The sequence below is a fragment of the Marinobacterium mangrovicola genome (assembly GCF_004339595.1).
Classification (GTDB): domain Bacteria; phylum Pseudomonadota; class Gammaproteobacteria; order Pseudomonadales; family Balneatricaceae; genus Marinobacterium_D; species Marinobacterium_D mangrovicola.
Genome location: NZ_SMFU01000009.1, coordinates 113271 through 169431, shown reverse-complemented (window position 1 = coordinate 169431; position 56161 = coordinate 113271). Strand labels below are relative to the sequence as shown.

Annotated in this window: 56 protein-coding genes and 4 tRNA genes (2 of these 60 only partly in view); 26 read left to right on the top strand and 34 right to left on the bottom strand. The window is 58.2% G+C overall.

All coding sequences use genetic code 11. The features are described 5' to 3' along the window. From CLV83_RS13250 to CLV83_RS13225, 6 genes are all read right to left on the bottom strand, one after another. Positions 1-834: the 5' portion of an NAD(+)--dinitrogen-reductase ADP-D-ribosyltransferase gene (locus tag CLV83_RS13250; RefSeq protein ID WP_207894892.1), read on the bottom strand. The gene continues 36 nt to the left of window position 1, outside the view; 834 of the gene's 870 nt are visible here — the first part of the coding sequence; it begins with the start codon at positions 832-834; its stop codon lies beyond the left edge, outside the window. A 105-nt stretch (positions 835-939) separates the two neighbouring features. Continuing rightward, positions 940-1647, bottom strand: a complete 708-nt coding sequence (locus CLV83_RS13245) for a hypothetical protein (RefSeq protein ID WP_132293142.1) — start codon at positions 1645-1647, stop codon at positions 940-942. A 21-nt stretch (positions 1648-1668) separates the two neighbouring features. Next, positions 1669-4077 (bottom strand): ATP-binding protein, encoded by a 2409-nt coding sequence (locus CLV83_RS13240; protein WP_132293140.1) that lies wholly within the window; start codon positions 4075-4077, stop codon positions 1669-1671. Between the two features lie 113 nt (positions 4078-4190). Further along, entirely contained in the window at positions 4191-5438 is a 1248-nt protein-coding gene (locus CLV83_RS13235) for an MgtC/SapB family protein (protein ID WP_132293138.1), read from the bottom strand. 526 nt (positions 5439-5964) lie between these two features. Next, on the bottom strand, positions 5965-7479 hold the full coding sequence (locus CLV83_RS13230; protein WP_132293136.1) for an acetyl-CoA hydrolase/transferase family protein: 1515 nt from the start codon (positions 7477-7479) through the stop codon (positions 5965-5967). Positions 7480-7768: 289 nt separating this feature from the next. Continuing rightward, positions 7769-9097: a DEAD/DEAH box helicase gene (locus CLV83_RS13225; protein ID WP_207894890.1), complete on the bottom strand. Its 1329-nt coding sequence runs from the start codon at positions 9095-9097 to the stop codon at positions 7769-7771. A 322-nt stretch (positions 9098-9419) separates the two neighbouring features. Between CLV83_RS13225 and CLV83_RS13220 the strand changes: the two genes are divergently transcribed. The 8 genes from CLV83_RS13220 to CLV83_RS13185 all read left to right on the top strand — a co-directional run bounded on the left by CLV83_RS13220 (position 9420) and on the right by CLV83_RS13185 (position 15771). Continuing rightward, positions 9420-10154, top strand: a complete 735-nt coding sequence (locus CLV83_RS13220) for a glutathione peroxidase (RefSeq protein WP_132293134.1) — start codon at positions 9420-9422, stop codon at positions 10152-10154. Between the two features lie 247 nt (positions 10155-10401). Beyond that, on the top strand, positions 10402-10875 hold the full coding sequence (locus CLV83_RS13215) for an NlpC/P60 family protein (RefSeq protein ID WP_132293132.1): 474 nt from the start codon (positions 10402-10404) through the stop codon (positions 10873-10875). Positions 10876-11535: 660 nt separating this feature from the next. After that, the gene (locus tag CLV83_RS13210; protein WP_165900310.1) at positions 11536-12447 is read left to right on the top strand and encodes an ABC transporter substrate-binding protein; all 912 of its coding nucleotides are present in this window, start codon (positions 11536-11538) and stop codon (positions 12445-12447) included. Further along, positions 12444-15239, top strand: coding sequence for an EAL domain-containing protein (locus tag CLV83_RS13205; RefSeq protein ID WP_165900309.1), 2796 nt, complete (start codon positions 12444-12446; stop codon positions 15237-15239). The genes CLV83_RS13210 and CLV83_RS13205 overlap by 4 nt, the downstream gene beginning before the upstream one ends. Before the next feature lie 84 nt (positions 15240-15323). After that, positions 15324-15411: transfer RNA gene (locus tag CLV83_RS13200), tRNA-Ser, on the top strand. A 54-nt stretch (positions 15412-15465) separates the two neighbouring features. Continuing rightward, a tRNA-Asn gene (locus CLV83_RS13195) sits at positions 15466-15541 on the top strand. A gap of 60 nt (positions 15542-15601) precedes the next feature. Continuing rightward, positions 15602-15677: transfer RNA gene (locus CLV83_RS13190), tRNA-Lys, on the top strand. 18 nt (positions 15678-15695) lie between these two features. Next, positions 15696-15771, top strand: a tRNA-Lys gene (locus CLV83_RS13185). Between the two features lie 87 nt (positions 15772-15858). On the opposite strand, the gene CLV83_RS13180 is transcribed toward CLV83_RS13185, so the two are convergent. Both CLV83_RS13180 and CLV83_RS13175 read right to left on the bottom strand, forming a co-directional pair. Beyond that, positions 15859-17697, bottom strand: a complete 1839-nt coding sequence (locus CLV83_RS13180) for an ATP-binding protein (RefSeq protein WP_132293126.1) — start codon at positions 17695-17697, stop codon at positions 15859-15861. Positions 17698-17717: 20 nt separating this feature from the next. Then, a complete protein-coding gene (locus tag CLV83_RS13175; protein WP_132293124.1) occupies positions 17718-18212 on the bottom strand; it encodes a putative pterin-binding protein in 495 nt (164 codons plus the stop codon). Positions 18213-18441: 229 nt separating this feature from the next. Here CLV83_RS13175 and CLV83_RS13170 point away from each other — a divergent pair, with 229 nt between their 5' ends. Beyond that, positions 18442-18780, top strand: coding sequence for an Hpt domain-containing protein (locus CLV83_RS13170; protein ID WP_132293122.1), 339 nt, complete (start codon positions 18442-18444; stop codon positions 18778-18780). A gap of 10 nt (positions 18781-18790) precedes the next feature. On the opposite strand, the gene greB is transcribed toward CLV83_RS13170, so the two are convergent. Next, complete coding sequence (gene greB, locus CLV83_RS13165; RefSeq protein WP_132293120.1) at positions 18791-19291, bottom strand: transcription elongation factor GreB; 501 nt, start codon at positions 19289-19291, stop codon at positions 18791-18793. A gap of 75 nt (positions 19292-19366) precedes the next feature. Between greB and CLV83_RS13160 the strand changes: the two genes are divergently transcribed. Both CLV83_RS13160 and CLV83_RS13155 read left to right on the top strand, forming a co-directional pair. Next, positions 19367-19804, top strand: a complete 438-nt coding sequence (locus CLV83_RS13160; RefSeq protein ID WP_165900308.1) for a hypothetical protein — start codon at positions 19367-19369, stop codon at positions 19802-19804. A gap of 40 nt (positions 19805-19844) precedes the next feature. Next, positions 19845-20771, top strand: a complete 927-nt coding sequence (locus tag CLV83_RS13155) for a DMT family transporter (RefSeq protein WP_132293116.1) — start codon at positions 19845-19847, stop codon at positions 20769-20771. Positions 20772-20822: 51 nt separating this feature from the next. On the opposite strand, the gene CLV83_RS13150 is transcribed toward CLV83_RS13155, so the two are convergent. From CLV83_RS13150 to dapC, 16 genes are all read right to left on the bottom strand, one after another. Then, a complete protein-coding gene (locus CLV83_RS13150; protein ID WP_207894888.1) occupies positions 20823-22106 on the bottom strand; it encodes an amidase in 1284 nt (427 codons plus the stop codon). Beyond that, complete coding sequence (locus CLV83_RS13145; RefSeq protein ID WP_132293114.1) at positions 22103-23236, bottom strand: M20 family metallopeptidase; 1134 nt, start codon at positions 23234-23236, stop codon at positions 22103-22105. The genes CLV83_RS13150 and CLV83_RS13145 overlap by 4 nt, the downstream gene beginning before the upstream one ends. A 29-nt stretch (positions 23237-23265) precedes the next feature. Further along, positions 23266-23982, bottom strand: a complete 717-nt coding sequence (locus CLV83_RS13140; RefSeq protein ID WP_104005521.1) for an ABC transporter ATP-binding protein — start codon at positions 23980-23982, stop codon at positions 23266-23268. A gap of 2 nt (positions 23983-23984) precedes the next feature. Next, on the bottom strand, positions 23985-24770 hold the full coding sequence (locus CLV83_RS13135) for an ABC transporter ATP-binding protein (RefSeq protein WP_132293112.1): 786 nt from the start codon (positions 24768-24770) through the stop codon (positions 23985-23987). A 1-nt stretch (position 24771) separates the two neighbouring features. Next, complete coding sequence (locus CLV83_RS13130; RefSeq protein WP_132293110.1) at positions 24772-25923, bottom strand: branched-chain amino acid ABC transporter permease; 1152 nt, start codon at positions 25921-25923, stop codon at positions 24772-24774. Positions 25924-25928: 5 nt separating this feature from the next. Next, positions 25929-26849 (bottom strand): branched-chain amino acid ABC transporter permease, encoded by a 921-nt coding sequence (locus CLV83_RS13125; RefSeq protein WP_207894887.1) that lies wholly within the window; start codon positions 26847-26849, stop codon positions 25929-25931. A 108-nt stretch (positions 26850-26957) separates the two neighbouring features. Next, positions 26958-28127 carry a branched-chain amino acid ABC transporter substrate-binding protein gene (locus CLV83_RS13120; RefSeq protein ID WP_207894885.1) on the bottom strand — a complete coding sequence of 390 codons (1170 nt, stop codon included), beginning with the start codon at positions 28125-28127 and terminating at the stop codon, positions 26958-26960. Positions 28128-28384: 257 nt separating this feature from the next. After that, positions 28385-28948, bottom strand: coding sequence for a cupin domain-containing protein (locus tag CLV83_RS13115; protein WP_207894884.1), 564 nt, complete (start codon positions 28946-28948; stop codon positions 28385-28387). A 378-nt stretch (positions 28949-29326) separates the two neighbouring features. After that, positions 29327-30304 carry a zinc transporter ZntB gene (gene zntB / locus CLV83_RS13110; RefSeq protein ID WP_243642387.1) on the bottom strand — a complete coding sequence of 326 codons (978 nt, stop codon included), beginning with the start codon at positions 30302-30304 and terminating at the stop codon, positions 29327-29329. 8 nt (positions 30305-30312) lie between these two features. Then, a complete protein-coding gene (locus CLV83_RS13105) occupies positions 30313-30699 on the bottom strand; it encodes a hypothetical protein (RefSeq protein ID WP_132293106.1) in 387 nt (128 codons plus the stop codon). Continuing rightward, on the bottom strand, positions 30692-30955 hold the full coding sequence (locus tag CLV83_RS13100; protein ID WP_132293104.1) for a hypothetical protein: 264 nt from the start codon (positions 30953-30955) through the stop codon (positions 30692-30694). Before CLV83_RS13100 ends, CLV83_RS13105 begins: the two co-directional genes overlap by 8 nt. A gap of 87 nt (positions 30956-31042) precedes the next feature. Next, entirely contained in the window at positions 31043-31900 is an 858-nt protein-coding gene (locus CLV83_RS13095) for a putative RNA methyltransferase (protein ID WP_132293102.1), read from the bottom strand. Between the two features lie 4 nt (positions 31901-31904). Next, positions 31905-33047 (bottom strand): succinyl-diaminopimelate desuccinylase, encoded by a 1143-nt coding sequence (dapE, locus tag CLV83_RS13090; RefSeq protein WP_132293100.1) that lies wholly within the window; start codon positions 33045-33047, stop codon positions 31905-31907. Between the two features lie 96 nt (positions 33048-33143). Beyond that, the gene (gene dapD, locus CLV83_RS13085) at positions 33144-34175 is read right to left on the bottom strand and encodes a 2,3,4,5-tetrahydropyridine-2,6-dicarboxylate N-succinyltransferase (protein WP_132293098.1); all 1032 of its coding nucleotides are present in this window, start codon (positions 34173-34175) and stop codon (positions 33144-33146) included. A gap of 48 nt (positions 34176-34223) precedes the next feature. After that, positions 34224-34568 carry an arsenate reductase gene (locus CLV83_RS13080; RefSeq protein WP_132293096.1) on the bottom strand — a complete coding sequence of 115 codons (345 nt, stop codon included), beginning with the start codon at positions 34566-34568 and terminating at the stop codon, positions 34224-34226. A gap of 12 nt (positions 34569-34580) precedes the next feature. After that, positions 34581-35780, bottom strand: a complete 1200-nt coding sequence (gene dapC, locus CLV83_RS13075) for a succinyldiaminopimelate transaminase (protein WP_132294319.1) — start codon at positions 35778-35780, stop codon at positions 34581-34583. Positions 35781-36093: 313 nt separating this feature from the next. Between dapC and ugpB the strand changes: the two genes are divergently transcribed. From ugpB to CLV83_RS13040, 7 genes are all read left to right on the top strand, one after another. After that, positions 36094-37404, top strand: a complete 1311-nt coding sequence (gene ugpB / locus CLV83_RS13070) for a sn-glycerol-3-phosphate ABC transporter substrate-binding protein UgpB (protein ID WP_132293094.1) — start codon at positions 36094-36096, stop codon at positions 37402-37404. 64 nt (positions 37405-37468) lie between these two features. Further along, positions 37469-38356, top strand: coding sequence for a sn-glycerol-3-phosphate ABC transporter permease UgpA (gene ugpA / locus CLV83_RS13065; RefSeq protein ID WP_207894915.1), 888 nt, complete (start codon positions 37469-37471; stop codon positions 38354-38356). Positions 38357-38394: 38 nt separating this feature from the next. Next, positions 38395-39243 carry a sn-glycerol-3-phosphate ABC transporter permease UgpE gene (ugpE, locus tag CLV83_RS13060; RefSeq protein WP_132293090.1) on the top strand — a complete coding sequence of 283 codons (849 nt, stop codon included), beginning with the start codon at positions 38395-38397 and terminating at the stop codon, positions 39241-39243. A 10-nt stretch (positions 39244-39253) separates the two neighbouring features. Further along, entirely contained in the window at positions 39254-40348 is a 1095-nt protein-coding gene (locus CLV83_RS13055; RefSeq protein WP_132293088.1) for a sn-glycerol-3-phosphate import ATP-binding protein UgpC, read from the top strand. Then, complete coding sequence (locus CLV83_RS13050; protein ID WP_132293086.1) at positions 40342-41127, top strand: glycerophosphodiester phosphodiesterase family protein; 786 nt, start codon at positions 40342-40344, stop codon at positions 41125-41127. The genes CLV83_RS13055 and CLV83_RS13050 overlap by 7 nt, the downstream gene beginning before the upstream one ends. Then, the gene (locus CLV83_RS13045) at positions 41114-41911 is read left to right on the top strand and encodes a DeoR/GlpR family DNA-binding transcription regulator (RefSeq protein WP_132293084.1); all 798 of its coding nucleotides are present in this window, start codon (positions 41114-41116) and stop codon (positions 41909-41911) included. Before CLV83_RS13050 ends, CLV83_RS13045 begins: the two co-directional genes overlap by 14 nt. Continuing rightward, positions 41908-42693: an HAD family hydrolase gene (locus CLV83_RS13040; RefSeq protein ID WP_132293082.1), complete on the top strand. Its 786-nt coding sequence runs from the start codon at positions 41908-41910 to the stop codon at positions 42691-42693. Before CLV83_RS13045 ends, CLV83_RS13040 begins: the two co-directional genes overlap by 4 nt. Before the next feature lie 5 nt (positions 42694-42698). On the opposite strand, the gene CLV83_RS13035 is transcribed toward CLV83_RS13040, so the two are convergent. Beyond that, positions 42699-44069: a class II fumarate hydratase gene (locus CLV83_RS13035; protein WP_132293080.1), complete on the bottom strand. Its 1371-nt coding sequence runs from the start codon at positions 44067-44069 to the stop codon at positions 42699-42701. Between the two features lie 314 nt (positions 44070-44383). On the opposite strand from CLV83_RS13035, the gene CLV83_RS13030 reads away from it, so the two are divergent. After that, positions 44384-45259 carry an alpha/beta fold hydrolase gene (locus tag CLV83_RS13030; RefSeq protein ID WP_132293078.1) on the top strand — a complete coding sequence of 292 codons (876 nt, stop codon included), beginning with the start codon at positions 44384-44386 and terminating at the stop codon, positions 45257-45259. 9 nt (positions 45260-45268) lie between these two features. Then, entirely contained in the window at positions 45269-46303 is a 1035-nt protein-coding gene (locus CLV83_RS13025) for a hypothetical protein (RefSeq protein ID WP_132293075.1), read from the top strand. Positions 46304-46326: 23 nt separating this feature from the next. Here CLV83_RS13025 and CLV83_RS13020 read toward each other — a convergent pair whose 3' ends face one another. The 4 genes from CLV83_RS13020 to CLV83_RS13005 are packed head-to-tail and all read right to left on the bottom strand — an operon-like array spanning position 46327 to position 50989. Then, positions 46327-47019, bottom strand: a complete 693-nt coding sequence (locus tag CLV83_RS13020) for a hypothetical protein (protein WP_132293072.1) — start codon at positions 47017-47019, stop codon at positions 46327-46329. Further along, positions 47016-49712: a PqiB family protein gene (locus tag CLV83_RS13015; RefSeq protein WP_132293069.1), complete on the bottom strand. Its 2697-nt coding sequence runs from the start codon at positions 49710-49712 to the stop codon at positions 47016-47018. The genes CLV83_RS13020 and CLV83_RS13015 overlap by 4 nt, the downstream gene beginning before the upstream one ends. Next, on the bottom strand, positions 49702-50337 hold the full coding sequence (locus CLV83_RS13010) for a paraquat-inducible protein A (RefSeq protein WP_132293066.1): 636 nt from the start codon (positions 50335-50337) through the stop codon (positions 49702-49704). The genes CLV83_RS13015 and CLV83_RS13010 overlap by 11 nt, the downstream gene beginning before the upstream one ends. Continuing rightward, on the bottom strand, positions 50330-50989 hold the full coding sequence (locus CLV83_RS13005) for a paraquat-inducible protein A (RefSeq protein ID WP_132293063.1): 660 nt from the start codon (positions 50987-50989) through the stop codon (positions 50330-50332). Before CLV83_RS13005 ends, CLV83_RS13010 begins: the two co-directional genes overlap by 8 nt. A 106-nt stretch (positions 50990-51095) precedes the next feature. Between CLV83_RS13005 and pdxH the strand changes: the two genes are divergently transcribed. After that, positions 51096-51746 (top strand): pyridoxamine 5'-phosphate oxidase, encoded by a 651-nt coding sequence (gene pdxH, locus CLV83_RS13000; protein WP_132293060.1) that lies wholly within the window; start codon positions 51096-51098, stop codon positions 51744-51746. Between the two features lie 50 nt (positions 51747-51796). Continuing rightward, a complete protein-coding gene (locus CLV83_RS12995) occupies positions 51797-52264 on the top strand; it encodes an FKBP-type peptidyl-prolyl cis-trans isomerase (RefSeq protein WP_132293057.1) in 468 nt (155 codons plus the stop codon). Positions 52265-52348: 84 nt separating this feature from the next. Here CLV83_RS12995 and CLV83_RS12990 read toward each other — a convergent pair whose 3' ends face one another. Next, positions 52349-52609: a hypothetical protein gene (locus CLV83_RS12990; RefSeq protein ID WP_104005546.1), complete on the bottom strand. Its 261-nt coding sequence runs from the start codon at positions 52607-52609 to the stop codon at positions 52349-52351. Between the two features lie 544 nt (positions 52610-53153). Continuing rightward, positions 53154-53354 carry a hypothetical protein gene (locus CLV83_RS12985; RefSeq protein WP_132293054.1) on the bottom strand — a complete coding sequence of 67 codons (201 nt, stop codon included), beginning with the start codon at positions 53352-53354 and terminating at the stop codon, positions 53154-53156. Between the two features lie 222 nt (positions 53355-53576). Here CLV83_RS12985 and CLV83_RS22605 point away from each other — a divergent pair, with 222 nt between their 5' ends. The 3 genes from CLV83_RS22605 (at position 53577) to CLV83_RS12975 (ending at position 54719) form a co-directional block, all read left to right on the top strand. Continuing rightward, positions 53577-53720: a hypothetical protein gene (locus CLV83_RS22605; RefSeq protein WP_160115578.1), complete on the top strand. Its 144-nt coding sequence runs from the start codon at positions 53577-53579 to the stop codon at positions 53718-53720. 205 nt (positions 53721-53925) lie between these two features. Further along, the gene (locus CLV83_RS12980) at positions 53926-54261 is read left to right on the top strand and encodes a hypothetical protein (protein ID WP_132293051.1); all 336 of its coding nucleotides are present in this window, start codon (positions 53926-53928) and stop codon (positions 54259-54261) included. A 50-nt stretch (positions 54262-54311) separates the two neighbouring features. Continuing rightward, positions 54312-54719 (top strand): DNA-J related domain-containing protein, encoded by a 408-nt coding sequence (locus tag CLV83_RS12975; protein ID WP_165900307.1) that lies wholly within the window; start codon positions 54312-54314, stop codon positions 54717-54719. On the opposite strand, the gene CLV83_RS12970 is transcribed toward CLV83_RS12975, so the two are convergent. Together CLV83_RS12970 and CLV83_RS12965 are read right to left on the bottom strand one after the other, a co-directional pair. Further along, positions 54716-55204 carry a YaiI/YqxD family protein gene (locus CLV83_RS12970; RefSeq protein ID WP_132293046.1) on the bottom strand — a complete coding sequence of 163 codons (489 nt, stop codon included), beginning with the start codon at positions 55202-55204 and terminating at the stop codon, positions 54716-54718. The two genes, CLV83_RS12975 and CLV83_RS12970, sit on opposite strands and share 4 nt — an antisense overlap. 90 nt (positions 55205-55294) lie before the next feature. Further along, the gene (locus tag CLV83_RS12965; protein ID WP_132293044.1) at positions 55295-55825 is read right to left on the bottom strand and encodes a DUF3750 domain-containing protein; all 531 of its coding nucleotides are present in this window, start codon (positions 55823-55825) and stop codon (positions 55295-55297) included. 176 nt (positions 55826-56001) lie between these two features. Between CLV83_RS12965 and CLV83_RS12960 the strand changes: the two genes are divergently transcribed. Next, on the top strand, positions 56002-56161 hold the start of the coding sequence (locus tag CLV83_RS12960) for a DUF4870 family protein (protein WP_132293042.1). Its footprint extends 188 nt past the window's final position; 160 of the gene's 348 nt are visible here — the first part of the coding sequence; the start codon lies at positions 56002-56004; the stop codon falls past the right edge of the window.

Below are 56161 nucleotides of genomic sequence, written 5' to 3'. Positions count from 1 at the left end.
CCGATACGGTGCCACCCGATAAAGACCACCGAGAACCATGTACTCCTGCTCGCCGTGCAGCTGCCCCGGTAGCAGGCTGTCGAAGCAGACGATTTTTGTCAGCGGAACATCCACCTGCAGAATCCGATGACCAAAACGCAGGGCCTCTTCGGGATCGAGGCTGAAGGAGCTGAGATTGTTGAACAGCTTCAGCGGTTGGCAGCCCTCTTTATCTGCAGGCGTGCCGAAAAGCTCTCCGACGCTGCCACGGTAGAGGCGCAGATGGCTTTGGCCAGGGTAGCGCTGAGCCAGTTCATACTGGCAATAGGTATAGAGCAGGTCGAGCTGAGTATCCAGGGCATTGGTGTTGTAAATGCCGCGTACGCGCTCCTCCATAAAACGGTCGTAGGCATCGCTTTCCGGGCCCGGGATCGGCTCCTTGTGAAACCGGGTCAGCAGGCCGAAGCGGGATTCCACCCAGCCTTTCCAGACCGCTCCTTCACGACTGTCCGAATCGAAAAACCAGCCGCGCAGCAAGCGGTTGTAATGCGCCTTGGGCCTAGGTTGCGGCTCCGCCTGTTCCGAGTCAGGTAGATCATCGGCGGGCAGGCGGAATCTCACCGTCATGTAGTTGCGGAAGGTTTGCAGGCGGGATTCAGGGCTGGCGTCATGGGACAGTTGCTTCAGCAGGTCAGCATAAAGAGCACGGATACCGTCCAGCTCCAGCGGTGCCGGTGACTGCTGATACTCCAGACTGGCGATCACCCGCGCGGGCAGGTTGCAGCGGTTCAGCGGCAGCAGAGCGTTTTTCGGTGGCCGTGGCAGGTCGGCTTCGGGCGAACGATGCTCGGGCAAGGGAGGGCTTTCCAGTTATGAGTAGTTAGGAGTAGTCATGAGTGATTCTGGGATCTTACCGACTCGTAGAGAGCCTTGTCCTGATCTGGGCCGGTCTGAAGCTGATCAGGGCGTGATCAATGTGGCCACCGGCGGCAGGTTTTCATCGTCGTTGAGAAGGCTGGCGGGCAGTACCAGCAGGTTGACCTGCCAGGCACGCAGCAGTGGCAGCAGCAGCTCCCGTTCGGGTACCGCCAGGTCGGTGCGTACGGCGATGCCCTCGGGCAGCCCGTGGGTCTGGTGCCAGGGGGATTCGGGCAGGGCCAGGAGAACGATCGGCAGATGGAACTGGTCGGCAATTCGGCGGGTGCATTCCAAGGCATGCTCCGAGGCTTCGTCGCCGTTGTGGATAACTGCTATATGGGGTCGGCCGGGCCGATAGCCGGGTTTGGCTACCGTATAGGATCTGTGAAGCTTGCCGATGCGCAGCAGCGCGGTGCCCGCTGACGGGCGGATTGAGCTGTGCTGGCTGATGCGCGTTACCTGCCATTTAAGCGGCTGGTGGCGGGCTATCTCTGCCAGCTGCCGATCTAAAGCCTGAATATTACGTCGCATACGTCGGTCCAGACTGGCGTTGTTCAGCGGCCGCGTCATAGCGCTGGAGCGGCAGATTTCGGTGCTGAACGGCAGCCCGGCCAGCGTGTTGAGGGATTCATCCTCCTCCAGTTGTGCCAGTAGGTCGGCGTCCAGTGCCTGCGCCAAGGTTACCCAGCGTTCCAGTTCGCCCGGGTTCGGCAGAGAGGCATCTAATCGAATCAGCAGTTGCCGAATCATCGGTTGCTCCTCCCAGCCCCGTTAGGATTCACTTTTGCCGCTTAGCTTGCGGGCCTGCTCGGTCCAGTCGAACAGTTGCTGCTGCACCCGGCCGTTGACACTAGAGGGTGGATAGCGGCCATCTTCATCGGCTTTACCCGGTTCTCGCTCGAACAGCAGGCTGATCAGTTCGTCCAGCCTGCTGACGGCATAGATGCTGAACTGACCCGCTTCGCAGGCGGCGACGACTTCGTGATCAAGGATCAGGTGGTCGACGTTGGTTTTGGGGATGATCACGCCCTGGTCGCCGCTGAGGCCGCGGTTGCGGCAAAGCTCAAAGAAGCCCTCTATCTTCTCATTCACGCCGCCGATCGCCTGAATCTCGCCCTGCTGGTTGATCGAGCCGGTGACGGCAAAGGATTGCTTGATCGGCAGGCCGGAAATAGCGGAAAGCAGCACGCAGAGCTCCATGGCGGAGGCGCTGTCACCATCGACCAGTCCGTAGGACTGCTCGAACACCAGGCTGGCATGCAGCGAGAGGGGCGCGTTGCGGGCGTAGCGAGCACCGATACAGTTAGCCAGGATCATCACGCCCTTGGTATGGATCGGCCCACCGAGCTCGGTTTCACGCTCGATATCGATCAGTTTGCCGCTGCCCAGGCGTGCGGTAGCGCTGATCCGGGCCGGCTTGCCGAAGCGCTGATCGCCGAGCTGGAAGACCGTCAGGCCGTTACCCTGGCCGATGGCGGTGCCGCTGGAAGCAAGCATTACCGTGCCGCGTTCGATCTGTTCCTGCATCAGCTCGGAATATTGGGCGCTGCGGGTGCGGGCCAGCTTCAGGGCACGGCTGACATGCTCGGCATCCACTTCGCTGGCGCCGGCCTGGGTGGCGCAGTAACTGGCCTCACGCAGTAGATCGACGAGTTGGCCACGGTTAAGCGACAGCTTGGCACTGTCGTCGACGCGGCGGGAGCTTTGTTCGACGATTCGCTCCAGGCCCGTAAGCGTGAAGGGCGCCAGAGCCTCCTCCTGCACCAGCTGGGTGATAAGACCGAGGTAGCTCTCGACATTCTCCCGGGAGCGGTCCAGCTGTTCATTGAAGTCAGCGTAGATCTTGAACAGCGAGCTGAACTCCGGATCGTAGGCTTTGAGCAGATAATAGAGCCGCCGCTCGCCGATCAGAATCACCTTCACTTTCAGCGGTATCGGCTCTGACTCCAGCGAGCGAGTGCCGCTGATGCCGTACATCTTTTCCAGCGGGTCGATGCGGATCTCATGGTTGCGCAGCGCCCGTTTCAGCCCCTCCCAGGCGAAGGGGTAGGTGAGCAGTTTCTCTGCGTCGACGATCAGGTAGCCGCCGTTGGCACGGTGCAGGGCGCCCGGCTGGATCAGGCTGAAGTCGGTGCTCAGGGTGCCGAAAGAGGAGCGGTACTCGATCCGCCCCACCAGGTTCTGGTAACTGGGGATATCTTCCACCACCACAGGTGAGCCGCCGTCGTTGTCGTGGCTGACCAGCAGGTTGATATGGTAGCGGCGGAAGGCATCGCTCTTGGCCAGTTTATGCAGCGGCGTTTTTGCGTTGTCGTCTTTTTCCGGGGCAAAAAAGTCGTCCACGTTCTCGATCATGTCCTGGTGTACCTGATCGAGAAACGTCAGCACCTCGGTCTGGGCACCGTACTTTTCGCGCAGTCCTGAGAGCGCCGGGTCGATGATGGAGTGGGTGATTTCATCCTCCAGCGCCTTGATCGCTTCGCGCTGCTCCTGCTGCAGCTTGGGCAGGTCCCGTACCAGGTTGGTCAATTCGGCATTGAGGCGCTCCAGCGCTGCTTTAATGCGCTCTTTCTCCTCGTCCGGCAGCGCCTTGAACTGATCCGGCGTCATCAACTTGCCCTCTCTGAGAGGGCCAAGAGTATAGCCGGAAGGGGTGCGCATCAGGGTGATCTGATCTTCATGGGCTTTTTCGCCCAGGCCCTTGAAAGCGTTTTCCTCGCGCTGCTCGAATTCGTCGGTAAGCTCCTGAACACGGTTGCGGTAATCGTCGCTTTTGAAGGTAGAGGGAATCTGCACCAGCAGCTGTTCGACCAGTTTCTGCATATCCCGCGACAGCGCCTTACCCAGCCCCTGCGGCAAACTGAGCATGCAGGGCTCGTGGCTGCGCTCGAAGTTATGCACATAGACCCAGTCCTGAGGCGCCTCGCCCTTGGCTGCCCGAGCGTTAATGGTGCGTGAGACCAGTTCTCTGCGGCCTATACCGGTGGAGCCGCTGACAAACAGGTTGTAGCCGGGATGGGGCATGCCGACGGCAAAGTTGATGGCGTCCATGGCCCGTTCCTGGCCCAGCGCGGAGAAGTCCGGCGAAAGGTCAGCCGTGGACCTGAAGCCGAATCGGCTCAGGTCGCAGTGGTGGTAGAGTTGGTCCGGCCCCAGTGGTTTCAGATCCTTAGCAGCCATCCTTAACGCCCATCCTTTTCATCTATCGATAGTCAAAGCGTAGATCAGTTAAAACCGCTCAGGTGACATTTCTGTGATGCAGTTGGCAACCCATTGGCTCAAATCAGAAGCTCTTATATGAGCAGTAGAAGGCCACCGGCCAGCATGCTAAGACCCAACCCCGGGATCAGTGTTTTTAATAGCCTGGCGTCACCGGCTGCGCCGGCCAGAACCCCCTTCACCAGCGTATTGCTGATCGCCGCCAGGGTGATGCCGACGATAGCGATCTGCTGGCCGAGGCCGTTATCGGTCATTCGGGTCAGCGTCAGGGTAATGGCGTCCACATCGGTGAGTCCGGCCACCAGGGAAACTATCCACAGTCCCTGCTCGCCCATCTCGGCTCTGATCCCCTCGGCGGCCAGCATGATCACCGCAAGCAGTGCGCCGAACTTCAGTGCCGGGCCGATCTGAAACGGCTTCTGGTTCAGCTGGCTGCTGTCGAATTCACCATCTGCTTCGGTTCTGCGCCAGAGCCAGAGCGCCATGGCGAAGCTGGTCAGGCTCATGCCGCCCAGAGGAATCGACAGCTGCTGTACAAGCTCCACATTCAATACCGCCACCAGCAGCAGAATACGTGGGTACATGATGGCGCTGGCCAGCAGAATACCGCCGGCCAGCAGCCGATACATCGGCAGCTGCTGGCTCATGCGGGCCAGGCTCAGCGTGGTAGCGGTGCTGGAGGCGATACCGCCAAAGGCGCTGGTGATCATGATCCCCTTACCGGCACCTGCCAGCCGCATGGCGAAGTATCCCGCCAGGCTTATGGCGGAGATCAGTACCACCATCAGCCATATTTCGTAGGGGTTCAGCGTGTTCCAGGGGCCGAAGGTTTCGTTGGGCAGCACCGGCAGCAGCACCGCCGAGATCAGTCCCAACTGCAGGATGCCGCGCAGCTCTTCGGCGTTAAGGCCGTAGATCCAGCCATGCAGGGTTTCCTTGAAGTGCAGCAGTACGGTGACGATCACCGCAGCGCCCACCGCCAGTGTGGATTCGCCGATGGAGACCAGCAGACCGAGCAGAAAGGTGAGCAGGGCCGCGATGACGGTAGTGGTGCCAAAATCCCGATCTTCGTCGCTGTTGAGCCGGTAACCCAAAGCCAGCAGCAGCGACAGACCCAGCAGCGCCGCGACCGGAATCCAGGGAGTCAGCAGGGTGCCGAGCATTCCGGCCACCTGGCCTGCTACCGCCACCAGGGCGAAGGTGCGGATACCGGCAACGCGGCCGCCGGCGCGCATCATGCGTTCATGCCAGCCGCGTTCCAGGCCGATCAGCAGCCCGAGGGCCAGAGCGGTGAGCAGTTGGACAATCGGTTGATCGATCATGGGTGGGGCTCCTTGCCTGGCTCTTTCTTTCTATATTAAGCGTAGAAAAAAATGGCGCTCATAGAGAGCGCCCAAGGCTTAGAGCAAACTCTTGTCAGGCTTAAGGGCTGTCCCGCTCTCTGCGTTGGACTTTCTCGACGTAGCACCACTACGCCTTCAAAAGCCCGCCTTGATAGCGAACCAGCCCGTAAGCCTGCCAGGGCCGGGTTGCTGGTTACCGATTCTCGACAGGCCACTAGCCTGCCTTCAAAGTGGCGCCGCGATCAGGGTCCGCTCAGCAACCCAGTGTCAGAAGATGGTTGTCCCGCTCTCGGCGTTGGGCTTTCTCGGCGTAGCGCCACTGCGCCTTCGAAAGCCCAACTTGATAGCGAACCAGTCTGTAAGCCCGGTTGCTGGTTACTGCTTCTCGCAAGCCACCAGCCTGCCTTCAAAGTGGCGCCGCGATCAGGATTCGCTCAGCAACCCGGTGTCTGGAAAAGCCGGTCTGCCTTGATAGCGAACCAGCCTTTCAGTCTAACGGGGCGTGTTACATCTGCCCCTGGGTTTCGTAACGGACGTGCCAGCTCAGTGCTTCTTCCAGCAGGTGCGGTGTGTGCATGCCGCGGCCGGAATGCAGAGCGCGTTCGTAGTAGTCCATCAGCGCCGGGCGGAAGTCCGGGTGGGCACAGTTGTTGATGATCTCGTGGGCGCGCTGGCGCGGTGAAAGGCCGCGCAGATCCGCCAGGCCCTGCTCTGTGACGACAATCTTCACATCGTGCTCGGTGTGGTCCACGTGGGAGACCATCGGCACAATGGCGGAGATGGCGCCATCTTTAGCGGTGGACGGCGACACGAAGATCGACAGGTAACCGTTACGGGCAAAGTCGCCGGAGCCGCCGATGCCGTTCATCATCCGCGTACCCATCACGTGGGTGGAGTTGATGTTGCCGTAGATGTCCGCTTCGATCAGGCCGTTCATGGCGATCACACCGAGGCGACGGGCCAGTTCCGGGTGGTTGCTAATATCCTGTTGGCGCAGAATGATCTTGTCGCGGTAGAGGTCGATATTGTTATCGAACTCGGCGATCCCTTCCGGGCTCAGCGAAAACGCGGTGGCCGACGCGGTCGCCAGGGTGCCGGATTTCAGCATTTTCAGCATGCCGTCCTGAATCACCTCGGTGAATGCGGTCAGGTTCTTGAACGGTCCGGCGTCCAGGCCTTCAAGCACGGCGTTGGGGATGTTACCCACACCAGACTGAATCGGCAGCAGCTCTTTCGGCAGGCGGCCCAGCTCGATCTCGCGGTGGAAGAAGTTGAGAATGTGCTCCGCGATCTTGCGGGAAGTCTCATCCGGGGCCTTGAACGGAGTGTTACGATCGGCGGCGGAGGTTTCCACCACGGCGATCACCTTCTCCATAGGGCAAGCCAGGTAAGGTTCGCCGATGCGGTCGGACGGATCGGTGATCATGATCGGCTTGCGGTTCGGCGGCAGCGCGGTGCCGTAATAAACGTCGTGCATCCCTTCCAGCTTGGCGTTCTGCTTGCTGTTGACCTCGAGGATGATCTTGTCCGCCTGCTCGATCCAGGTTTTGTTGTTGCCCACGGAGGAGGAGGGGATCAGGCTGCCGTCTTCACGGATGCCCGCCACTTCGATTACCGCCAGATCCATCTTGCCGAGGAAGCCGGACCAGGCGTACTGGGATACTTCAGACAGGTGGATATCGACGTAATCCATCTTGCCGGTGTTGATGCGGTCACGGCAGATAGGATCGCTCTGGAACGGCAGACGCATTTCGATACCGTCTACTTCGGCCAGCACGCCGTCCAGCTCGGGCGCGGTGGATGCGCCGGTCCAGATACTGATACGAAACGGCGGTTCGCCGGCGGCGTTCAGCTTGCGGATACGCTCGGCCAGGGCGCCGGGAACAGCCTTGGGATAACCCGCGCCGGTGAAACCGCTCATGCCCACGTTGATACCCGCAGGGATCAGTTCGGCCGCAGCTTCGGCGCTCATGACGCGCTCGCGCAGAGCTGCGCAACGAATGCGTGATTCGGAAGACATAGGACTTTCCTCAGATCTTATAGATTGTCGACAATTGTGGAATTGGAGTTATTGATGTCGACGAAGGGGTAGTTATTAGAAGAGCGATTATAAAGAGATAGAGGCGGGGCTCTAGGGTGGCGGACTAGTCTATTAGTCTAAAATTGCAACGAAATTGTCGACATTGTGCCGTTTTTTGCATCAAAGTGTTGTCGCGGTATGCTGCGAAATCGAGCCTGAAAATCTTATAACACGCAAGAAAAAGCCCCGCCGTTTGGCAGGGCTTAGTGTTCCGCTATAGCCGCTGAAATTACTTCTTCTTCAGCGGTGCGAAGCCGTCATTGCTGATCGGAGTCGGCGCTGCCGGTTGCGCGCGGCGTTTGCCGGTCTGCTTTTTATCCCGGGCGCGTTTCTTCTCTTTCGGCTTATCCCCAGCCTTCTTGCTGTCCTTCCTCTTACGGGTACCGGCGGCCTTGCCGTTGCTCTTCACCTTTTTCGGTCCGCGATAGCTGCCTTCGATGCCCTTCAGTGTGCGCGACTCGAATTTAACCCGCAGATAGCGTTCGATGCTGGCTTTCAGGTTCCACTCGTTGGGGGCGATCAGGCTGATCGCCAGGCCTTCACGGCCGCTGCGACCGGTGCGGCCGACACGGTGTACGTGTTCGTCGCCACTGCGCGCCAGGTCGAAGTTAATGACCAGGTCGATCCCTTCGATATCCAGGCCGCGGGCGGCCACATCGGTGGCGATCAGGATGTTGATGCGGCCCTGGCGCAGCAGGTTGAGTACGCGGGTACGCTCAGGCTGGCTGAGTTCACCGTGCAACACACCCACGCGCAGTCCCTTGGTCTGCAGCTTGGAATTGAGCGATTCGCTCAGCGCGCGGTAGTTGGTGAAGACGATCGCCTTGTCGTAGGTTTCGTTCTTCAGCAGCCACTCCAGCTGGCGTTCCTTGAGCTTGGCGTCGTCCGCCAGAATCACCTGCTGGCGGATGTGGGTCAGTTCTGTCTGCGCGGTACTGAGCTGTATTGTCTCCGGCTCCTTGAGCACGCGATCGAGAATATCGCCTACGCCGCGGTGGGTCAGGGTCGCTGAGAACAGCATGCTCTGACGCTCCGTCCGACAGGCGTCGGTGACGAACAGCACCTCTTCACGGAAGCCCATATCGAGCATCCGGTCCGCTTCGTCCAGTACCAGGAATTCGAGATCGTCAAAGTCCAGGGTCCTGCGCTCCAGGTGCTCCTTGATACGTCCCGGTGTGCCGACAATGATCTCCGGATTCTTGCGGATCTTGGCAGCCTGATTGTCATAGTTCTCGCCACCACAGACCGACAGGGCAGTAACGCGAGTGAAGGCGGCCAGCTTTTCGCACATGGCGGTGACCTGCTCGGCCAGCTCGCGGGTTGGCGTCAGGATCAGGCCGCGGGTGCCGCTGCGCGGCGCTGATACTTCAACGCAGCGCTGCAGAATCGGCAGCAGGAACGCCAGGGTTTTGCCGCTGCCGGTCTCGGCGCTGACCATCAGGTCCTTGCCTTCGAGTGCGGGGGGCAGGGCAGTGGCCTGCACTTCGGTGGGCTCGGTAAAACCCAGGGTATCGATCGCCTTCATCAGGCGTTCATGAAGAGATAACTCATCGAACACGGGGGGGTATTTCTCCGCAAAATGGAAAAGCGCTGAATGAGGCTCTGCGCTTTGTGTATTTAAAGACGAATCCTAGCAGAAAAGCGGCGTAACGCCGATCAATGGATGAACAGAGTTTGCCAGCGCGCCGGGTTTGCGCGCTTGGCAGAGTTGCCCCCGTACTCTTCCAGTGCTTATCCACAGATAACGGGGATAAGTTTAACGGCTTCTTTATAGAGATAGCTCAAAACTATCGCAGGTTTATCCATAATTAATTTTTCCTTGATCACCTCTATGGGTAATCTGAATCCAGTTGCAAATCATTGAATCCGAGGAGAAGCAGATGTTGGAAAATCGTGAAGGTCAGCGCGTCCCAGAAGTCACTTTCCCCACCCGCGTGAACAACGAGTGGGTTAATGTCACCACTGAAGAGCTGTTTGCCGGCAAGACCGTGATCCTGTTCGCGCTGCCGGGCGCCTATACACCGACCTGCTCAAGCACTCACCTGCCGCGCTATAACGAACTGGCGCCGGTGTTCAAACGTGAGGGTGTGGACAGCATCATCTGCCTGTCGGTTAACGATCCGTTCGTGATGGCCGCTTGGGCGGGGGATCAGAGCGCTGCCAACATCGATATGCTGCCGGATGGTAACGGTGAGTTCTCCGAAGGTATGGGGATGCTGGTGGAAAAACGCGACCTGGGCTTTGGCAAGCGTAGCTGGCGCTACTCCATGCTGGTCAAAGATGGTGTGATCGAGAAGATGTTTATCGAGCCGGATGTGCCGGGTGACCCGTTCGAGGTTTCCGATGCCGACACCATGCTCGATTACATCAACCCCAAAGCGGAGCTGCCGTACCGGGTATCGATGATCACCAAGCCGGGGTGTCCGCACTGTATGCGTGCCAAGAAGCTGCTTAAAGAGAAGGGGATGGCCTATGAAGAGATCGAGCTGGGTCAGCACGGCATTACCTATTCGACGCTGACCGCAATCAGCGGTCGTGGCACGGTGCCGCAGATCTTTATCGACGGTGAGCATGTCGGCGGAGCCGACGAGCTGGAACACTGGATGGCAGGCTAAAAACAGCAGCCTCTTCCTGTCTATACAAACAGCGCCCCGGTGGCGCTGTTTTTGTTACGTTCATCAAACTTGCTCGCGTTGGCCTGAGGATAAGCCAAGCGCGGCCCGACTTGTCTCATCACCTCTAAACTTTCTATCACCTCTAAAGTCTCTATCAACTCTAAACTTGCGTTCCCCGGCACTTTTGAATACAAAAGCTTAGACGTCCGTTATTAAAGTTAAATCTACGGGCCTCAGGGAGAGTCTGATGCGAGTCTACATTGCCGCCTTGATTCTGGCGTTGCTGGCCGGTTGCAGCAGTAACGGGCCGCGCTATTACTCGCCTGATCTGCCGGCGTCTGAATACTCCCTGCGTGCCGATCTTGAAGCTCAGTACCTGGCCTGGAAAGGCACTCCCTACCGTCTCGGAGGCATGAGCCGCCGTGGTGTCGACTGCTCCGGGTTTGTCTCCCGGGTCTTTGATGACCTTTACGGTATGAATCTTCCCCGCACCACGGAACATCAGGCTGATCTCGGCTATAGCATCGACCGTGATGAGCTGCAGGTAGCTGATCTGGTATTTTTCAAGACCGGCTGGCAAACCCGTCATGTCGGTATCTATATGGGAGGAGGGGAGTTCCTTCACGCCTCTACCAGCCGCGGTGTCATCATCTCCTCGTTAGACAACCCCTATTGGCGTCGCCATTACTGGACCTCTCGCCGTTTCACTGTGCGTGACTAAGCGCAGTGGATAAACGCTTTTCTATGGCTTTTTTTATCCCACTTGCCGGTAATGCCGGGTTTGAAAGTGCTTGTCCGCAGAAGTTATGCACTGGGGATAACCTTTTGCCGTTTTCTCTGTGAGTAAGGCTTGGGGATAAGCGGCATAGATCAACAGGTCGATCCCTTGTAAACAGCGAAATCCAGCGGATTTGCCTGTTGACATTTCCCCCCTCGCAAAAACTTTTCCCACACTGATTGATAAATGATCGCTTTTCTTGAGGCGTCTATTCATGGGCCTTTGAGTGCTAATTCCTCGTGCTGTCCCAAACTTATCCTCATCGTTGTGCACAGATTCTGTTTGCAACCTTGGACTAATTCACATGAACGTCATCTGTTCGCTTTCTCCTGTGGATATCCTAATGAGGAGCCTGTTGCAGGTCTGTAGATAAGTCTGTTTTTCCAGCTCCTGCTGCTGTCGCTTATGCAGAAATGTCGCTGATGTGTATATCTTTTAATTAGAGTTTTGTGATGAATTGGGGACGAATAACTGGCCCGAGTGGGAGTGCTGGGTTAGATTTATTTTCAGGTTAGTCGGTGTTGCGCCCCTGCCGGCTGATGAAGGTAGTCACTGAAGACGGAATACCGGATGGGCATTATTCGTAATTGTCTGGCGTATCTAATGATTATGCTGGCTCTATCGGGCTGTGCCGAGGATAGCAAGCCGCTCAGGTTGGGGGCGGTACTCTGGCCGGGCTACGAGCCCCTGTTTCTGGCACGTTCCCAGGGCGACCTGGAGGAGGAGCGAGTAGGCCTGGTTGAATTGCTGTCGACCGGCGAGGTGATGCGCGGTGTTCGTAATGGAGCCCTGGATGTAGCGGCGTTGACCCTGGATGAGGCGCTGCTGCTGGCGCAGGATGTCGAAGACCTGAAGATACTGCTGGTGACCGACACCTCTTATGGAGCTGATGCGATCCTGGCGGATGGAGAGATGACGATGTCAGGCCTGAAAGGAAAGAGGGTAGGCGTCGACTCCACCGCCTTGGGCGCCTACTTCCTCTCTAGAGCGCTGGCTGAGTCTGGAATGAGCGAGTCCGATATCATTCCCGTTTCGCTGTCTGTAGATATGCATGAAAGTGCCTTTCTCAATGATGAGGTTGATGCGGTGGTGACCTTCGAGCCGATCCGCTCGCGGCTGCTGGGAACGGGAGCAAACCAGGTATTCAGTAGCCGTGATATACCTAATGAAATCATCGATCTGCTGGTTGTCCGCGGTGCTATACTGAAAGACCGCGAAGAGTCGGTCAGGTACCTTATAGACGCTTGGTACAGCGGGGTCAGATTCCTGCGTGAGAAGCCGCAGGAGGCCTATGGCCTGATGAGCGAAAGGCTTGGGCTAACGGAAGAGCAGGTTGAAACCTCCCTGGAAGGGTTGTCCATTCCTGACCGGAAAGAAGTACGCAGCATGCTTTACGACAACAATGGAATTCGAGCCCAGGCGGACCGACTCGAACGCCTTATGATCGCAGAGGGCCTGCTGACTGAGCAGGTCCAGCTGGATGACATAGTGGTAGCGCGGAGCCTATGGGATTGAAGCTGACCTACCCTCCGCTGCGTTTCCTGCTGCCGCTACTGATTCTGATCGGTGGGGCATTGGCGCTGTTGTTCGTACTTTTTGTGGCTCGACCCTACCTGCTTCACCTCACCGACAGCAATGCCCGAACCGAGATCAGCTATTCCGTTAACCGCTTGCAGGGCACTCTGGAATATATGCTGCTGCGCGGCGACGAGGAGGGCGTACAGCGCGAAATTGCCGCCGCCAGTATGCGGCGCTACGTTAAACACCTTGTCGTACTTGATGATCAAAACCGGGTCATCGCGTCTTCCCGTCTCGCCGATCGTGGCCGCCTTCTTAGTGATCTTTCTCTGCACCTGCCGGGTGATTTCCTTGACGATATCAAGAGCTCCGGCAGTCTCAATTTTTACGATTCTGCTCATGAACGCACGATTTATGGTGTCGCGCCTGTGGCCCTGCCTGATCCTGGTGAACCGCGCCAGACCGCCCGGGGCTCGATGGTTATTGAGGTGGATACCCAGCTGCTGGGAAACAACCTGCTGGGGCGGATCGATAACTTCTTCCTCTGGATAGCAGGTTTCATCCTGCTGAGTGCACCGCTGGTGTGGTATGCCGGCGAACGGTTTATTAACCGTCGTCTGGCGCGGATCATGGGCGGTATCGAAGCGATGCAGGCGGGACACTATGACCAGGAAGTAAAGCTGGGAGGTGGTGATGAGCTGGGACAGATAGCTACCGCACTTAACCGTCTGGCCGCGTCGATCCGGGTAAGCCGTGAAGAGCTGAAAAACCAGAACGCCCTGTTTGACGAGGTGATGCGCCATATTCCGGCGCTGGTCAGCATCGTTAGCGAAAAGGGTAACTTTGTTTACGCCAACCGCCGTTTTCAGTCTTTCTACAAGGTGGACCCCGCCAAGAAGGGGCTGGATCTGGATAGCACCTTCAACAGCGGGATTACCCGGCGTCACCGCGAACTTAATCGCCAGGTACTGGCGCGGGGCGGGCCGATGCAGCTGCATCTGACCACCGAGTTCGAGGGGCGTGAAACCACCTGGTTTATGGTCAAATTTCCGCTGATGAACGGTGAGTCGCGCTCCGTTTGCACCGTCTCCCTGGATATCACCGAGCAGGAAACCAACGAGCAGCTGGTGAATATTTCCCGGCGCATTTTTGAAAACACCTCGGAGGGCATTCTTATCTCCGACCGGGATCAGCGCATCGTCGAGGTTAACGACTCTTTTGCCAGGATGAACGGATCGAGCAAGGAAGAGCTGATCGGTAGCCGGGTGGAGATCGTTGACAGCTCGCTGAGTGGTGAGAGGTTGAAAGAGCAGGTCGATGCCACGCTCGCCGTGAAGGGAAGCTGGCAGGGAGAGCTGACCTGTCGCCGGGCCGATGGCTCGACCTATCCCGTGCGGCTTTCGGTCAGTGCCATCCGCGATCGCTTTAACCGCCAGGATGGCTTCTTCGCAATCTATCAGGATATCAGTGCGGAGAAAGAGGCCGAGGAGTCACTGCAGAAACTCGCCTATAACGACGCTCTGACCGGGCTCTACAACCGGGCCTCGTTCAAGCTGCATCTGCAGAAAGCGCTGGAGCGGATGAAACGTTATGACGAGCAGTTTGCCGTGCTGTTTATCGATCTGGATCGCTTCAAGGAGGTGAACGACTCCTTTGGGCATGAGTGTGGTGACCGTCTGCTGGAACAGGTGGCGGAGCGCTTGAATGAGCAATTGCGTGAAGTGGATCTGGCCTGTCGTTTAGGAGGCGATGAGTTCACCGTGCTGGTGCCTCACGTGGACCAGACGGAGGGTCTCGCGGTGCTCGCCGACAAGCTGATCGCAGCGATCAGCAAGCCCTATCTGGTGGATGGCCAGGAGCTGTTTATCGGCTGCAGTATCGGCATTGTGCTGGCGCCGACAGACGGCGAAGAGAGCGATCTGCTGATGCGCAACGCGGATGCGGCGATGTACCACGCCAAAGAGAGCGGGCGAGGGTGTCACGCCTTCTTTGACAGCGAGATCGATGATCGCAACCGGCGCCGTATCCAGGTTAAAAACGGGCTGCGCCTGGCCCGCACTAGGGGCGAATTAAGCCTGGCCTATCAGCCTGAGGTGGATCCGGTCAGTGGCGAGGTAAAAATCTACGAAGCCCTGATGCGCTGGTACAGCAACGAGATCGGTCTTGTCTCGCCGGTGGAATTTATCGCCGTCGCCGAGGAATCGGAGCTGATCGAAGAGCTCACCGAGTGGTTGATTGCGCAGGTGGCAGCGGATTGCCAGCAGGCACCGTTGAACCGGGCCAAGATCAGTATCAACCTGTCGCCACGCCAGTTCCGCAGTGAAAGCTGGCTAAGGCAGGTGAACGCCGCAGTGGATTCCGGCTCGGTAGATCCGGGGCGTCTCTGCATAGAGGTGACCGAAAGTGCCCTGGTGGAGGATTTCTCCCGTGCCCATGAGCAGTTGAAAGAGATACAGAAGCTGGGCATCGAGGTGGCGATCGATGATTTCGGCACAGGTTACTCGTCACTTTCCTACCTGAAGCGGATGCCGATCGATTACCTGAAGATCGACCGCTCCTTCGTTGCGGATATCGGGCAGGATACCGATGACCAGACCATTGTTGAGACGGTGATCGTCATGGCTCATGCGCTGGGATTGAAAGTGGTGGCCGAAGGGGCCGAGAATTCACAACAGGTTGAATTCCTGACCAGCCATCAATGTGACCTGATCCAGGGCTATTACTACGCTAAACCGGCTTCACTGCACGATCTGGCGGCCCAGGAAAGAGAACAACTGAACACTCATTGATCACTTTAAACAATGAGTTACAGAAAGTTGAGATAAGCTGTTGACACTCAAAATTTTGAAGGTAATATTTGCGCCCATCCTTACGGAGGGATGGCTGAGTGGTTGAAAGCACCGGTCTTGAAAACCGACGAGTCGCGAGGCTCCCAGGGTTCGAATCCCTGTCCCTCCGCCATTTAAGGATGCGCTTCTAGCAAGCGGGCTTATTGAAAGATAAGCAAAGGGTTATTCCTCGATAGCTCAGTTGGTAGAGCAGTAGACTGTTAATCTATTGGTCGCTGGTTCGAGTCCAGCTCGAGGAGCCAACCCCTGACTCTCTAGCAATTAGAGAGTTGGAAAGTGAAAAGGTAAAAAAGAGTTTGAGCGGGTCGTTAGCTCAGTTGGTAGAGCAGTTGGCTTTTAACCAATTGGTCATAGGTTCGAATCCTATACGACCCACCACTCTCAACTCTTGTCCATGGGTCGTTAGCTCAGTTGGTAGAGCAGTTGGCTTTTAACCAATTGGTCATAGGTTCGAATCCTATACGACCCACCACTTTCCCCAATTCTTAATATTCTTCCTGTTTCTCTCGTTTTCAGAAAAACATCTGATCTGCTTCGTCTTGGTGTTGTCCAGCTGGCATCAGTCCTGGTTCGTCTGCGTCAGATTGCGCGCGATCGCGTCCTTAACCTTGCGAATATCCACCGGCTTGGTCAGATAGTCGTTCATGCCGGCCTCCAGGGCCGCACGATGGTCGTCCTGCATGGCATTGGCGCTCAGGCCTATGATCAACAGGTCGGCGCAGGAGTCGCTGCTACGCAGCCTGCGGGTCGCCTCCAGGCCATCCATCTCAGGCATCTGAATATCCATGAGTACCAGGTCGTATCGGCTCTGCTGCGCTTTTTCAACCGCTTCCAGACCGTTCCCAGCCAGCTCGACCTGATGGCCGCAGCGGCTCAGCAGCCCCTTGATAACCGCCTGGTTAACCCGATTGTCCTCCGCGACCAGGATTCGAAGCTGCCCGGCGTCACTGATCGGCTGCGGCGGTTGGGTTATCTGTGGCTGTGTGGGCTCGGTTTCCGCTGTTTCGGCTTCCTGCAGTGGCAGTTCAAACCAGAAGCGGCTGCCTTTACCCTCTTCACTGCTAAAGCCGATGCGACCCTCCATCAGCTCAACCAGGCGTTTACTGATCGCCAGGCCAAGTCCTGTGCCGCCGTAGTTGCGTGATGTGGAGGTATCGACCTGGGTGAACATGCCGAACAGTTTCTCCCTGGCACTCTCCGGGATACCGATACCGGTATCGGTCACCTCAAACAGCAGGCCGTGCTCACCCTGGCTGACATGCAGTTTTACACTGCCTGTCTCCGTGAATTTGATCGCGTTGCCCACCAGGTTAAGCAGAATCTGCCGTATCCGACTGGGATCGCCTTGATAACAGCGTTTGATCTCGGGGTTGAGGCTGGCGCTGAGCTCGATCGGTTTATCACCGGTGCGTGGGCGCAGCAGCAGGACAATATCCTGGGTTAATTGATTCAGGTCGAAAGGCTCGACACTGAGGTCGAATCGGCCTGCTTCAAGCTTTGAGATATCCAGTACATCGTTGATGATACCCAGCAGGGCATTGGCGGATTTGCGAATGGTCTCGCTGTATTCACGCTGCTCCTGGCTCAGGGAGGTGTGCTCCAGCAGGCTGCTCATGCCGGTGATGCCATTCATCGGCGTACGGATCTCATGGCTCATCATCGCCAGGAATTCAGACTTGGCGCGGTTGGCTTTCTCCGCCCTTTCGGCGGTGCGACGCAGGCGTTTGGCGAGATGCTCTGCGTGTTTACGCTGCCTCAGAGCCTCGGTATGACGGCGGAATACCATGACGATAATGCTGATCATCGTGATCAGCATCAGGCTGACCAGCAGCGCGAGCAGGTTGAACATCTGCAGTGTGGAATTGCGCTCCGCTGTTTTGTTCTCAGCACGCTGCTCCAGCGTTACCAGCAGCAGTTTTTCTGCCAGCGGCACCAGTGCTTCACTATGTTTAAGTACCGACGCCATCGCCTCAGAGTTTTCGCCGCCGATGTCGCCGATCTGTGTATCAATCTCCAGAACTAGCTGGACATAGGCTTCAATCAGCTCGACGCTTTCCGGCTCCAGATAAAACAGGTCATGCAACTGGCCTTTCTGGAGCAGCTCCATGCGGCTATAGAGCACATCGAAGCGAAGCAGTACATGGTCCAACTGGTTAGCGTCTTCAGGAGTGAAGCGAAAAATCTCAAGTTCGCGCAGGAAACGCTGGGTTTCCCGGTCGATCTGGTAGGCCGCCCACAGCTTGTCCTCGTGAATGGAGCCGAGCATATCCTCCGCACGTTGAACCAGGGTGGCGAAGAGGATTAGAACGGCGGCAAGGAAGATGAGCGACAGGCTGGATAAGAGCCATATCGCCTTACTTTTGCCGAGGATGCCGAAATTTGCCGGGAGCAGCTTCATCGCCGGGTATAGGGCAGGCGTTACTGGATGTCGATCGATTTGATCTGCCAGACAGATCGATTGTGAATCACTTCAGACTTGAGATCCGGATTCTCATCGAAGGGGTAGATAATGAACAGCGGCCCCTTGTCACGCACCCGCATATATTTGCCGTCAGCTTTCAGCGCCAGGATAACCTCGTGGTCGTAAAAATCTGCAACAGGTACGTTGGAGGCGTAGTCATTGATCGCGGTAACCTCCATGTTCTCGCCCTTGGCGCCGACGGCGTCGAGCAGAGCGCGGCCGAGTGGCCCCTCGAATTTAACCACACCTTCATGCCAGGGGGTGGTGGTTTCCGTGGTGCGCTGCTGCAGCTCCTCAAGCATCGCTTTATCGAATTGTGCCACGCCGTCGCCGTTGGTGTTCTCTATGGCGCCCGAGACGGTCAGGATGACAGGGCCCTCTGGTGAATCCAGCGTGCCGGCGTTAGCCAGGGCGCAGGTCAGAGTAAGTGCCAGTGCGGTGAGCAGTTTCATATTGTTATCCTCTTTTTGCTCCCCCTGAAGATGGAGGCGGGCGTTTTTTATCACTATCTTAGCTGTTAGAAAGTCTGCTATTAAACCCTTTCCGGGAATGAGAGTATCCAGATAAGCGGCGCGATATTATATTTTTGTCGCAAATAAGTAACCATAAAATCTGTGTATAATTTACACTAATCAAAGGTGGGGCACTGCCCCTGGCTGAAAGACCTATGCGGGAACCGCTATGACTCAGACGCTTTACTATGATTGGACACAGGCGCTGGAGCTGACCGGAGGCGATGAAGAGCTGCTGGTTTCGGTGCTGGAGATGTTTCTTGAAGAAGCCCCCGATCATATGGAGAACATGCAGCGCAGCCATGCGGCGGGAGATGTTGCAGAGTTGTCGGCAACGGCGCACACGCTCAAGGGGTTGCTTGGCACCTTTGGGGCTGATTCGACGGTACAGCTGGCGTCACAGGTTGAGCAGAGCGCCCGGCGTGAAGAGAACGTGCAGCCGGCACTGTCTCAGCTTGAGGCTCGCATGGAAATACTGCTGGAACAGCTGCGCAGGCGCTGTGCTTGATAGTCCGAGATCAGCGGTAGCTGATCTCGATAATTTCAAACCACTCTTCTGAGCCGTCCGGCTTTTTCAGCCAGATCTCATCGCCCACCTGCTTTTTCAGCATCTGCCGCGCCAGGGGCGCGTCCACGCTGATGTAACCGGGTTTATCGCCGATCTCGTCGGCACCGACGATGCGGTGTTCGCGGGTCTCACCTTCTTCATCCTCCAGAGTAACCCAGGCGCCGAAAAATACGGTGCTCTGGTCATCCGGTATCCGGTTCACTACGTTGATATTGTCGAGCCGTTTGGAGAGGTAGCGCACCCGGCGGTCGATCTCGCGCAGCTGCTTCTTGCCGTAGATATATTCGGCGTTCTCAGAGCGGTCGCCCTGGGCTGCCGCCTCCTTGACCGCCTGGGTGACTTCAGGACGTTTCTCTTTCCACAGGTACTTCAGCTCGGCGCTGAGGCGGTCGTAACCTTCCTGGGTGATATAGGGCGCGCTGCGGGGCGCGGGTGGACGCCAGCGGGACATTGCAACTTCCTGAATTAATAAAAGAATTAAAGGATAACCCCGTGCGGCCGATAGAGAAAAGGTGGCTTGGGAGCGATGATGCAGACAGAACATATTCAGCAACGGATTGAGACCTATACGGCGGACCTGCCTCAGGCGGTACAGTCGTCCAATGGCGCCCGTTTCGCGATGCTGTTGAGTCTGATCGCCTCGAATCAGGAGGCGTATACACCGTTGCGCAGGCCCGTCACAGGCGACGGTAGCTTTGAACTACCGGAAGCCCAGCCCCTCAGTTATCCGGACCCCAACGAGTTTTACACCAGCGAAGTGGTGGGGCGCCTCAATGGCTCGGTGAATAACCGTCAGCGCGGTGAGTTCGCCTACCTGGTCAGTCATGTGGATACCCAGGCCCACATCCCCAATCAGGCGCAGTCTGCTGCCGATAATTTTGCCCAGGTTGCACTCATGTCCAGTGGACGTATGATGCTGGAATCTATTGCGCAGTCCCGACGGTCGATTTCCGCGACCGCCTGAATCTGAACTGCACCCCAGTTTTCAGCCCAGAGCTCAATTCATGTCTGAGAAGAATCAGCCTCGAGCGATGCTGCTCGCCGGACTCGCCGTCTTTTTATGGTCCACCGTCGCGACCGCGTTCAAACTCTCCCTGGCGTTGCTGACGCCTCTGCAACTGCTGGCCTGGGCGAGCCTCTTTTCGATGCTGTTTCTGATGGCGGTGGTCAGCTGGCAGAAGCAGTGGGGCGCACTGTTCACCTTTTTCCGCGAGCAACCCGCCTATGCGGTGCTGCTCGGTGTCATCAATCCGGCGGTTTATTACCTGGTACTGTTCCGCGCTTACGACCTGCTGCCGGCGCAGCAGGCGCAGACGATCAACTACACCTGGGCGTTGACGCTGTCGCTGCTGGCGGTGCCTTTCCTGAAGCAGTCGCTGCGCCCGAGGGATATGATCGCCCTGGCCGGCGGTTACTTCGGGGCGCTGATTATCGCCACCCGCGGCAACCTGCTGGCGCTGGACTTCGATAGCATCGAGGGCGTGCTGCTGGCGATGCTCAGTACCCTGTTCTGGGCGATGTACTGGATACTCAACACCCGCGCCACCGCGCCGGCCACCGCGTCTCTGCTGGCCTGCTTTATGGTCGGTACGCCGTTGGTATGGGCGCTGATGGTCTGGCAGGGCGAGCTGCACCTACCTGAGCCTAAGGCGCTGGCTGGGGCTCTCTATGTGGGCCTGTTCGAGATGGGTGTGACCTTTATGCTCTGGTTGGGAGCCATGCGCTCGGCGGTGCATGTAAGCCGCGTCAGCAACCTGATCTTCCTGTCACCTTTCCTGTCGCTGGTATTTATCCGCTACTTCCTCAACGAGCCGATCGCGCCGGCTACCTTTATTGGCCTGGCGATGATTATCTGTGCGGTGATCTATCAGCAGCGGGGCGGCTCGGATGAGACCCCCGAGGCGGCGGCAGAGGCTCAGAACCAGCGTTGAGAGGCGCTGCTCTCTCAACGGTTCTGAGTTGGTTAAACCCGGCTTAAATCCTCAGCCGAGCTGGCTATGAATCCAGCGTGCCGCTTTCAAAAGCCGTGTGTCATCGCCAAAACGCCCCACAACCTGCAGGCCTACCGGCAGGTTATTGGGGCCCTTCAGACCCGGTACGTTAATGCAGGGAACGCCTGAGAAGGTCCAGATGCGGTTGAAAACCGGATCGCCGGTGGCGTCCAGTCCATCAGGGGCCTCTCCCGGTGCGCTGGGGCAGATCAGCACATCACAACCGCTGCTGGCAGCGTCCATCGCCATTGTGAGAGCGGCTCTGGCCTGCTGTGCCTTTTGCAGTGCCGAGTCGTAGTCGCGGGTTGCCGTGGCTTTTCCCGCTGCAAAGCGTTCACGAAATCTCGCGCTGACCTGGTCGGCGTGGTTGGTCACTTCAAACAGACCGGTAACGCTGACCTCATAGTCCATGGCCAGCGGGTGTGCCTCGCCAAGGTCTGAAAACTCCTCGGGCAGGTTGAACTCTTGCACGACTGCTCCCGCGCTGCGCAATGACTGCGCCGCATCACGAAGAAGAGCCTGGGTAGATGGCTCGGCCTGCTGCCACTGCGGCGTCTCACAGAAGCCGATTTTCGGTACCCAATCGTCGTCCTCCGACTGGATATCAAGCTCTGGCCTGCGGCCCAGAATAGCCGCCAGAAAACCTGCGTCCTCAACGGTTCGCGTTAAAGTGCCCAGGTGATCCATGGAGGGCGCGAGGGCGCGAATTCCGGTGATTGGCAAAAGTCCGTAGCTGGGTTTGTAACCCACGACACCGCAGAACGAAGCGGGGCGGATGATCGACCCCGCTGTCTGGGTGCCAAGCGCTGCAGGCACATGAAAGTCCGCGACTGCAGCGGCAGAACCACTGGATGAGCCGCCGGGAGTTCTCTGCAGGTCATGAGGGTTCGCCGTTTTTCCCGGCTGAAAATAGGCAAACTCGGTCGAGACTGTTTTCCCCAGCAGGATAGCGCCCGCGTTACGAAGCTCCGAAACACTGGCGGCATCGCGGCATGGGAAATGATCGCTGTAGATCGGTGAGCCATATCCGGTGGGCATATCGATGGTATCGATCAGATCCTTGATGCCAATAGGAATACCGCTGAGTGGCCCTGCACCAGGTTGTTGTGCCGTTGCCGCTGAAGTAGCCCGGTCAATATGCATCCAGGCGCCTACTTGGCTTTCCCGCTCATCGATACGCTCGAGACAGCTCGCCAGCAGGGCTTCGCTGGAGAGCCGTCCGCTGGAGATCGCGCGGACGGCCTCAATCAGTGAAAGTTGGTTGGCACTGATCATTGCTGATTCCATTGCAGGGCGAGGGTTTTGTAGACCTCAACCGCCTGGGGAATCCGGTCCACATAACAGTACTCATCGGTCTGATGCGCCATGGCGGCTTCGCCGGGGCCGAGAATAATGGTCGGGGCAAAATCGTAAACCGGCGTCAGCACCGAGGCGTCGGTAAAGTAGGTGGCGGTCTTGTGCTCGATCGGTTGCTCCAGCACCTTCTCCATCAGCGAGAAAACAGACTGAATCCAGGGGTTTTCCGGCGCGGTCCAGACACCCTCAAGATTGACCATGGGCGAAAGGCTGACCTCTTCACCGAGATAGGAGGTCAGATCGCCCAGCACTGCCTCGTTTTTCTGTCCCGGAATGGTGCGGATATCCACGCCGATCTTGGCCTGGTTGGGGACGGAGTTAACGTTGATACCGCCCTCGATGGTGCCAACATTTAGCGTCGGCGGCCCCATCACCGGGTGCGGGGTCGCTTTGAAGTCGAATGTCTCCAGTTTGTTGACCGCCTTGGAGGCCTTATAGATCGCATTAACGCCGAGCTCCGGCATGGAACCGTGAGCGGTTACGCCATCGGTCTGTGCATTTATCCACAGGGCGCCCTTGTGGCCGACAAAGGGATAGTTGGAGGTGGGCTCGGCGACAACAATAGCGCCGGCTTTACCCAGTACGCCATCCAGATTGGCCATATGGGCCGCGCCTTCACAGCCGGTTTCTTCACCCGCGGTGATAACCAGGACTACACCCGGGCCCTGGGCCAGCTCGTCGGCCAGCTCGATCACGGCGGCGACGAAGGCAGCCACGCCGGATTTCATATCGCTGGTGCCGCGGCCGTAAAGCTTGCCGTCGACAATATCGGCGTTAAAGGGGGAAACGGACCATTCCTTGTGACCCAGGGGCACGGTGTCCAGGTGTCCGGTAAAGCAGAGTGGCAGCTTCTTGTCAGAGCCGCCGATACGGGCGACCAGGCTGGGGCGACCGGGCGCGAACTCGTGGTACGAGATCTCGAAGCCATGCTCCGCCAGCAGGTTTCCTACATATTCCACGCAGCCCTGTTCCGGGTTGATCGGGTTGACTGTCTCGAAGCGGACCAGTGTGCGGGTCAGCTCGACGGCATCAATCTTGGTATTAGACATATTGCATATCCTGTTGTTGGTAGTCGGGCTTAACCGAAATAGGCTTCGTGGACTTCTGCATTTTCGGAAAGCTCTTTCGCGGTGCCCTGAGCAACCACGTGACCCTGCGACAGCACATAACCATAGTGCGCAATCGCCAGGGTCTGGTGAACGTTCTGCTCGACCAGAAAGACGGTGATGCCCTGTTCGTTGATGCGGCGGATGATGTTGAAGTTCTCCTTAACGAACAGCGGCGACAGGCCCAGAGAAGGCTCATCGATCAGCAGAACCTTGGGGGCAGCCATCAGGCCACGGCCGATAGAAACCATCGCCTGTTCACCGCCGGACATGGTGCCCGCCAGCTGGCCTTTGCGCTCTTTCAGGCGAGGGAAAATCTCAAACACCTGATCGATACGGTCGCGGATCACCGACTCGGAGCTCTCCTGAAACGCGCCTAGACGCAGGTTTTCCACCACTGTCATCTTCGGGAACACCTTGCGGCCTTCCGGGATGCAGGCGATGCCAGCGGAGATCACCTTATGGGTGGGCAGGCCGATCAGGCTCTCGCCATCGACTAGAATGTCGCCGGAGCGGGGCGGAGTCAGGCCCAGAATGGAGCGGATAATGGTGGATTTGCCGGCGCCGTTCGAGCCCAGCAGGCAGGTGATCTTGCCGGCCGGAACCGAGAGGGATACGTCCTCAAGCACGTCGGCGGAATCATAAGCTGCATAGATGTTTTTCAGTTCAAGTGCGCTTGCCGTCGCCATGCTCATTCTCCCCCCAGGTAGGCTTCTTGTACGAGTTTGTTGGAGGCGACTTCGCGGTAAGCACCTTCACAGATTTTCTGGCCGAAGTTCAGCACGATGCACTTGTCGGTGACGCGCTCGATCATGCCCATCTCGTGTTCGACCAGAATGATCGACAGGCCGTCGATCATCTCGCGCACCTCAAGGATGTCATCCATCAGCTCGCGGGTTTCCTCGTGGGTCATCCCTGCGGAAGGCTCGTCGAGCAGCAGTAGTCGGGGATGGCTGATCAGGGCGCGGCAGATCTCGATACGACGACGGTCGATCATGCGCAGCGAGCCCACCGGCTCAAACATCTTGTCGGCCAGTTCCGGATCAAAGATTGTCAGCAGCTTGCGCGCTTCATCGTAGTTCTCCTTGATCTGTTGCTGCAGTGCCTTGCGCTTGAATACGTTGAACATAAATCCGTGATTCAGACGTTTGTGGGCGCCGATCATGATGTTGTCGAAAATCGACAGCTCAAGGCAGAGGCGTGAGCGCTGGAAAGTGCGCGCAACGCCCGCTTCATAGACTTTCTGGGCCGGCCAGCTGGTGATGTCCTGGCCGAGAAACTCGATGCTGCCGCCGTTGGCTTCGTAGATGCCGGTCAGCACGTTGAACGAGGTGGTCTTTCCCGAGCCGTTGGGGCCGATAAGTCCTACGATCTGGCCGTTGGTCAGCTCCATATCGAACTCGTTGAGCGCGACCACGCCGCCGAAACGTCGGGTCAGTCCCTTAAAGGCCAATACGGTTTCCTGTTGCTGTTCCATATCAACCCCTCCAGCCTGGAATGTAAGAGCGCAGGTTGCGCGGCAGCACGCCCTGCGGGCGGAATAGCAGGATCAGGATCATCACCACCGCGTAGAGCAGGAAGCGGTATTCCTGGATTACCTGAAGTTTCTCCGGCAGCAGAACCACGAGTCCCGCCGCGAGGATGGTGCCCCAGATGCTTCCCATGCCGCCAAGCAGAACGATGGAGACAAGGATCAGCGAGTCGGAAAAGGCGAAGTTGGACGGAGCAATAAAGCCCAGCATCATCGCGAATAGAGCACCGGCGATGCCGGCCAGAAAGTTACCCAGGGTGAACGACAGGATCTTCCAGCGCTTGATATTGATGCCGTAGCAGGCGGCGGCGGTCTCATCGAGGCGCACCGCATCGAAGTTCAGGCCGATCCAGGAGCGCTCGATCCGGCGCATCAGGATGAAGGTCAGGATTACCATGATCAGCGCCAGGATGACGTAGTTCATGTAGAACGAGAACTCGATGTTCTCGGTGATCTGGATGTTGCTGTTGAAGTCCCAGCCGAACAGGTTCATGCCGGATACCGGCAGCCCCTGAGGTCCGCCGAGGGTGTCGTTAACCTCGAGAAAGGTTCGAAACAGCAGGCCAAAAGCGATGGTGACCACGGCGGCGTAATGTCCGCGAGTGCGCAGCACCGGGATAATCAGGATTGAACCGACGATAGCGGCCATGACTCCGCCGAGTGCGATAACCAGCAGCAGCGGGGTGCCGGTGCCACCGAGAACCGCTGCGGTATAGCAGCCGACGCCGAAGAAGGCCGCTCCGGCAAAGTTCACCACACCTGTATAGCCAAACTGCATGTTCAGACCGCAGCAGGCGACGACATAGAGCAGCACGGTGGCGATCATCAGCAGAGGAAAGTGGTCCTCATGGAACCAGAAAATGACCACCAGCATCGCCGCGATGCTCGACAGGTTCAGCAAACGCTCATTGCGGGAAAGGCTCTGGGAAATTTTATCGGTCAGGCCGAGTTTGGCACTGGCGATGATAAGTACACCGGCAAACACCAGCAGGGCAAAGATCTCTGCCTGCTCTTCTATGGCGATAAAGGTCACCAGAAAGGCGGCGCCGAGAGCGGCCAGCAAAAGAATAATCAGCTTGTCTTTCAATGATTGCGTCATGTGAGTTAAACCCTTTCGCTGGTTTTTTCGGCGATCAAGCCGGTGGGGCGCCAGGCGATAAGTGCGATAACAACGGCAAAGGCGAACACGTCTTTGTAAGCACTGGCAAAGGGCAGAGCGACCGCTCCGAGCGTCTGCAGAGCGGCAAAGATAAAGCCGCCGAGAATGGCGCCGTAAATATTGCCGAGTCCGCCGATAATCGCGGCGCTAAAGCCGATCACGCCCAGCAACAGGCCCATGCCGAAGTTGATTTCGTTGTAGTAGAGCCCGTTCATGACACCGGCGAAAGCCGCCACAGCGGAGCCAAGGCCGAAGGTGAGCAGGACGATCATCTTGAAGTTGATCCCCATGCACTTGGCGGTTTCTTCATCCTGCGCCACGGCGCGGATAGCCATCCCCAGACGGGTACGGTTGATCAGAACGTGAACCCCAACGATGACCAGCAGGCCGCCAACCAGCAGGATCACGCTGTCGGCGCGCAGGTTGAAGGAGCCAATGGTCCAGGAATCGGTGGGTAACAGCGCGGGGAAGCGTTTCGGGTTGGAACCGTCCGGGTAAAACAGGCGGATCGCTTCACGCAGCACGGTACCCAACATCAGGGTGACGAGCAGGGTGTTGAGCGGCGGTGCAGATTTGAGCGGCAGCACCAGGTAGCGCGCGATAATCGCGCCCAGCAGTGCCATCGATGCGATGGCCACTACAAGTACGCCCACCAGTTGCACGAAGGCGTTATCGATGCCGATGGCGCCGAGTCCAAGGTAAGTTGAAAAGCCGGCAAAGGTGCCGACCATCAGGACATCGCCGTGGGAGAACTTGATAACGTCGAGTACCCCGAAAAACAGGGTGAATCCAACGGCTACCAGCGCATACATCATGCCCAGCATCATGCCGTTGACAATAAACTGACCGAGAAGGCCCATATCCATGGTTACCTACCTCTATGATTTATAAGAAAAAATAATATTGAGAATGCGTGGAGAGGGCTTTTCAGCCCGCCCAGCAGAGGGCGGACCGAAAAGTCACGCAGAGGCTAATCAAAGACCAGCTAGTTTGCGGGTGCCGTCAGCATATTCGCTGTCTTCCCAGACCACCCATTTGCCATCCTGAATCACATACGGAGTGATCGCTGCCACGGTGTTCTGGCCGTGATCGTCAAAAGATATTTTGCCAACCACAGAGTCATGGTCCTGGATATTACCGAGGTATTCGGTCAGGGCTTTACGGTTAGGCCCAACCTCTTCGATACCATCCAGAATCAGGTTCATGGCTGAAAACGCGAATGGACCGTAGGCTTCTTCGGATTCGGTAAAGCCGGCTGCCTTGTATTTTTCCGAGAAGAACTGGCCACCAGGCAGTTTCTCAAGCGGAGCACCTTCCAGGAAGCTGACGACGCCTTCGGCCAGTTCGCCGGTGCCATCGATAAAGGAGTCGGACTTGATGCCGGATACGCCCTGGAACTGGGATTCAATGCCAAGCTTGTCCATCTGTGCGCGGATGCGCACACCCAACGGAGTCAGGCCACCGAAGTAGATAACATCCGGATTGAGCTGCTTGGCTTTGGTCAGCTCGGCGGTAAAGTCCTGCTGATCGGCCGGGACACCGAAGTCGGCGAGAATTTCGCCGCCGTTTTCGGTCAGGTATTCAGAGAAGTACTTGTCGTGGCCTTTGCCGTAGTCGGTGGTGTCGTGAATGATGACCCAGGTTTTATAACCCTGATCGGTCATAAACTTCGCGGCGACTTCGTTCTGGTTGATCATCGTACCGTTTACACGGTGGATCTCTTTGTAGTCGTTACCGTAGGTGACGTCCGGCAATACAGCGCCCCAAACGGACATCGGCAGGTTGAAACGGTGGTAAATATCCACGGCGCCCATGGCAACTGCGGAGCAGTAGTGGCCAACCAGTCCGATGACGGAGCGGTCTGCGGCAACCTTGGTGGCGATCTGCACACCGACGTTGGGCTTGCATTCAGAATCCTGGGTAACGAGTTCGTACTCATATTTTGCATCCGGGTCAGCATTGCGTAACTGAACCGCGAGCTCCGCAGAGTTACGACCGCCCACGCCGACAGCGGAAACGCCACCGGTCAGTGGGCCGATAAAAGCGACTTTCACAGTATCTTTGGCGTTTGCTACACCGGTTCCCAGAGCAGCGGTAATCGCGAGAGTAAGCAGTGGTGCTGTCGATTTGCGTAAGATTCCCATCAAGTAAGCCCCCTATTGGCTTGATTCAAAGCTCGATTCAAAACAGGTCGCACGTTGCCTGAACAGGCTGAGGGGGCTTGGCTTGCCATAGTCGAATCTGAAGATTCCTCTGGTCGAACCCTGGGCTTTAGCGCCCGGCCGCTTTTCGCGGTCTGGGTGTCCGTCCTGGCCAGCTACTTCATACTGGGGAAAGCTTTTTCGTTAGTCAAGTCACTTGACCAATGGGAAAGTTGTTTTCTTTTTTGGCTGGAATTTGATCAGAATGTGGAGGGGGTATTAACCCAGAGGACCCGGGTCTCTTTATCGGTGGGGTTGTGATAACCGTGGGGGAGCCGCGACTGGAAGAAAAACGAGTCGCCAGGGTAGAGGTGATATTCGGTGCCATCCACGTTGAGATTCAGTTCACCTTCGAGCACATATCCGACCTCTTCACCTTCGTGAGAGATAGGGCCTGAACTGCCGCCGCCGGCACGGACGATGTGGATAGTGCCGAACATCAGGTGCCCCTGAGAAGGAGAGATCAGTGTTTCCAGTGTTACCCCTTCACCCGGGCGGAAGTTACTGGTGTGCAGCAACTGGCGTGTTCCTGCCCGAGATACGATGTTGTCGTCGGTATCGCTGAACAGGTTGCTGATGGAGGTTTCCAGCACCGCGACGATGCGATGCAGCAGTTGCAGTGAAGGCTGGACCTTGTCGTTTTCCAGCTTTGACAAAAAACTCTCAGAGCACTCAACCTCCGCAGCCAGATCACGCAATCGCATCCCTTTAACTTTCCGAGCGTGGCGAAGCTTCATGCCGATTGGCGGTGTGGAGTTACTCATCTACTGATTCCGTTTGTCGATTTTGATACCCGGAAGGCTCGGGCATTTTTTCTTTGAGGGGCTGCGTGCACGATGTTCCAGCATTCATGCCATATCATCATGAGCGTGGTTTCGATGATCGCGCAAGTATTTCCAGTCGGAAAAATGATCCTGTTGTCAGGCTATCCTGGTGTCACGAAGGGTGTTTGGGGGATCCTGTGGCAGCAGAGTCAGAGGATAGCAGTATATCACTCAGAGATAAGGCTGACGGCTGCGGGAAAGATTTAAAACCTGGCCGATACAGCGGTTATTTGTATATAAATGATTCTATTGGCGGGTAAAAGTGGAGTTTTGAATAATGATAAAACTCCCTTTTAATCTCGTCTGTGAATGTGGTTTTTAAAACCAGCGCTGACGTCGGAAATACCACACCTGAAGGGCCACCAGTAGAGTCAGTATCAGCATGAAAATTCCGAAAGCGTAGGGGTTTTCCGAGCCGGGAATTCCGCCCACGTTGATGCCGAGCAAGCCGGTCAGGAAGCCCAGCGGCAGGAACACGGCGGCGATCAGTGAGAGCAGGTACATGCGCTGGTTAAGCTGATCGGATTGCTGGCTGACCAGCTCATCCTGGGCCATGGCGGCGCGTTCGCGGATCATGTCTAGATCCTCGATATGGCGTAGCAGGCGGTCGCTGATCTCGCGCAGTTCCAGGCGGTGATCGTTGGAGAGCCAGCTGGCACGGTCGTTCTGCAACTGGCTGAAAGCGTCGCGCTGCGGGCCGAAGTAGCGCCTCAGAGTGATGGTCTGGCGGCGCAGGTTGGAGAGCGACTGGCGGATGGCGGCGCTGTGGCCGTCGTCCAGCAGTTGCAGCTCCAGCGAGGAGAGCTCCTCTTCGATCTCTTCCACCACCTCGCCCATGCGCTCGACCAGGTTGCCGCTGAGCTGCACCAGAAAATCGGCGACGTTGGCCGGTCCTTCACCGTTGCGGCAATCTTCCGCAAGACTGGTGACGGAGAGCAGGCGGCGTTTGCGGGTTGAGATGATTCTGTCCGGCGTGACATAAAGCCGGATCGACACCATATCCTCGGGATCGGCACCGGGGTTCAGGTTGACGCCACGCAGGGCGATCAGCAGGCCATCGCCGGTCAGGGTCGCGCGCGGGCGGGTGTTCTCGGTGAGCAGGGCTTCGCAGACCAGTTCACTGAGGCCTGAATGGTTACGCAGCCAGTCGCTCTGCTCCGGGTCGGTGTAATCCAGGTGCAGCCAGGCAAGGCCCTGATCCGGCTGCCATGCGTTGATCTCGGCGGCGTCCATATCGCGGCCACCACCCTGGCCGTCCAGCAGCAGCGCGTGCAGCGGTTTCAGATCGGTGTTCAAGGTGTGAGTCAGCTCGTCTGCCACTGAATTTTTTCGGCGGCGCCGTTTTCCACGCGCCACCATTCGTCCGGATCGTCACCTTCAGACCAGCCCGATGCGATGCAGCGTACCTGGGTATCCAGCGCCTTGGCGATCTCGTGGGCGCAGTCCAGGTCAAGAATCCAGGGCGTTTTTTCAGAGCGGAACCAGACGCTGATCCAGGCTTTGCCGACCGCCTTTTCGTGGATCATCACCGGAACGGTGTTGCTGTCGATAACGATCTCCAGGGCGTGGGTTCCACCGACGCTGTTGATGGTCTGCACTTGCTCGCAGCGCTCACCGAGCCAGTCGAGAATAACGTCCAGTGGCCGGTTCTTGATGTAGACCTCGATATCGGGGTGGCGCTCGTCACTCATCTTTGCTGTCCAGAAAACTGAAGATACGGAGAATGCTGAGGCTGAGATAGCCTGCCGCAGCGAGTATGATGCCGACCCCAATCAGGATCAAGCCGGCCAGAGCCGCCAACTCTGCTTTGAGGCCGGTCGGCATCAGGTACTGACCGGCGGCGACCAGCGCAAAGCCGAGCGCGAAAACACCGAACCCCGACACCAGCAGGGAGAAATTTTCCCGCGGACTGTTGGCGCGTTTATGCAGCCACTCTCGAATGCGCATCGAAAACCTCCAGACGCCCTTTATAGCGTCTAAGCCGGGCCGCGATCAATGCAGGAAAAGCGATCAGTCTTGCCGCTAACCGGCGTATCAGTCTGAAGCCTTGCGTCGGTAAAGCCCGAAGCGGATGTCTGCACTGCATTCCAGGCTGGTATGAGCCAGGATACGGTCGCGGGTTTCCTGGCGGATACGGTGCCCGTGAGGCGTCATCAGCAGTAGATCAGAGAGTGCTTCGCCACCGTCCACTTCGAACTTGAAATCCAGGCTTTCGGTACGTACTGGCTCAAACAGCGGCAGCAGGTCGGCCTCAGGATTGAACTCGCGCTTGCGAACTTCATCGTAGATCAGCTCACGCAGCTCAATCAGGTGCTCAGGCCCCGGCCAGATCACCAGCAGCAGTCCGCCGGGCTTAAGTGCTCTCGCCATCGGCTCTGGCATGACGCGGCTGAACATCAGGGTCATGGCGTCCAGCGATTCGGACAGAATCGGCAGATCGGCGCCGGTGCCCACCAGCCAGTCGATATTCTCGCTGCGTTTGCAGGCCGCCTTGATGGCGTGGCGGGAGATATCCAGGCCGGCGATTTCAGCGTCTAGACCGGCGGTGGTGAATGCCTCTTCGATCTGGGTGGTGTAGTAACCCTCGCCGCAGCCCAGATCCAGCAGTTGAGGCTGCGGCGTGTTTTTAAGCTCTTTGAGCTCTTCCAGCAGTATCTGCGTCAGGCGCTCTGCGATCAGCCAGTAGAAACCGGCATCGAGAAAGCGGCGCCGTGCCTGGATCATCTCGCTGTTGTCACCGGGATCCTTGGATTTCTTGCGTTGCGGCAGCAGCAGGTTCCAGTAACCCTGACGGGCGCGGTCGAAACTGTGGCCGGCTTCGCAGCGCAGTCGTCGCCCATCTTCAGCGGTGGCCAGGGGAGCCTGGCACACCGGGCAGCCGAGTGAAATCATCGGCTCAGCTCTTCACCAGCAGACGGGCCAGGATGTTCTCGTAAACCGCAGAGAGCGTATCCAGATCTTCGATACGCACGCGTTCATCGATCTTGTGGATCGTGGCGTTAACCGGACCAAGCTCCACCACCTGGGCGCCGGTGGGCGCGATAAAGCGGCCATCGGAGGTGCCGCCGGAGGTGGACAGCTCGGTCTCGTTACCGGTGACGGCACGGATCGCTTCGCGGCTGGCATCCACCAGGGAACCTGCGGAGGTCAGGAAGGGATTGCCGGAGAGAATCCAGTCGATATCCCAGTCCAGGCCGTGGTGGGTCAGAATATCGCAGACACGCTGCTTGAGCTCATCGGCGGTGGTTTCGGTAGAGAAGCGGAAGTTAAACGCCACTTCCACCTCGCCAGGTACCACGTTGGTGGCGCCGGTGCCGGCGTGGATGTTGGAGATCTGGAAGCTGGTCGGCGGGAAGAAGTCGTTGCCCTCGTCCCAGGTGGTGGAAGACAGCTCGGCCAGGGCCGGTGCGGCTTCGTGGATCGGGTTACGCACCAGGTGCGGGTAGGCCACGTGGCCCTGAATGCCACGTACCTTCAGGGTGCCGCTCAGGGAGCCGCGACGACCGTTCTTGATCACGTCACCGACCTTGTCGGTGCTGGACGGCTCGCCGACGATGCACCAGTCGATCTTCTCGTTACGCGCTTCCAGGTGGTCGATCACGCGAGTGGTGCCGTTGACGAACGGGCCTTCCTCGTCGGAGGTGATCAACAGGGAGATGGAGCCTTCATGCTCGGGATGGTTGGCGATGAAGCGCTCCAGCGCGGTCATGAAGGCGGCGATGCTGCCCTTCATGTCCGCAGCGCCACGGCCGTAGAGGTAACCCTCTTCTTCCGTGGGCTCGAATGGGGGATGGGTCCACTGCTCGGCGGGGCCGGAGGGGACCACATCGGTATGACCTGCAAAGCAGAACAGGGGGCCTTCGGTGCCGCGACGCGCCCAGAAGTTGGTGACCTCCTCGAACTGCAGTCGCTCGATCTTGAAACCGAGCTTTTCAAGACGGCCGATCAGCAGCTCCTGGCAGCCAGCATCTTCGGGAGTGACCGAAGGACGGCTGATCAGATCGCAGGTGAGTTCGAGGGTTTCTGAGCGGAGGGACATTCTTAGGGCTCCTGGAAACAGTCTGTAAGCGTTGCGAGCGCAGGCAAGCGGATCGATGCCGCCTGCGCAAGCGCAGTAGCTTTCAGGCTGTTTTATTTAGTTGTGCTTGTGCAGCTCTTCATTCAGTTCGATCGCGCTCTTGTTGGTTTTCACCTCGATGCGACCGTTCTGGGAGTTGCGGCGGAACAGCAGGTCCGGCTTACCGGCGAGGTCTGCAGCCTTGACCACTTCCACGTCGTTGTTCTGGTCGTCCAGAACGGTGACCTTGGAGCCGCCAGTGACGTACAGGCCAGCTTCTACGGTGCAGCGATCGCCCAGCGGGATACCGAGACCGGAGTTAGCGCCCAGCAGGCAGTTTTCGCCGACTGAAATAACCACGTTGTTACCGCCAGACAGGGTGCCCATGGTGGAGGCGCCACCGCCCACATCGGAACCGTTACCCACGACAACGCCCGCAGAGATGCGGCCTTCAACCATGCTTACGCCCAGAGTACCGGCGTTGAAGTTGATGAAGCCTTCGTGCATGACGGTGGTGCCTTCACCCACGTGCGCGCCCAGACGGATGCGGGAGGTGTCGCCGACACGGATACCGGCAGGTACCGCGTAGTTGGCCATTTTCGGGAACTTGTCCACAGACTGAACGTCGAGAACGCGGCCCTGGGCGCGGGCTTCCAGCTGGCGACGCGGCAGGTCTTCCAGCGCTACGGCGCCTTCGTTGGTCCAGGCCACGTTCGGCAGCAGGCCAAACATACCGGTCAGGTTCAGACCGTGCGGTTTAACCAGACGGTTGGAGAGCAGTGCCAGTTTCAGGTAGACCTCGGCAGTACTGCTCGGACCTTCGTCGCTGGCCAGAATGCACAGAACCAGCGGCTGCTTGGAGCCTTCCAGCACTTCGGTGACCAGTGCCTGGTCTTTGGCGTCGACAGACAGAAAAGCGGCTTCCAGTTTTTTCAGGTCAGCGTCTTTCAGTTCGATTGCCGCGTTACCACCTTCGTAGGCAACAACGCCGGAAACCGCGTCGATCAGCTCGGCGCTGGCGTTCAGCAGCGGCGCGTTGTAGTAAACCTCAAGCCACTCACCAGTGCTGGATTTGGTGCCGACCCCCAGGCCGAATGCGAAGTTTGGCATCTTGTATGTCCTCGTAATGCGTTGAAATCGTTTTATTTATACGGCGTGTTAGACGCCAAACAGTGCGGCATAGTCCGCTTCCTTGAAGCCGACACGAAGGGTGTCGCCATGCTCAAGGACCGGACGCTTGATCAGTGTAGGATGCTCCACGAGCAGGGCGCGCAGCCCGGCTTCATCCACATCCCGTTCCGCTTCCGGTAGCTGGCGCCAGGTGGTGCCGCGCTTGTTCAGCACGGTGTCGATACCGAGGGCATCACACCAGCGGTCGACGCTGATGGCATCCAGTCCATCCTTGCGGAAATCATGGAAGCTGAACTCGATGCCGTTGGCTTCCAGCCATTTGCGGGTTTTGCGCACGGTGTCGCAGTTGCTGATTCCGTAAACGGTGGTCATGGCAAAAATCCTTTACAGCGATTCTACGTAGCGGCGGATGCGCTCGGAGGCTTCAACCACCTCGGAAACGGTGGCCACCAGCGCCATGCGCACAAAGCCGGCGCCGGGCAGGCGGCCGTCCGCCATTGGCCGCGACAGGTAGCTGCCGGGCAGTACGGTCAGGTGCTGCTGTTCATACAGACCGCGAGTGAAGGCGTCATCGGCGATCGGAGTCGGCACCCACAGGTAGAAGCTGGCATCCGGCTTCTTCACATCCAGCACCGGCGACAGCACCTTGATGGCGGCGTCGAACTTGTGGCGGTACTGGCTGCGGTTTTCCAGCACGTGGTCTTCATCGTTCCAGGCGGCGATGGAGGCCAGCTGATGCTGAATCGGCATGGAGCTGCCGTGGTAGGTGCGGAACAGCAGGAACGGCTCCATCAGCTCGGCGTCGCCGGCGATAAAGCCGGAGCGCAGACCCGGCAGGTTGGAGCGCTTCGACAGGCTGTGGAACACCACGCAGTTGCGGTAGTCGTGACGACCCAGCTCGGCGCAGGCTTGCAGCAGACCCGCCGGCGGGTTGGCTTCGTCGAAGTAGATCTCGGAGTAGCACTCGTCGGAGGCAACGACGAAGTCGTATTCGTCGGACAGCGCGATCAGCTTCTTGAACTGCTCGATGGTATGAGCTGAGCCGGTCGGGTTGCTCGGTGAGCAGACGAACAGAAGCTGGCAGCGCTTCCATACATCGGCAGGGATCGCATCGTAATCCGGTACGAAGCCGGTTTCCGGCAGCGTCGGCAGGTAGTAGGGCTCGGCGCCGGAGAGGTAAGCCGCGCCTTCATAGATCTGGTAGAAGGGATCCGGCGTTAGCACCAGTGCGTCCGGTGAGCGTTTCACCAGTGCCTGGGTGAAGGCGAAGATCGCTTCGCGGGTGCCGTTGACCGGCAGTACGTGGCGCTCGGCATCCATGGAGCCTTGCTGCAGTTTGAAGCGGCGCTCACACCATTCGGCGATCGCCTGGCGCAGCTCCGGCATCCCCTTGGTGCTGGGGTAGTTGGAGACGCGATCCAGGTTCTTTTTCAGCACGTCGAGCACGAACGGCGGTGCCGGATGCTTGGGTTCACCGATCCCCAGAGAGATATGTTCCAGATCAGCAGGCGGCGTCACACCGCGCTTGAGCTCTGCCAGTTTTTCAAACGGGTAGGGCTGTAGGCGATCCATATCGGGGTTCATGCGGCTCATCGGGCTGTCCTTCAGACTGAACTATAACCACGCCAAGTATGCGGTTTTGGCGGCATTTAGGGTCGCAAAGTATACCGGATGGCGAGTAATCGGCCAATCGCCCAGCGGCTGCGCTGGCCCGGTTTCTCGCACCGAGTTGTTCATCTAAATGAAACAGAACTGACATCGTACTATCAGCGATATGAAGCATTCTGCTGCTCTAATTTGGGTTCATTTGAAACTTGATGGCCAGAAATCTGTTCATGGCATCTCAGGCTTGCCAGGTTTTGCCTGGTTCGAAGGATTGATAAGGGAGCAAACCGCAATGGCTCGAAAAATGGTACGCAGCAGTTTGGGTGTGGCACTGGCGTCGGTAATGGCATTCAATGCCCAGGCCGCAACCCAGATCGAGTGGTGGCACGCCATGGGCGGCACCCTGGGGGAAAAGGTCAACGAGATCGCCGCCGGGTTTAATGCCAGTCAGGACGACTACGAGGTCAAACCGGTGTTCAAGGGCAACTACACCGAGACCATGACCGCTGCCGTAGCCGCGTTTCGTGCCAAGCAACAGCCGCATATCGTGCAGGTGTTCGAGGTCGGTACCGCGTCGATGATGGCCGCCGAAGGCGCCGTCTACCCGACCTGGAAACTGATGGAAGACGCCGGCGAAGCCTTCGATCCGGATAACTACCTCAGCGCCGTCACCGGCTACTACACCAGCGACGACGGCAAGATGCTGTCGATGCCGTTCAACAGCTCCACACCGGTGCTCTACTACAACGCCGATGCGTTAGAGAAAGCCGGCGCCGAGCCGCCAAAAACCTGGGAAGAGATGGGTCAGGTCGGTCAGAAACTGCTGGATGCCGGTTACAAATGCGGCTTCACCACCGGCTGGCAGTCCTGGGTGCAGCTGGAGAACTTCAGCGCCCGTCACGATATTCCCTTTGCTTCCAACAATAACGGCTTCTCCGGTCTGGATACGGTGCTGGAGTTCAACAGCGACAAGCATGTGCAGCATATCGCCCAGCTGGCCGAGTGGCAGAAGAGCGGCATCTTCGGCTACGGCGGCCGTCGTTCCGACAGCCTGCCGAAGTTCTACAGCGGTGAATGCGCCATGTATATGGGCTCTTCTGCGTCCTATTCCGGCGTGAAAAGCAGCGTGCAGGATTTCGAGTTTGGCGTAGCTCAGCTGCCGTACTGGCAGTCGATGATCGATAGCCCGAAAAACACCATCATCGGTGGCGCTACGCTCTGGACCTTGCAGGGCCGCGACAGCGAAGACTACAAGGGCGTGGCCCAATTCTTTACCTACCTCTCCTCACCGGAAGTACAGGCGGACTGGCACCAGTTCACCGGTTATCTGCCGATCACTCATGCCGCCGCTGAACTGACCCGTGAACAGGGCTTCTACGCGGCAAACCCAGGCACCGATGTGGCGATCACGCAGATGACCGGCGGTGAGCCGACGGCCAACTCCAAGGGACTGCGTCTGGGTAACTTTGTACAGATCCGTGACGTGATCAACGAAGAGCTGGAGAAGGTCTGGGCCGGCGATGCCTCCGCCAAGGACGCTCTGGATGAAGCGGTGGAGCGCGGTAACGACCTGCTGCGCAAGTTTGAACGCGCCAATCGCTGATTCGTAACAGGGAGCACCGGTGCCTCGGCTTGTCCGAGGTGCCGGTCATTTCGTTATGTCCAATATAAGTTCTGAACGCGTGCCGGCTTTCGATAGCCGTTGGCTGCCCTGGCTGCTGGTGCTGCCGCAGTTGCTGATCACGCTGGTGTTTTTTATCTGGCCCGCCGCCCAGGCGGTGTGGCAGTCGTTCCTGATGGAAGATGCCTTTGGGCTCTCCACCGAGTTTGTCGGCCTGGAAAACTACCAGCTGCTGTTCACCGATCCGGGCTACTACAAAACCCTCTGGACCACCGTCGTCTTCAGTGCCGGCGTGACGGCGCTCTCCATGGGGCTGTCGTTGACCCTGGCGGTGATGGCGGACCAGGTGGTGCGCGGCGCCCAGGTCTACAAGACGCTGTTGATCTGGCCCTATGCCGTCGCACCCGCGATCGCCGGTGTGCTCTGGCTATTCATGTTCCACCCCACCGTCGGTGTGCTGGCGTATCTGCTGGATCAGCTGGGTTACGAGTGGAACCACTTTCTCAATGGCGATCAGGCGATGCTGCTGGTGATTATCGCCTCCGCCTGGAAGCAGATAAGTTACAACTTTCTGTTTTTTCTTGCCGGATTGCAGGCGATCCCGCGCTCACTGCATGAGGCGGCGGCCATCGATGGCGCAGGCCCGCTGCGGCGCTTTATCACCATCACCTTTCCGTTGCTGTCGCCGACTACCTTCTTCCTGCTGGTGATCAACGTGGTGTACGCGTTTTTTGAAACCTTCGGCGTGATTCACGCGGTCACCCAGGGCGGGCCCGGCGATGCCACGCGGACCCTGGTGTACAACGTCTATGACGACGGTTTTGTCGGTCTGGATCTGGGGGGCTCCGCGGCACAGTCGGTGGTGCTGATGCTGCTGGTGGGCGCACTCACCGTGGTGCAGTTCCGCTATGTCGAGCGCAGGGTGCAGTACTAGGGTGGAAAGCTAAGGTGAAGGGCTGAGGTTGAGATCTGATGGTTGAGAATCGATTCTGGCTGAACCTGATCAGCCACGGGGTGCTGGCGCTGGGCGTGCTGCTGGTGGCCTTTCCTATCTGGATCGCTTTTGTGGCGTCTACCTATCCGGCGCAGGCGCTGGTGACTGGTACCGTGCCGCTCTGGCCCGGTGATCAGCTGCTGGAAAACTTTGGCCGTGTGCTGGGCACAGGCAGTGACTCATCGGTTGGCGTATCGGTGGCGCTGATGCTGTTCAACAGCCTGGTGATGGCGCTGGGGATCGCTTTGGGCAAGATCGCCATTTCCGTACTGGCGGCCTATGCCATCGTTTTTTTCCGCTTTCCGCTGCGGATGTTCTGCTTCTGGCTGATCTTTATGACGCTGATGCTGCCGGTGGAGGTGCGGATCATCCCCACCTTTCAGGTGGTGGCGGATCTGGGAATGCTGAACAGCTACACAGGGCTGACGCTGCCGCTGATCGCCAGCGCCACGGCCACCTTCCTGTTACGTCAGTTTTTTATGACGGTACCGCCGGAGCTGGCGGAAGCGGCGCGGGTGGATGGCGCCGGCCCGATCCGTTTCCTGATCGATATTCTGCTGCCGCTGTCGCGCACCAACCTCGCGGCGCTGTTCGTGATCATGTTCATCTATGGCTGGAACCAGTATCTCTGGCCGCTGCTGATCACCACCAGCGAGGACTATTACACCGTGGTGATGGGGATCCAGCGGATGCTGGCGGTGGGTGATGGCGAGGTGGCCTGGAACGAGGTGATGCCGACTACTCTGCTGGCGATGCTGCCCCCGGTGGGCGTGGTGCTGATGATGCAGCGCCTGTTCGTCAAGGGACTGATAGAAACCGAAAAGTAAGAGAACGGCCATGGCTACACTGACACTGGATCAACTGAACAAAACCTACGACAACGGCCAGGTGGCGGTTCAAGGGCTGTCGATGGATATCGCCGATGGCGAATTTATTGTCATCGTCGGCCCCTCCGGCTGCGGTAAATCCTCGCTGCTGCGGATGCTGGCAGGGCTGGAACGGATCAGCGCCGGCGAGCTGAAAATCGGCGATCAGCGCGTCAACGAACTGGAACCGGCGAAACGCGATATAGCCATGGTGTTTCAGAACTACGCGCTCTATCCGCATATGAGTGTCTACGACAATATGGCCTATGGTCTGAAAAACCGTGGCTTCGACAAAGCCGAGATCAAACGCCGCGTCGAAGCCGCTGCCGAGACCCTGCAACTGGAACAGCTGCTGACACGCAAGCCGCGTCAGCTCTCCGGCGGGCAGCGCCAGCGCGTGGCCATGGGGCGTGCCATCGTGCGTAACCCCCAGGTGTTTCTGTTTGATGAGCCGCTCTCAAACCTGGATGCCAAGCTGCGCGTGCAGATGCGGATCGAGATCAAGAGGCTGCAGCGTGAGCTGGGTACCACGGCGGTCTATGTGACCCACGATCAGGTGGAGGCGATGACGCTGGCGGATCGTCTGGTGGTGATGCGCAACGGCGTCGCCGAGCAGATCGGCACGCCGATGGAGATCTATAACCGTCCCGCGACTCCTTTTGTGGCTAGGTTCATCGGCTCACCGGCGATGAACTTCCTCGATGGTAGCCTGGCGCGAGGCCAACTTAGCATCGGTGAGCGCCAGATCCAGCTGCCGGAGTACGCTAATGCCTGTACTGAGTTTAACGAGCGCGTGCAGGTCGGTATCCGTCCCGAGCATCTGCACCGGATCATCCCCGGCCAGCCCGTCGAGGGCGTGCCGCTGGAGGTGGATGTGCAGCTGGCGGAGCCCCTGGGCGCCGATACGCTGCTGCATGGTCGGCTGGCGGGCACCGATAATCAATTTACACTAAGGCTGCGAGGCGAGTATGTGGCCGCCGACGAGGAGCGCATCGCTCTGTCGCTGGATCCTTCGCAACTGCACCTTTTTGATAAACAGAGTGGACAGAGGATCGAACCGTGTTGAACACCGAGTCAGAGCGCGACTTAAGGCCTGGGGTTAAACCGCAGCTGCCAAAAATCATCGGCCATCGCGCCATCGCTTCGCTGGCGCCGGAAAATACACTGGGCGCGGTCAGGGAAGCGGCTCGTCAGGGCGTTAAATGGGTGGAAATGGATGTCAGCCTGTTGGCGGACGATACGCCGGTGATCCACCACGATCCGACGCTGGAGCGCCTCTCCAATTCGACGGGCACCCTCTGTGAAATGCAGCTGGTTGATCTGGCCGGTGTGAATGTGGCGGCACGGTTCGAAGGCTGGGGCGTTGAGCCGGTGCCGACCCTTCGGGAGATGCTGGCGCTGCTGAGCGAGCTGAAGCTGGGATTCAACCTGGAGATCAAGGATCAGGGGCTGGATCCGGCCAGAGTGGTTGCGGCGATCGCACCGGAGCTCAGCGCTTTTGATCCCGCGAAGCTGGTGATCTCCAGCTTTAGCGAAGCGCTGTTGCAAGAGTGCCAGCGCCAACTGCCCGAGCTTGCGCGCGGTCTGCTGCTCTCTGAGTTGGAAGGGAACTGGAGCGATAAGCTCGAGTCGTTGCAGGCGTTCAGCCTCCACAGCCACTGGCGTGCGCTCAATGAACAGACCATCGCCCAGGCAAAAGCGATTAGTTGCCGTGTGCTGGCCTGGACCGTTAACGATATTGAGGAGGCGCATCGTCTGCTGCAGCTGGGTGTGGATTCCGTCATTACAGACATTCCCCAGCAGTTCGGCTCAGTGGATGACAGGGCGCCGGATGAAGCTCAGTGAACGCCAGCAACGGATCGTCGATACGCTCAGGGAGAGCGAAGAGCTCGGCGTGGATGAGCTGGCGCAGCGCTTCGATGTCTCCACCCAGACCATCCGCAAGGATATCAACCAGCTCTCCGAGGCGGGCCTGACGCGGCGTATCCATGGTGGCATAGCGCTTCCCGCCAGCGGCCGCAATATCTCCTTCCGTTCCCGCCAGGCTACCAATGTGAGCGCCAAACGCGCCATGGCCAGGGCCTGCGCTGAGCTTATTCCCGATGGCGCCTCGGTGTTTCTCGGCATAGGCACCAGTGTGGCGCTGCTGGCCGAGGCATTGACTGAACGTCGCGATCTGCGCGTGCTCACCAATAACCTGGATGTGGCCGAACTGCTTTGCGATTATCCACAGATCAGCGTATCGCTCAGCGGTGGCCAGTTGCGCCATAGCGACCGGGATCTGGTGGGTGGCGCGGCGGTGGATTTTATCCGCGCTCACCGGGTCGATTTTGGCGTCGTTGGTGCCGGTGGGCTGGATAGTGAAGCGGGACTGCTGGATTTCGACCCTCGCGAGGCGGAGGTCAGTCGCACCATTCTGGCCTGCGCCCGCCAGCGAATTCTGCTGGTGGACCAAAGCAAATGGCGGCGCCGGGCGATGGTGGTGGTCGATGATTTCAATGCACTGGATCTGATGGTGACAGACGCCCTGCCTGACGACGCCGCTGCCGTACTGGCGAAGGCGGGCGTTCAGGTGGTGGAAGCCCAGCGTCCGGATGGAAAGAGCGAAACAGAGAGCGCTAACCGATGAGTCAATTCGATGCTGAGCAACTGAAACGGATCCGTTTTCTGCTCACCGATGTGGACGATACGCTGACCAGCGAAGGGCGTATCCTGCCCGATACCCTGGCGATGATCTACCGGCTATCCGAGGCGGGTATTCACCTGATTCCGATCACCGGCGCCTGCGCCGGCTGGTGCGACCATATGGCGCGTGCCTGGCCGGTAAGTGCGGTGATTGGTGAGAACGGCGCGTTCCATATGTGTCGCAGCGACAAGGGGTTCGAACGCTTTGACTGGACGCAGGAAGCGCAGATGCGCAGCGATCAGGCGGAGGTCAAAGCGCTGATCGAGTCGGTGATCCTGCCGGCTTATCCCGGGCTTTCACTGGCGGCGGATCAGCCTTACCGACTGGCCGATGTGGCGGTCGATATCGGTCAGGATGCCAGGCTGGATCAGGCCCAGGTGGCTGAGATTATCGAGCGGCTGCATCAGCGAGGTATCAACGCTCGAGCCAGCTCTATCCATATCAACGCCTGGCGCGGCGGTTTCAGCAAATACGCCATGGCGGTGAAACTGCTCTACGACTTGTATGGCCTTAGCGGTGCGCAGCTGCAGGAGCAGGTGGCGTTTGTGGGTGATTCCGCCAATGACGAAACCATGTTCGAGGGTCTCAGCTGCACCTTTGGCGTGGCCAATATCGCCAGGGCGTTGCCCTATATGAAACATCGGCCAGCTGAAGTGCTCAGCCAGCCGATGGGAGCGGGTTTTGTGGAGCTGGGCGAGCGGTTGCTAACCGCCCGCACTGGGTGAAAAAACTACTGTGAAGGACCGGTGAGCTGAGCAGGGTCCAGCATCTGCTCCAGTTCCTCTCGGCTCAGGTCGGTTTCCTGCTCCACCACGTCGATGATCGGACGACCCTCGGCGTAGGCCTGTTTCGCCAGCGCAGCGGCCTTCTCATAGCCGATGACGCGGTTAAGCGCGGTTACCAGAATCGGGTTGCGTGACAGCGCCGCGTTGATCACATCTTCACGTACCTTGAAGCTGCGGATCGCCTTGTCTGCCAGGCTCTCGGCCGCATTGGTCAGCAGCGCGATGCTGTCCAGCAAGTTGTAGGCGATCACCGGCAGCATCACGTTAAGCTGGAAGTTGCTGCGCTGGGCGCTGAGCGCCACGGTTGTGTCGTTGCCGCACACCTGCATGCAGGTCATCAGCACCGCTTCCGGAATCACCGGGTTTACCTTGCCGGGCATAATCGATGAGCCTGGCTGCAAGGCTTCCAGTTCGATCTCGCCAAGCCCCGCCAGTGGGCCGGAGTTCATCCAGCGCAGATCATCGGCGATCTTGATAATGGAAGTAGCGCAGGTGCGAAGGTTAGCGGAGAGTTCCAGCGCCGTGTCCTGGCTCGACAGCGCGGTAAAGCGGTTCGGCGCCGGGGACAGCGTCATCCCGGTGCGGGCGCTGAGGTTACGGCAGAACAGGCGCGGAAAGGTGGTCGGTGAGTTGATGCCGGTGCCCACGGCGGTACCGCCCTGGGCCAGCTCTGCCAGGCGTGGTGCGGTCTGCTCCAGCCTTTCTACCGACGCCTTGATCTGCTGCTGCCAGCCGCTCAGTTCCTGTCCCATGGTCACCGGCATCGCGTCCATCAGGTGGGTGCGGCCGGTTTTGACCAAGTCATTAAGGTCGGAACTCTTGCGGCGGATCGCATTTTTCAGATGGCGCAGTGCCGGGATCAGTTTGATCTGCAGCTCGCTCAGGGCGCTCAGGTGCAGCGCCGTGGGGATCACGTCGTTGGAGCTCTGGCTCATGTTGATATGATCGTTAGGGTGCAGCGTGAGCCCTGCGTCTTTCTCGATCAGGTGGGAGAGCACCTCGTTCATGTTCATGTTGCTGCTGGTGCCGGAACCGGTCTGGAACACATCAACCGGGAACTGATCGTGAAACTCGCCGGCGACGATCCGGTCGCAGGCGGCGATGATCGCCTTGCTGTGCTCTTCGTCGAGCAGTCCCAGTTCCGCGTTGGTCTGGGCACAGGCCGCCTTGATCTGCGCCAGGGCGATAAGAAAGGGCGCCGGCATGCGGCGGTCACTGATCTGGAAGTTGTTTACGGCTCGCTGGGTCTGGGCGCCGTAGAGCGCCTCTTCAGGTACTTCGACCTGGCCCAGGCTGTCATGTTCTGTGCGCGTCATACACCCTCCTATGTGTCTGTTACCACTGGTGCCTGCCGAAAACTCGGGGTTCCGAGACAGACGCTCAGAGTATCTTTGAGTATGGTTTACATCGACGGAATCACAACAGATGGGACTGTGTGTTGCGACCCAGCCACACTTCCTCTCTATGGGGCAGATAATACGTGGATAAGTTTCAATTGGATGTTGCTGCTATAGAGCCTAAGGCGAGCTCTGCCTCGGCGGGTTATAGTAGAGATCTGCCCGGCACAGGAGACTGCGCCGGATCTGCACAGCTTTCAGGATAAAAATAAAAAAGCGGCGGGAGGATAGCGATGCGACGAGGAAACATACTCTCTTTGGACAGCGGCGGATTTCATCGCCTGCATTATCAGGAGTGGGGCAGCGCCAGTAACGAGCGGGTGCTGATCTGTGTTCATGGAATGGCGCGCAACAGCCGCGACTTTGACGAGCTGGCGTTGGCGCTGAGTCGCAATTACCGTGTGATCTGCCCGGACCTGCCGGGCCGGGGCGAGAGTGACTGGCTTGCCAATCCGAAGGATTACTCACTGGTGCAGTATGTCCAGGATATGGTCGCGCTGATCGCCCGGGTGGACGCTGCCCGGGTGGACTGGATCGGCACCTCCCTCGGTGGGCTGATCGGCATCTGTCTGGCGGCGCAGCCGAATACGCCGATCCGCCGCCTGGTGCTGAATGATATTGGTCCGTTCATCCCCCAAACGGCGCTGCAGAGGATCGCAGGCTACCTGGGGGATCACCGCTTCGATGACGAAAACGCCATGGAAAGCTGGCTGCGTGATCTCTACACAGCCTTTGCCGGAATCAGTGATCGCCAGTGGCAGCACCTGGTGACCCACGGTCAGCGGGTGTGTGAGGATGGCCGGTTGGGGCTGCATTACGACCCGGCCATCGCCATCAACGCGGCAGAGAACGCCCAGGCGGATGTGGATATCTGGTCGCTCTGGGAGCAGGTGGCCTGCCCGCAGCTTTTGCTGCACGGTCGCGACTCTGATGTGCTCAGAACCGATACGGTAGAGCAGATGCAGGCGCGCAAGCAGGATCTGCAGATACACAGCCTTGAAGGCATCGGCCATGCGCCGGCGCTGATGAGCAAAGATCAGATCGCATTATTGGTCGAGTGGTTGCGGGCTACGCAATCACAGGTATTTACCGACAAAGAGGAGCTGTAAAGAGGAACTATGAGTCTGCTTACCCGTTGGCCCAGAGAACAGCTGATGCTCAGTGCTGAAGAACGTCGTCGTGCCGTGCAGGCGGTGGAAAAGGCGTTCGCGCCCACGCTGGAGTCGCTGCAGGTGGATATAGGTCTGAAGGAGATGTTTGAGCAGATCTATGTACCCCTCGCGGCCTGGCTGGTGGAGCGTCAGCGTGGGCAGAGCAAACCGCTGGTGGTGGGTATCAACGGCGCTCAGGGGGCGGGAAAATCCACCCTGTTTAACCTGATCGAGGTGATTCTCGAGGAGGGGTTTGGTTTGCGCGTCATCGGCTTCTCTATCGATGATCTGTATCGTACCCGCGCCGAGCGTGAAGAGCTGGGGCGTGAGGTGCATCCGCTGATGGAGACCCGTGGCGTGCCCGGTACCCACGACGTCGCCCTGGGTATCGAACTGCTGGAGTCACTGCTCCATGCCGGGCCCGATACGCTGACCAAGATACCGGTGTTCGACAAATCCATCGATGACCGCTGTCCGCCCACGGTTTGGCAGGAGTGGCTAGGGCCTGTGGATGTGATCGTGTTTGAAGGCTGGTGTGTCGGCGCGGAGCCGCAAACCGAAGCGGAGCTGGCGCAGGCGGTGAACTCGCTGGAAGCGGATGAAGACCCGGACGGTGTCTGGCGCCGTTACGTCAATGCGCAGCTGGCGGGACCCTATCAGCAGCTGTTCGAGTATCTGGACCTGGTCCTGATGTTGAAAGTGCCGAGCATGCAGGCGGTGTATCAGTGGCGCGCTCAGCAGGAGGAAAAACTGGCCGAACGGGTGCGCTATATCTACGACACCCAGCAGCCGACTTCGCATCTGCGAATCATGAATCCTTCCGAGATCCGCCGCTTTATCGCCCACTATGAGCGCCTGACCCGCGCCATGCTGGAGGAGCTGCCCGGCAAGGTGGATATCTGCCTGGACCTGAATGAAAACCACAAGATCAGCGACATTCTGATCAATACGGGGCGGCCGCTACTGACATCACGCCAGGGTGGTGTGGAGTTCAGCCTGTAAGCAGAAGGCTGAGTCCGCCGGCATTAAATCGGCAGCAGCGTGGTGGATGCAAACCCCACGACCACCGAGTTGATGGCGCGGTTGGTCTTGTCGGACACGATCTGCGCCATCATGTCCTGGTAGGCTATCAGTTTGCCAAAAATGCGTTCGAAACTGTAATTGGGTACGCCGTTGTCGGCGATGCCGTTGGAGAGTAGAAACAGATCGCCATTGGGCAGGCGGCGGTTATTCAGGCGCCAGGCGATCGCTTCCAGGTTGCGGGCGGAGTTGAACAGCTTCTGCTGATCGATATCGTTCAGCATGAAAAACTCGTCGCGGTAGCTGTAGGAAGCATGCAGCATGCCGCTGATACCCACCATCAGCGCAAACACCCGGTCGCCGCGAAAGTCTGGCTCAAACGCCAGTGGTATCGCATCGATGCCGTAGCGGCCGTTCAGCTCGGGGTGATTGATCAGCCGCGGCGAATCCAGCAGCAGCTGCAGTCGCCGGCTCACAGTGATACCGGGCGGGCCCTTTTTCAGTTCTCTGGGATTCCGCTTGTAGAGCTTGATAGTGAGTTCGCGCACCAGGTCGTTGAGCGCGCGGATATGGGAGTCGGCCACCATATCGATATCGGACTTGGCCAGGTTCTTTATTTCAAAGGGGCGTGCTTTGCCGCCGCTGGCGCAACCCTGCAGCGCCAGTATGATCAAAACCAGGCCGAGCACTCGACTCATTGACTCTCTCCTTGCGTCTCTTGGCTCATCGGCGGAGCCTCATCATCCAATCTGAATACGGTAAGTTCCTTTACCGCAGGCGCGCTGAGGTCACCGGTGGTGAAACTGACGCCGCCGCCGACCAGTGTCTCCAGGCTGGCGAGCTTGATATCCAGGCCACTGAACAGGCCAGCGTGACTCTTGACGCCGCTCTCGTTGAAGAAGCGGCTGGAACTGCGCACCAGTGTCGCATGGCTGGGACGAATATGGGCATAAACCTTCACGCCATCACCCCGAAGATTGATCTCGTACCCGGTCACCTCACCCACCGGCACCTGCCTATAGAGCACCGGGCTACCGAGCCCGATTGAGCCAAGCTCGCGGGCGTGAAGCTCCACCGTCAACCCCGGCTGCGGCTGGTAGGCGGGCGGCTCGCGCAGGGCGATAAAGTCGTGGGCGATAGCTCTTGTGTCGGTTCCGTCACCGGGCAGGGCTTCCACCTGGTTACCAAACAGCACATTGGTGGGGTTAAGGATCCCGCTGAGACGGATCTGTGGTTCTTTGATCCAGAACCGGGTGCCCTCCCGGGCCAGGAAAGCGGCTTCATGGAACAGGCTTGCCTTTGCGATGCGGGCGCCGTTGGCGCTGACCACGCGGATACTGTCGATACGCCCAACCTGCTGACCGCGATAGTTGATCGCTGCACCCGGTGCCAGTTCTGCGCCGGGTGAAAAGCTGATCTGGATCTGCAGTGCTTGCTCCTGTGCGGCCTGCCGGTCAGGGTAGAGGCGGAAGCGTTGCGCCGTTGTAAGGGCGTCTCCACCCTCAGGGGTATCAAAGGCGATGCCGCCCTTTACCAGCTGTTTCAGTGAACCTGTGTTGACCTGGACACCCTCCTGCAGGCTGGCACGAGCTTCGATACCGCCGGAGATCCAGAAGCGGCTGCTGCCGTTCAGTAACTGGCTGTGCTCGGGGGCGATGGTCAGATCGATCAGCACCGAACGGCCGGTATCGCCAAGGTGATAGTGGCTGACCTCGCCGACCTCCAGCCCGCGATATAGCACCGGTGAGCCCACGGCGACGGCACCTAACTGCGGAGCCTCCAGTGTCAGCTTCAACCCGGCGCTGCCGCTATCGAGGTCGCCGCTCTCGGTTGCGCTCTCGCGATCTGTGTACAGGTTGAAGCGCCGTGGCGCTACGACCTGCTTGCCGGGGTTATTGCCCGGATTAAACAGGCTGATGCCGCCTCGAAGCAGCGTCTGTGCGCTGCCGGTTTCCAGCGAAACGCCGTCCAGGTCGGCGGCGAAACGGATGCCGCTGCTGTTCCAGAAGCGGGTGTGGCTGCCGATCAGCTGGCGGTATTTCTCCTTGATCACGGCGTGAATAAGCACCTGGCTGCCATCGGCGGTCAGCTCGTAGCCGTTGACTTCACCCACCGGCAATTGCCGGTAAAGCAGCGGCGAGCCGCGATTGATCGAGCCCAGTTCATCGCTGATCAGCTCCAGCTCTACGCCTTGCTGCACCGGCAGTTTCGCCGGAGCCTCCGCCATTGCAGTGAAGTTGAAGGTCTCACGGCCGGGCCCGGGGGCCAGCTCGATATACTGGCCGCCCAGCAGTTTCTGCAGGTTCAGCTCGCCGGAGCTGAGGCTCGGTTCCACCAGCCAGAAGCGGCTGCCGGCGCGCAGCAAAGGACGAGCGCGGGGGTCGATCAGCAGCTGCGCATGCAGCGTCTGGAAGTCATCGCTGAACTTGATGTCGCGCACGCGACCAATACGGACACCACCGGTGCGTACCTCGGTGCCGGGGCTCAGCTGAGTGTCGGCGGGGAAGGTCAGCTGTACAGGAACGCCGTCCTCGGCGGCTTCGTAGTCGGCGAACAGTCGGAACTGGTCGCCATCCTCGGCGGCGGGGTTTTCCTGCGGGTCAGGTGTGTAAAAGTGCACCCCGCCGGCGATGATGGTAGCCAGGGAACCGAGGCGGAAATCGATATCGGGAAACTTGCCCTTAACCTCCAGGCTGCTGGCGTTCCAGAAGCGGGAGTGTTTTTTCACCAGGTGGGCGTACTGCTGTTCCACAAACAGATCCACCAGGATCTGGTCATCGTTGGCGCTGAGGCGATAATCGATCACCTCGCCCACGTTGACGTCGCGGTAATAGACCGGGGAGCCGCGCCGCACCGCACTGACGGAATCGGCAAACAGGGTGATGTAGAGCCCATCCTGATCACGGATTGCCGGCGGTGGTTCATCGGCAGCAATGAACTGACGTGTCTCTGGCCCATCGCCAGGGCGAATGCCAATGTAGTGGCCGGAGACCAGAGTCTCCAGCCCGCGCACACCGGAGAGTGATATCTGCGGTTTCACCAGCCAGAACTGGGTTTTTTCATGCAGCAGCGATTCGGCGTGGGTAGCGATCTCAATCTGTGCGGTAACGCTTTGCAGATCGTCATTGAGCCTCAGGCTGCGCACGGTACCGCTGGGCAGACCGCGGTAGATTACCTGAGTTTTGTTCTCCTCCAGACCCTCAGCGGAGCTGAATACCACATCGACCATAACGCCGGCATCGTTGTAGCTTTTGAACACCAGCCAGCCGGCGATCAGGGCCGCCAGCAGCGGCAGAATCCAGACCGCGGAGGGGCCGCGGTGGCGCCGCACCCGGGGGCGGATTTCGCCGGGGGATGGATTATCGGAGTTCGTATCAGACTTAGGATCCACGCGGGTTCTCCTGAAGGTGGCGGTCCCAGATCAACCGGGTATCGAGAGTGCCGGCGGCCAGCATGGTGAAAATGACGACGCCGGCAAAGGCGATGGCGCCGGCCTGACCATCGATGTAGGCCAGATTGCCGAACTGAACCAGGGCGACCAGTATACCGACGACAAAAATATCCAGCATCGACCAGCGGCCGATCCAGTGAACCACGCGGAACATCACCATCTTCTGCTGCATATTGGTGGTCCAGCCGCGTTGGATCGCTAACAGCAGTGCACATAGCGCAATGATCTTGCCTACCGGAATCAGAATACTGGCAGCCAGTACCACAAAGGCGATGCCCCAGAGCCCGTGATGGGCCAGCTGCAGCACGCCGCCAAAAATGGTCGAGGGTTCCCCCTGACCCAGGGTAGTGACCCGCATGATCGGCAATAGGTTCGCCGGCAGCAGCAACAGCGTGGCGGTCAGCAACAGGGCCCAGGTGCGTTTCAGCGAATCCGGCGTACGCGCATGCAGCATCGCCTGGCAGCGCGGGCAGTGGGTATGTTCCTGCTGCAATGGCCAGAGTGCGCCGCAGTCGTGGCAGCGGATAAGGCCCTGGGCCAGGGCGCTGTGGCGCCAGTTATTCATGCCGGACTCCTTTGCCAGCTGTATTTCCCGTGGCGCTGCTCAGATCATCGATCTGGTGCCAGAACAGGTCTTCATCCATCTGTGATGAGCTCAGCGCTGTGATCAATATCAGCGCCCCCAGGGAGTAAAGACCCAGGCCCGGGTGCACCTCCGCTATATCCACCAGTTTGACCACGGAGACCAGCACGCTGATCAGGTAGACCTCCAGCATGCTCCACTCATCGAGATGGTGAAGGGCGCGCATCGCCAGTGGCAAACCCGGCCAGCGCCGACGCAGGTGCAGTGCCAGAGAGAGGTAAGCCAGCAACAGAAACTTGGTGCAGGGTACGAGGATGGCAAACAGCAGAATACAGAGGGAAACCAGCGGCAGGCTGTCTTCGTATAACGCCATGGCACTGGAGAAAATCGTCTGCTGTTGATGCCTGCCAAGCACTTCCAGGCTCAGCACCGGGAACAGATTGGCCGGCAGCAGCAGTATCAGGCCGGCGATGGCCAGGGCCAGGGAGCGTTCCACGCTGTTGGGGTGGCTGGATATCAGCCGTGAACCGCAGCGCGGACAGTAGACTACCTGATCACCGCTGATCTCGGGTCGAGAAAGTAGCAGGTCGCATTCATGGCAGGCGATACGTGTATCAGGGGCCAGGGTACTCATTAATCTCCCGGTTTAAGGCAAACCGCGTTCGGCATGATCCGACGCAGAAAATCAGCAGGCTTATCGTTTATAGTACCGCCTTCGAAGTTTCCCACAGGAGAACGTAATGGCAAACCAGAATAGTGACATCAGTGCCCTGAGACGGGAATACGTTGCTGAAGGCCTGCATAAGGCGGACCTGCGCGACGATCCGTTTGAACAGTTTCAGAGCTGGTTCGACAAGGCGTTGGTTGCCCACCCGGACGATGCCACTTCGATGACACTGGCTACCGCTGACAGCGAAGGGCGCCCGGGTGCCCGCATCGTACTGCTCAAGCACTTCGACAACCATGGCTTCTGTTGGTTTACTGATTTCCGCAGCGAAAAGGGGCAGCACCTGGCACAGAACCCTTACGCTGAGATTATGTTCTACTGGTACGGCCTGGAGCGTCAGGTGCGGATTCGCGGACCTGTCGAGAAGCTGGAGTATGCCTTTGGTGAGCGTTACTTCAACGCCCGTCCGCTGGGAAGCCGCCTCAGCGCCGCCGTATCTCACCAGAGCTCGCCGGTAGACAGCCGTGCGACGCTGGAAAAAGCGGTCAGCGAGATGAGCGCTGCCCATGAGGATGGTAATATCCGCTGTCCTGAAACCTGGGGCGGCTACCGCCTGGTGCCGGAGCGTTTCGAGTTCTGGCAGGGACGTGAGAACCGTCTTCACGACCGTTTCGTCTTTTCCCTGGACGACGGTAAGTGGCAGGTGGATCGTCTTCAGCCCTGAGCCGGTTGAGTAAAGCCACCGCCGAAGCAAACCTATTACCGGAAAGTCAGATGAAAATTACCCAAGATTCCGCCGTTTTCTTTCGTTACTCACTGGCGCCGGTGGGTGAGCCGCTGGCGGCTCCTGCGGATGATGATCCGGTGCTGAGTTACCTGCATGGCCATGGTCAGATCGTGCCCGGCCTGGAAGCCGCACTGGATGGTCGTGAAGCGGGGGAAAGCTTCAGTATTGAACTGAACGCTGAACAGGCTTACGGCCCCCGGGACGAGAGCCTGATTGAAACGGTTGAGCGTGAAGCTTTTGCCGGCGTCAAAAGCCTGCGCAAGGGCGCGCTGGTGCAGGTAAACGATGAATCAGGCAAGCCTGCACTGGCCCGTGTTCTCAACCTGGATACCCGGGAAGTTGAGCTGGATCTTAACCATCCCTATGCCGGCATGGATCTGGCCTTCAATGTTGCCGTGGTCGATGTTCGTGCCGCAACTGAGCAGGAACTGGCGGATTTGAGTGTCAGCAACTGAGCCGGATTGTTCCGCGAGTTATACGCTTAATTCTCTCCTGATTTCCTTTCCTTAATATCCTGAGCTGCCGATCCCCGGACCGGCTCAGGATACCTTCTCGCGCCATTTCAGATCACCGATCTGCACATTCAACCATTCAAACCCTATACGTCGCGCCACTGCCGCAGCGCCATCCAGGCTTTTAAATTCACGCTCGCCTTTAGAGCGTTGAAGATTTAATACCACCACTTCGCCATCACGCATTAGAAACTTCAAAGTCCAGCCACGAGACATCGAAATCGGAATGGCCTGGCACGACTCAAATACTCCCGCCTTGAAAAGAAGCTTAATTTCCCGTTCCTGCATTGTTTTAATCCTTTAGTGATTCATCGTTATTTATCTATTGATTATTTTATAACCGATAATGATCTATCGCAAATTTATATTGCTTTTTGTGGTGTTTTAAGTGGCTGTTTGTAAAGGGTTTTTAAACTTTTTTAATGAAGGGCGGGCGGCTTAAAGCATGGTGATGTAAGTGACTGAAATTACGATGTTTTTCTGTCTGAGAGCCTTAGAAGCTTTTGTGCCTTAAGAAAATCGTATTAGAACAATAAGTAGTTAAAAGTGATTAATGAATAATCAATACTATGAAAATGATCTGTTGATTTTGTGATGTGCGCTATTTTTATGACGTTGTGCTGGAGCTCAGCTGAGGTTGTGGTTCAAGTGGCGAGGAGGCGCAGGGCTCAGGCAAGCAGGCGGATCAGGGCGACAGGTGGGACGCAGGCTAAGGGTAAACGTGGTCTCGAAGGGGCGAAGGCTTTAGAAACCGGGCCGAGGCGGGGTGTGAAGGGCTCTGTCCGGACAGGCTGAACCTGCCCGGATCTATGGTGCGGCGGTTGTGGCGGGCTTACAGCTCTTTGGTGACGGCGAGGCGGGCGCGCAGCGCGTCTTCAACGCGGGTCAGATGTGCACGGATCTCTTTTACAGACTCGTCACTTTCGCTGAGCTCGGGGGTATAGCGGAACATATCCAGCATCTCGACCAGGAACCGCTCCTCGTTCATCTGTTTGAGCTGTTCAGCTGACCAGATTTTCATTTTGGTGGGCATTTTCTTCTCCTTGTAAGACAAGTCTGCGTGCAGGTTGTTTATGTGAAACGTTTTTTGCGCCTCGTACTTCCTGCCAGGTTATTGCATCTGCTCAATTTCAGTAATGGGATAAATGAGCCTTTTTTTCAAGCCAGAAATGGAGTGGAGGCTTGCTTGAGCTGAGTCAATATTCTCCGAAAGGTTCAGCGTTACTCTATCTCCAACGTTAAAAGAGAAGAAAGGGTGACCGCTATGTTTGGTGTTGATGCCTACAGCCTCGAAGTTCTTGTACCCAGTGTAATCGGTGTTGTTGCCATGGCCGGCGTGATGGTCTGGGCGTTTATCAAAGTCCGCCATCTGATGAACGAAGAACCGAAGCACAAATAAGAGACACGGATTCAGAAGTGCCAGGCTTGGCTCCCGGTTAAGCTTGATCCTCGTGAAAAAGGCCCGCCTCAGAGCGGGCCTTTTTTTGTCTTTTCAGCTCACGAGCTTGATACCTGGAAGAGAAACTAAATCGGCGGGCTGGTGTTCAGATTCGTTGGATGCGGCGTATGATGACGAGGGGGTTAAGTGAACCGAGGACGTTTCCATGAATATCTGGGCCATGGATAAGGATCAGAGTATCCGGCACCTGTTACTGCTGCTGCAGACCCGTTTAGGCGAGTCTGCGTTTCGTGTCGACGAAGCAACGGACTGTGACCGCTGTGCTGTGTTTATCTGTCACCCGGAAGATCCTCAACTGCGCGCTTATCTCTATACCCTCGGTCAGGCGGAAGAGCGCTATGGCCTGCATCTGGAATACCCACCGAGCTCGGCAAGTGCCGCACTCTTCGATGCGTTGGAGGGGCAATCTCTGAACGCGGTCGTGGATAGCCTGGCCGTGCACTTCGATATCCCCGTTATAGAGCCTCTGCCGGGTCACTGAAGCCTGTCTATAATTTAGTCAGTTGGTCAATGAACAAGGCAGGTTTGCTTATGGTTAACCCGGTATTGCCTCAGGTTCTCGCTGTACTGCGTGATCATCCAGATGGCATCAGCGAATACAGTCTGATGAAAGCGCTGGATCGGCAAAGGCTGTTCGAGGATCAAAACGGCGCGGGGCCGGGATTGCTACCGCTGTATCGCAAACATTTTCTGATCATGAATGCGCTCTACGATCTGCAGGATATTCTCTGGCAGGAGGAAAATCGTGTGCTGGAGATCTCGCCGCTGCATATCGAGCTGCACGAGCGTCAGCGGGCAGAGTCGCCGGAGCAGGAGCCGGAGTGGTATCCCCAGCTTGCCGAGTATTATCTGGACTGGAATGAATACAGCGAGACCACGGCGGAAGATATCGATCGGATGATGGCCGCGTTAAACGACAAGCCATCGTTACCGCATTAGGCGTCTTTATTCGATGCCGGTGGTTTTGCGCTGACCTGGCGTTTGGCGCGTGCGATCAGTGTATCCAGGTGTCGGGCGAACTCGCGCCGGTCCGTCTGGCTCAGGGCTGCGGGGCCGGCAGTCTGGATGCCGCTGGATCTCAATGTCTCGTAAAAGTCGCGCATGTTCAGGCGCGCTTTCACATTATTGGCAGTGAGCAGTTCACCGCGGGGGCTGAGCGCCAGAGCGCCTTTCTCGATCACCTCGGCCGCCAGCGGGATATCGCTGGTGATCACCAGATCGCCGGATTCGACACGACGCACGATTTCATTATCGGCGATATCGAACCCCTGGCTCACCTGAATCGCCTTGATCAGTTTCGACGGCGGCGTGCGAATATACTGGTTGGCTACCAGTGTGGTTTCTATACCGGCGCGTTCAGCGGCGCGGAAAATAATCTCTTTGATCACCACCGGACAGGCGTCCGCATCTACCCAGATTTTCATTACGGCTCTCGTTGGTTAGCTGAGGGCACCCGACCGCGATCGAGTGCGAGGCCGCCACTCTAGACCAGCGGTCTCGCATCTACCAGCAGTTCAGTCGGCCCAGCTTGAGCCTATAGCCCTGAACGGCATATCCAGTTCCATTTCCGGAACCTGTAAACCCACCCAGGCGGGGAAGGTGTTGCTGTTGGGGCCTGGGAACACACGATACTCGTCTTTCCACGGGTAGTTTTCCACCGCCGACTGAATCTTGGGAATCAGCTCATCCGCTTCGGGTCCGCGCAGGTCGTAGATCACTTCTGGACGGGCGCCGTACCAGTAACGGTCCGGCTGATCCTGAACAGACCTCAGCACCGGAAGTCCACGACGCTCGCGCCATCCGACCACTTCGTGAACGGTATAACTGTCGGCGTTGCTGGGTTTTATGGCGATCCAGGTGTGAACCGCGAATATACCTCGCCAGCCCCAGGCATCGGCGGCATAAACCTGGATCACCGCCTCGGGCGTATCCGATGCTGGCGGTGCGATGCCGGCGGACTCGCGGCTTGCTGTTTGCCAGCCATCGTTGGAACAGCCGGCCACCAGTGCGGCCAGCAGAAAAATGGCGGATATGCGTTTCAACATCTGTCTCTCCCTTGGTGTGACAGTTTCAGCGGCCGAGCGCTGCTCGGTGGCTAGTCGACAGCAGCGACGGCGAAGGTGGGGCGGCGAGGTAGCACTGCTTGGAGCAGCAACGCTTCCTTGTCATACTGACCGCTTAAATCCTCTCTTTGTTCACGACGTTTTTTCAAGGCAGGTCCATGAGCGATACCCTGATACCAGAAGACGAAGACCGGAATCTCAAGAACATCACCACGCTTGTTTATGCTTTGCAGGCGGCCTCTTTCTTAATCGGTATTACCTTTCTGGTCGCGGTGATTATCAACTACGTCAAGCAGCCGGATGTCCGCGGCACCCTCT

Excerpts from the sequence above, each read along its gene's own strand:
- CLV83_RS13245 (WP_132293142.1), bottom strand. The coding sequence starts at position 1,647 with ATGATTCGGCAACTGCTGATTCGATTAGATGCCTCTCTGCCGAACCCG.
- CLV83_RS13240 (WP_132293140.1), bottom strand. The coding sequence starts at position 4,077 with ATGGCTGCTAAGGATCTGAAACCACTGGGGCCGGACCAACTCTACCAC.
- CLV83_RS13235 (WP_132293138.1), bottom strand. The coding sequence starts at position 5,438 with ATGATCGATCAACCGATTGTCCAACTGCTCACCGCTCTGGCCCTCGGG.
- CLV83_RS13230 (WP_132293136.1), bottom strand. The coding sequence starts at position 7,479 with ATGTCTTCCGAATCACGCATTCGTTGCGCAGCTCTGCGCGAGCGCGTC.
- CLV83_RS13220 (WP_132293134.1), top strand. The coding sequence starts at position 9,420 with ATGTTGGAAAATCGTGAAGGTCAGCGCGTCCCAGAAGTCACTTTCCCC.
- CLV83_RS13215 (WP_132293132.1), top strand. The coding sequence starts at position 10,402 with ATGCGAGTCTACATTGCCGCCTTGATTCTGGCGTTGCTGGCCGGTTGC.
- CLV83_RS13210 (WP_165900310.1), top strand. The coding sequence starts at position 11,536 with ATGATTATGCTGGCTCTATCGGGCTGTGCCGAGGATAGCAAGCCGCTC.
- CLV83_RS13180 (WP_132293126.1), bottom strand. The coding sequence starts at position 17,697 with ATGAAGCTGCTCCCGGCAAATTTCGGCATCCTCGGCAAAAGTAAGGCG.
- CLV83_RS13175 (WP_132293124.1), bottom strand. The coding sequence starts at position 18,212 with ATGAAACTGCTCACCGCACTGGCACTTACTCTGACCTGCGCCCTGGCT.
- CLV83_RS13170 (WP_132293122.1), top strand. The coding sequence starts at position 18,442 with ATGACTCAGACGCTTTACTATGATTGGACACAGGCGCTGGAGCTGACC.
- greB (WP_132293120.1), bottom strand. The coding sequence starts at position 19,291 with ATGTCCCGCTGGCGTCCACCCGCGCCCCGCAGCGCGCCCTATATCACC.
- CLV83_RS13160 (WP_165900308.1), top strand. The coding sequence starts at position 19,367 with ATGATGCAGACAGAACATATTCAGCAACGGATTGAGACCTATACGGCG.
- CLV83_RS13155 (WP_132293116.1), top strand. The coding sequence starts at position 19,845 with ATGTCTGAGAAGAATCAGCCTCGAGCGATGCTGCTCGCCGGACTCGCC.
- CLV83_RS13150 (WP_207894888.1), bottom strand. The coding sequence starts at position 22,106 with ATGATCAGTGCCAACCAACTTTCACTGATTGAGGCCGTCCGCGCGATC.
- CLV83_RS13145 (WP_132293114.1), bottom strand. The coding sequence starts at position 23,236 with ATGTCTAATACCAAGATTGATGCCGTCGAGCTGACCCGCACACTGGTC.
- CLV83_RS13140 (WP_104005521.1), bottom strand. The coding sequence starts at position 23,982 with ATGGCGACGGCAAGCGCACTTGAACTGAAAAACATCTATGCAGCTTAT.
- CLV83_RS13135 (WP_132293112.1), bottom strand. The coding sequence starts at position 24,770 with ATGGAACAGCAACAGGAAACCGTATTGGCCTTTAAGGGACTGACCCGA.
- CLV83_RS13130 (WP_132293110.1), bottom strand. The coding sequence starts at position 25,923 with ATGACGCAATCATTGAAAGACAAGCTGATTATTCTTTTGCTGGCCGCT.
- CLV83_RS13125 (WP_207894887.1), bottom strand. The coding sequence starts at position 26,849 with ATGGATATGGGCCTTCTCGGTCAGTTTATTGTCAACGGCATGATGCTG.
- CLV83_RS13120 (WP_207894885.1), bottom strand. The coding sequence starts at position 28,127 with ATGGGAATCTTACGCAAATCGACAGCACCACTGCTTACTCTCGCGATT.
- CLV83_RS13115 (WP_207894884.1), bottom strand. The coding sequence starts at position 28,948 with ATGAGTAACTCCACACCGCCAATCGGCATGAAGCTTCGCCACGCTCGG.
- CLV83_RS13105 (WP_132293106.1), bottom strand. The coding sequence starts at position 30,699 with ATGAGTGACGAGCGCCACCCCGATATCGAGGTCTACATCAAGAACCGG.
- CLV83_RS13100 (WP_132293104.1), bottom strand. The coding sequence starts at position 30,955 with ATGCGCATTCGAGAGTGGCTGCATAAACGCGCCAACAGTCCGCGGGAA.
- CLV83_RS13095 (WP_132293102.1), bottom strand. The coding sequence starts at position 31,900 with ATGATTTCACTCGGCTGCCCGGTGTGCCAGGCTCCCCTGGCCACCGCT.
- dapE (WP_132293100.1), bottom strand. The coding sequence starts at position 33,047 with ATGTCCCTCCGCTCAGAAACCCTCGAACTCACCTGCGATCTGATCAGC.
- dapD (WP_132293098.1), bottom strand. The coding sequence starts at position 34,175 with ATGCCAAACTTCGCATTCGGCCTGGGGGTCGGCACCAAATCCAGCACT.
- CLV83_RS13080 (WP_132293096.1), bottom strand. The coding sequence starts at position 34,568 with ATGACCACCGTTTACGGAATCAGCAACTGCGACACCGTGCGCAAAACC.
- dapC (WP_132294319.1), bottom strand. The coding sequence starts at position 35,780 with ATGAACCCCGATATGGATCGCCTACAGCCCTACCCGTTTGAAAAACTG.
- ugpB (WP_132293094.1), top strand. The coding sequence starts at position 36,094 with ATGGCTCGAAAAATGGTACGCAGCAGTTTGGGTGTGGCACTGGCGTCG.
- ugpE (WP_132293090.1), top strand. The coding sequence starts at position 38,395 with ATGGTTGAGAATCGATTCTGGCTGAACCTGATCAGCCACGGGGTGCTG.
- CLV83_RS13055 (WP_132293088.1), top strand. The coding sequence starts at position 39,254 with ATGGCTACACTGACACTGGATCAACTGAACAAAACCTACGACAACGGC.
- CLV83_RS13045 (WP_132293084.1), top strand. The coding sequence starts at position 41,114 with ATGAAGCTCAGTGAACGCCAGCAACGGATCGTCGATACGCTCAGGGAG.
- CLV83_RS13040 (WP_132293082.1), top strand. The coding sequence starts at position 41,908 with ATGAGTCAATTCGATGCTGAGCAACTGAAACGGATCCGTTTTCTGCTC.
- CLV83_RS13035 (WP_132293080.1), bottom strand. The coding sequence starts at position 44,069 with ATGACGCGCACAGAACATGACAGCCTGGGCCAGGTCGAAGTACCTGAA.
- CLV83_RS13030 (WP_132293078.1), top strand. The coding sequence starts at position 44,384 with ATGCGACGAGGAAACATACTCTCTTTGGACAGCGGCGGATTTCATCGC.
- CLV83_RS13025 (WP_132293075.1), top strand. The coding sequence starts at position 45,269 with ATGAGTCTGCTTACCCGTTGGCCCAGAGAACAGCTGATGCTCAGTGCT.
- CLV83_RS13020 (WP_132293072.1), bottom strand. The coding sequence starts at position 47,019 with ATGAGTCGAGTGCTCGGCCTGGTTTTGATCATACTGGCGCTGCAGGGT.
- CLV83_RS13010 (WP_132293066.1), bottom strand. The coding sequence starts at position 50,337 with ATGAATAACTGGCGCCACAGCGCCCTGGCCCAGGGCCTTATCCGCTGC.
- CLV83_RS13005 (WP_132293063.1), bottom strand. The coding sequence starts at position 50,989 with ATGAGTACCCTGGCCCCTGATACACGTATCGCCTGCCATGAATGCGAC.
- pdxH (WP_132293060.1), top strand. The coding sequence starts at position 51,096 with ATGGCAAACCAGAATAGTGACATCAGTGCCCTGAGACGGGAATACGTT.
- CLV83_RS12995 (WP_132293057.1), top strand. The coding sequence starts at position 51,797 with ATGAAAATTACCCAAGATTCCGCCGTTTTCTTTCGTTACTCACTGGCG.
- CLV83_RS12990 (WP_104005546.1), bottom strand. The coding sequence starts at position 52,609 with ATGCAGGAACGGGAAATTAAGCTTCTTTTCAAGGCGGGAGTATTTGAG.
- CLV83_RS12985 (WP_132293054.1), bottom strand. The coding sequence starts at position 53,354 with ATGCCCACCAAAATGAAAATCTGGTCAGCTGAACAGCTCAAACAGATG.
- CLV83_RS12980 (WP_132293051.1), top strand. The coding sequence starts at position 53,926 with ATGAATATCTGGGCCATGGATAAGGATCAGAGTATCCGGCACCTGTTA.
- CLV83_RS12975 (WP_165900307.1), top strand. The coding sequence starts at position 54,312 with ATGGTTAACCCGGTATTGCCTCAGGTTCTCGCTGTACTGCGTGATCAT.
- CLV83_RS12970 (WP_132293046.1), bottom strand. The coding sequence starts at position 55,204 with ATGAAAATCTGGGTAGATGCGGACGCCTGTCCGGTGGTGATCAAAGAG.
- CLV83_RS12965 (WP_132293044.1), bottom strand. The coding sequence starts at position 55,825 with ATGTTGAAACGCATATCCGCCATTTTTCTGCTGGCCGCACTGGTGGCC.